At 54.9% G+C, this 45,376-nt stretch carries 40 protein-coding genes (1 of these 40 running past the window's edge); 16 read left to right on the top strand and 24 right to left on the bottom strand.

Going from position 1 to position 45,376, the window contains the following annotated elements; translation table 11 throughout:
- Positions 1–209: hypothetical protein (locus BLP79_RS19850; protein ID WP_211477634.1), on the top strand; the 209-nt coding region annotated here is incomplete at its 5' end.
- 60 nt (positions 210–269) lie between these two features.
- Here BLP79_RS19850 and BLP79_RS16820 read toward each other — a convergent pair.
- Together BLP79_RS16820 and BLP79_RS16815 are read right to left on the bottom strand one after the other, a co-directional pair.
- Positions 270–1,064 (bottom strand): 3-deoxy-manno-octulosonate cytidylyltransferase, encoded by a 795-nt coding sequence (locus BLP79_RS16820; protein ID WP_090220860.1) that lies wholly within the window; start codon positions 1,062–1,064, stop codon positions 270–272.
- Between the two features lie 27 nt (positions 1,065–1,091).
- The gene (locus BLP79_RS16815) at positions 1,092–2,093 is read right to left on the bottom strand and encodes a KpsF/GutQ family sugar-phosphate isomerase (RefSeq protein ID WP_090220859.1); all 1,002 of its coding nucleotides are present in this window, start codon (positions 2,091–2,093) and stop codon (positions 1,092–1,094) included.
- 129 nt (positions 2,094–2,222) lie between these two features.
- Here BLP79_RS16815 and BLP79_RS16810 point away from each other — a divergent pair, with 129 nt between their 5' ends.
- A complete protein-coding gene (locus BLP79_RS16810; RefSeq protein WP_090220858.1) occupies positions 2,223–3,596 on the top strand; it encodes a phosphomannomutase in 1,374 nt (457 codons plus the stop codon).
- 152 nt (positions 3,597–3,748) lie between these two features.
- Here the strand turns inward: BLP79_RS16810 and BLP79_RS16805 are convergent, their stop codons facing one another.
- The 3 genes from BLP79_RS16805 to BLP79_RS16795 form a co-directional block, all read right to left on the bottom strand.
- Positions 3,749–4,435 (bottom strand): sugar transferase, encoded by a 687-nt coding sequence (locus BLP79_RS16805; RefSeq protein ID WP_090220857.1) that lies wholly within the window; start codon positions 4,433–4,435, stop codon positions 3,749–3,751.
- Positions 4,436–4,768: 333 nt separating this feature from the next.
- Positions 4,769–5,380 (bottom strand): sugar transferase, encoded by a 612-nt coding sequence (locus BLP79_RS16800; RefSeq protein ID WP_090220856.1) that lies wholly within the window; start codon positions 5,378–5,380, stop codon positions 4,769–4,771.
- Between the two features lie 31 nt (positions 5,381–5,411).
- Complete coding sequence (locus BLP79_RS16795) at positions 5,412–6,296, bottom strand: NAD-dependent epimerase/dehydratase family protein (RefSeq protein ID WP_090220855.1); 885 nt, start codon at positions 6,294–6,296, stop codon at positions 5,412–5,414.
- Positions 6,297–6,397: 101 nt separating this feature from the next.
- Between BLP79_RS16795 and BLP79_RS16790 the strand changes: the two genes are divergently transcribed.
- Positions 6,398–7,519: a polysaccharide biosynthesis/export family protein gene (locus BLP79_RS16790; RefSeq protein WP_090220854.1), complete on the top strand. Its 1,122-nt coding sequence runs from the start codon at positions 6,398–6,400 to the stop codon at positions 7,517–7,519.
- A 173-nt stretch (positions 7,520–7,692) separates the two neighbouring features.
- Positions 7,693–8,478: a substrate-binding periplasmic protein gene (locus tag BLP79_RS16785; protein ID WP_090220853.1), complete on the top strand. Its 786-nt coding sequence runs from the start codon at positions 7,693–7,695 to the stop codon at positions 8,476–8,478.
- 62 nt (positions 8,479–8,540) lie between these two features.
- On the opposite strand, the gene BLP79_RS16780 is transcribed toward BLP79_RS16785, so the two are convergent.
- The 8 genes from BLP79_RS16780 to BLP79_RS16750 all read right to left on the bottom strand — a co-directional run bounded on the left by BLP79_RS16780 (position 8,541) and on the right by BLP79_RS16750 (position 15,092).
- Positions 8,541–9,788, bottom strand: a complete 1,248-nt coding sequence (locus BLP79_RS16780; RefSeq protein WP_090220852.1) for a glycosyltransferase family 4 protein — start codon at positions 9,786–9,788, stop codon at positions 8,541–8,543.
- Between the two features lie 7 nt (positions 9,789–9,795).
- The gene (gene rfbA, locus BLP79_RS16775) at positions 9,796–10,668 is read right to left on the bottom strand and encodes a glucose-1-phosphate thymidylyltransferase RfbA (protein WP_090220851.1); all 873 of its coding nucleotides are present in this window, start codon (positions 10,666–10,668) and stop codon (positions 9,796–9,798) included.
- Positions 10,665–11,516, bottom strand: a complete 852-nt coding sequence (gene rfbD, locus BLP79_RS16770; RefSeq protein ID WP_090220850.1) for a dTDP-4-dehydrorhamnose reductase — start codon at positions 11,514–11,516, stop codon at positions 10,665–10,667. The genes rfbA and rfbD overlap by 4 nt, the downstream gene beginning before the upstream one ends.
- Positions 11,513–11,983, bottom strand: coding sequence for a metal-dependent hydrolase (locus BLP79_RS16765; RefSeq protein WP_090220849.1), 471 nt, complete (start codon positions 11,981–11,983; stop codon positions 11,513–11,515). Before BLP79_RS16765 ends, rfbD begins: the two co-directional genes overlap by 4 nt.
- 16 nt (positions 11,984–11,999) lie before the next feature.
- Positions 12,000–13,052, bottom strand: a complete 1,053-nt coding sequence (gene rfbB, locus BLP79_RS16760; RefSeq protein ID WP_090220848.1) for a dTDP-glucose 4,6-dehydratase — start codon at positions 13,050–13,052, stop codon at positions 12,000–12,002.
- Positions 13,053–13,076: 24 nt separating this feature from the next.
- Positions 13,077–13,232, bottom strand: a complete 156-nt coding sequence (locus tag BLP79_RS19745) for a hypothetical protein (protein ID WP_157843998.1) — start codon at positions 13,230–13,232, stop codon at positions 13,077–13,079.
- Between the two features lie 508 nt (positions 13,233–13,740).
- Positions 13,741–13,881 carry a putative RiPP precursor gene (locus BLP79_RS19555; RefSeq protein ID WP_139163230.1) on the bottom strand — a complete coding sequence of 47 codons (141 nt, stop codon included), beginning with the start codon at positions 13,879–13,881 and terminating at the stop codon, positions 13,741–13,743.
- Positions 13,882–14,210: 329 nt separating this feature from the next.
- The gene (locus tag BLP79_RS16750; RefSeq protein ID WP_090220846.1) at positions 14,211–15,092 is read right to left on the bottom strand and encodes a recombinase family protein; all 882 of its coding nucleotides are present in this window, start codon (positions 15,090–15,092) and stop codon (positions 14,211–14,213) included.
- Positions 15,093–15,317: 225 nt separating this feature from the next.
- Here BLP79_RS16750 and BLP79_RS16745 point away from each other — a divergent pair, with 225 nt between their 5' ends.
- Both BLP79_RS16745 and BLP79_RS16735 read left to right on the top strand, forming a co-directional pair.
- A complete protein-coding gene (locus BLP79_RS16745; RefSeq protein ID WP_090220845.1) occupies positions 15,318–16,385 on the top strand; it encodes a helix-turn-helix domain-containing protein in 1,068 nt (355 codons plus the stop codon).
- Positions 16,386–16,847: 462 nt separating this feature from the next.
- Positions 16,848–18,362: a right-handed parallel beta-helix repeat-containing protein gene (locus BLP79_RS16735; protein ID WP_090220843.1), complete on the top strand. Its 1,515-nt coding sequence runs from the start codon at positions 16,848–16,850 to the stop codon at positions 18,360–18,362.
- Between the two features lie 36 nt (positions 18,363–18,398).
- Here the strand turns inward: BLP79_RS16735 and BLP79_RS16730 are convergent, their stop codons facing one another.
- The 7 genes from BLP79_RS16730 to BLP79_RS16700 form a co-directional block, all read right to left on the bottom strand.
- Positions 18,399–19,652, bottom strand: coding sequence for an oligosaccharide repeat unit polymerase (locus tag BLP79_RS16730; RefSeq protein ID WP_090220842.1), 1,254 nt, complete (start codon positions 19,650–19,652; stop codon positions 18,399–18,401).
- Positions 19,653–19,710: 58 nt separating this feature from the next.
- A complete protein-coding gene (locus BLP79_RS19740; protein WP_090220841.1) occupies positions 19,711–20,907 on the bottom strand; it encodes a GumK N-terminal domain-containing glycosyltransferase in 1,197 nt (398 codons plus the stop codon).
- Positions 20,904–21,875 carry a nitroreductase family protein gene (locus BLP79_RS16720; RefSeq protein WP_090220840.1) on the bottom strand — a complete coding sequence of 324 codons (972 nt, stop codon included), beginning with the start codon at positions 21,873–21,875 and terminating at the stop codon, positions 20,904–20,906. The genes BLP79_RS19740 and BLP79_RS16720 overlap by 4 nt, the downstream gene beginning before the upstream one ends.
- Positions 21,875–22,942 (bottom strand): polysaccharide pyruvyl transferase family protein, encoded by a 1,068-nt coding sequence (locus BLP79_RS16715; RefSeq protein ID WP_090220839.1) that lies wholly within the window; start codon positions 22,940–22,942, stop codon positions 21,875–21,877. Before BLP79_RS16715 ends, BLP79_RS16720 begins: the two co-directional genes overlap by 1 nt.
- 154 nt (positions 22,943–23,096) lie before the next feature.
- A complete protein-coding gene (locus BLP79_RS16710) occupies positions 23,097–24,572 on the bottom strand; it encodes an oligosaccharide flippase family protein (protein ID WP_090220838.1) in 1,476 nt (491 codons plus the stop codon).
- Between the two features lie 159 nt (positions 24,573–24,731).
- A complete protein-coding gene (locus tag BLP79_RS16705; RefSeq protein WP_090220837.1) occupies positions 24,732–25,472 on the bottom strand; it encodes a sulfotransferase domain-containing protein in 741 nt (246 codons plus the stop codon).
- Positions 25,469–26,638: a nucleotide sugar dehydrogenase gene (locus tag BLP79_RS16700; protein ID WP_090220836.1), complete on the bottom strand. Its 1,170-nt coding sequence runs from the start codon at positions 26,636–26,638 to the stop codon at positions 25,469–25,471. Before BLP79_RS16700 ends, BLP79_RS16705 begins: the two co-directional genes overlap by 4 nt.
- A gap of 483 nt (positions 26,639–27,121) precedes the next feature.
- Between BLP79_RS16700 and BLP79_RS16690 the strand changes: the two genes are divergently transcribed.
- The 3 genes from BLP79_RS16690 to BLP79_RS16675 all read left to right on the top strand — a co-directional run bounded on the left by BLP79_RS16690 (position 27,122) and on the right by BLP79_RS16675 (position 32,093).
- Positions 27,122–28,306: a glycosyltransferase gene (locus BLP79_RS16690; protein WP_139163228.1), complete on the top strand. Its 1,185-nt coding sequence runs from the start codon at positions 27,122–27,124 to the stop codon at positions 28,304–28,306.
- 10 nt (positions 28,307–28,316) lie between these two features.
- Positions 28,317–29,429, top strand: coding sequence for a glycosyltransferase family 4 protein (locus BLP79_RS16685; RefSeq protein WP_090220833.1), 1,113 nt, complete (start codon positions 28,317–28,319; stop codon positions 29,427–29,429).
- Between the two features lie 393 nt (positions 29,430–29,822).
- Positions 29,823–32,093 carry a GumC family protein gene (locus BLP79_RS16675; protein ID WP_090220831.1) on the top strand — a complete coding sequence of 757 codons (2,271 nt, stop codon included), beginning with the start codon at positions 29,823–29,825 and terminating at the stop codon, positions 32,091–32,093.
- Positions 32,094–32,285: 192 nt separating this feature from the next.
- On the opposite strand, the gene rfbC is transcribed toward BLP79_RS16675, so the two are convergent.
- Positions 32,286–32,840 carry a dTDP-4-dehydrorhamnose 3,5-epimerase gene (gene rfbC / locus BLP79_RS16670; protein WP_090220830.1) on the bottom strand — a complete coding sequence of 185 codons (555 nt, stop codon included), beginning with the start codon at positions 32,838–32,840 and terminating at the stop codon, positions 32,286–32,288.
- A gap of 93 nt (positions 32,841–32,933) precedes the next feature.
- Positions 32,934–34,016, bottom strand: a complete 1,083-nt coding sequence (locus tag BLP79_RS16665; protein ID WP_244516071.1) for a replication initiator protein A — start codon at positions 34,014–34,016, stop codon at positions 32,934–32,936.
- Positions 34,017–34,538: 522 nt separating this feature from the next.
- Between BLP79_RS16665 and BLP79_RS16660 the strand changes: the two genes are divergently transcribed.
- From BLP79_RS16660 to BLP79_RS16640, 5 genes are all read left to right on the top strand, one after another.
- Entirely contained in the window at positions 34,539–35,963 is a 1,425-nt protein-coding gene (locus tag BLP79_RS16660) for an AAA family ATPase (protein ID WP_090220828.1), read from the top strand.
- Positions 35,964–36,019: 56 nt separating this feature from the next.
- Positions 36,020–37,120: a ParB/RepB/Spo0J family partition protein gene (locus BLP79_RS16655; protein ID WP_090220827.1), complete on the top strand. Its 1,101-nt coding sequence runs from the start codon at positions 36,020–36,022 to the stop codon at positions 37,118–37,120.
- Positions 37,121–37,372: 252 nt separating this feature from the next.
- Positions 37,373–38,362 carry a glycosyltransferase family 2 protein gene (locus BLP79_RS16650; protein WP_090220826.1) on the top strand — a complete coding sequence of 330 codons (990 nt, stop codon included), beginning with the start codon at positions 37,373–37,375 and terminating at the stop codon, positions 38,360–38,362.
- Positions 38,363–38,597: 235 nt separating this feature from the next.
- The gene (locus BLP79_RS16645; RefSeq protein ID WP_408607955.1) at positions 38,598–40,475 is read left to right on the top strand and encodes a polysaccharide biosynthesis protein; all 1,878 of its coding nucleotides are present in this window, start codon (positions 38,598–38,600) and stop codon (positions 40,473–40,475) included.
- A gap of 118 nt (positions 40,476–40,593) precedes the next feature.
- A complete protein-coding gene (locus BLP79_RS16640) occupies positions 40,594–41,835 on the top strand; it encodes a capsule assembly Wzi family protein (RefSeq protein ID WP_090220825.1) in 1,242 nt (413 codons plus the stop codon).
- Between the two features lie 80 nt (positions 41,836–41,915).
- Here the strand turns inward: BLP79_RS16640 and BLP79_RS16635 are convergent, their stop codons facing one another.
- Positions 41,916–42,332 (bottom strand): Lrp/AsnC family transcriptional regulator, encoded by a 417-nt coding sequence (locus BLP79_RS16635; protein ID WP_090220824.1) that lies wholly within the window; start codon positions 42,330–42,332, stop codon positions 41,916–41,918.
- A gap of 109 nt (positions 42,333–42,441) precedes the next feature.
- On the opposite strand from BLP79_RS16635, the gene BLP79_RS16630 reads away from it, so the two are divergent.
- Positions 42,442–42,753 carry a cupin domain-containing protein gene (locus BLP79_RS16630; protein WP_090220823.1) on the top strand — a complete coding sequence of 104 codons (312 nt, stop codon included), beginning with the start codon at positions 42,442–42,444 and terminating at the stop codon, positions 42,751–42,753.
- 14 nt (positions 42,754–42,767) lie between these two features.
- On the opposite strand, the gene BLP79_RS16625 is transcribed toward BLP79_RS16630, so the two are convergent.
- Positions 42,768–43,937 (bottom strand): peptidase G2 autoproteolytic cleavage domain-containing protein, encoded by a 1,170-nt coding sequence (locus BLP79_RS16625; RefSeq protein WP_090220822.1) that lies wholly within the window; start codon positions 43,935–43,937, stop codon positions 42,768–42,770.
- 263 nt (positions 43,938–44,200) lie between these two features.
- Here BLP79_RS16625 and BLP79_RS16615 point away from each other — a divergent pair, with 263 nt between their 5' ends.
- On the top strand, positions 44,201–45,376 hold the beginning of the coding sequence (locus BLP79_RS16615; protein ID WP_090220820.1) for a calcium-binding protein. 1,182 nt of this gene lie beyond the right edge of the window; the window shows 1,176 of its 2,358 coding nt (coding positions 1–1,176); it begins with the start codon at positions 44,201–44,203; the stop codon falls past the right edge of the window.

The raw sequence follows: 45,376 nt of genomic DNA, 5'->3' as shown, positions 1-45,376 counted from the left end.
CGGTCCCATCATCGCCAAATCCTCCAACCAATAAAGGAATTGAATCAGCTAAGGGGCACTCAATCAAGGACGAGTTTTTCAACAAAATAAGCCCAGAAAGATCAGCTGTGGCATGGAAAAAGCAACAGAGCGACGACACATATCAAAACAACACAACGTATAAAATCAAATGTCTGATCAGATCTGTATCTGATATCAAAACGCAATGATCTTGCGAAGGGGCATTAAGATTTATTAAGTGTTTTACACACGTTCACAAATCGTTCGTTTTATGAAGTGCCTGCCAGAACGCTTTCGATGCGGGCGACGTCTGCGGGATTGTTCAGCTCCCAGAACACCCGGCCCCGGCCTTCGACCTCAACACAAGCCACCGGCAGATCGTTGAACAAAAAGCGCAGCTGCTCCAACCCTTCGCGCCGCTCCAGATCACATTCATCCCATGTGCCATAGGCGCGCAAGGCGTCGGGGCGATAGGCATAGACGCCGACGTGGTGATAGACAGGGATATTGGCCTCAGGCACTTTATCCGGGTCAATATAAGGCAGCACCTCTTTTGAGAAATAAAGCGCGTGGCCCTTGGTGTTAAACACAGCTGTGGTGCCCCCCACGCGACCCGCTTTGCGGTCTTCAATAAAATGCCCATAGGTGAGCGGATCGCATTGCAAAACAGGTGTCGCCACCTGGGCCTCAGCATCGCGCGCCATGGCCGCGATCAGATCTTCGACAAACCAGGCCGGTGTCAGCGGAGCATCGCCTTGCAGATTTACAATCAGATCTGCCTCGATCGCGCCCGTCTCCAAGGCTGCCGCACAACGCGCGGTGCCATTTTCACAGGTCTCAGGTGTCATGATGACAGAAGCTCCAAAAGCTTCGGCGGCAGCTTTAATGCGATCATCATCGGTGACCACATGCACCGCATCAACACCTGTGACGGCTTTTGCAGCCTCCCAGCTCATCTGGATCAGACTTTTCTTGGTGCCATCCTTTTGAGTCAGCTCAACAAGGGGCTTGCCGGGATAGCGGGTAGACGCATAGCGCGCTGGGATCAAAATAACGGTTTTCATGGAAATACCCTATGTTAGAGCCTGAAATCAGGCCACGCCTGCGCGCAAAAGATCATGAATATGAACAATGCCAACCGGCGCTTTGGCCGCATCCACCACCATCAGAACCGAAATCTTGCGGGCATTCATAATCGCAAGCGCCTCTGCCGCTAATGTGTCGGGTGCCACGGTCACCGGATCGGCACTGGCAATATCACCAGCTGTGGTGCGCATCAGCTGCGCCATATTGCGCCGTAAATCCCCATCCGAGATCACCCCCACCAGCTGGTTTTGCTCGACCACCGCCGCAATGCCAAATCCTTTGGAGGTCATTGTGAGCAGGCAATCCGGCATCATCGTCTCCCGGCTCACCAATGGCAGATCTTCGCCCTTGTGCATCAGTTGCGCCACGGTAGCGAGTTGTGCCCCCAGCTTGCCACCGGGGTGAAAGACACGGAAATCTTCGGGCAGAAAGCCGCGCTGCTCCATCAAAGCCACAGCCAGCGCATCCCCAAGCGCCAGCGTCAGCGTGGTAGATGTGGTTGGCGCCATGCCAATGGAACAGGCTTCTGGCGCAGGCGGCAGGCACAGACGGTAATCAGCCGCCCGCATCAAGGTGCTGTCAGGCTTTGATGAAATCGCTACGGTGGGAATGGAAAACCGCCGCGTATGGGCCAGAATATCCTGCAATTCCGTGGTTTCGCCGGAATTGGAAATCAGCAGACAGATATCGGCAGGTGTCACCATGCCAAGATCGCCATGGCTGGCTTCTGCACAATGAACAAAATAAGATGGCGTGCCGGTGGACGCAAACGTTGCGGCAATCTTGCGCCCGATATGGCCCGATTTACCAATGCCAGACACAATCACCCGTCCTTTTGCGCTGAGGATCAGATTGATCACAGGTGCAAAATCGCCGGGCAGATCCTCTCCCATCTGGGCAAGGGCTGCCGCTTCAACGGACAGGACCCGCTGCGCTGAGGCCAGAATCTCTGCGCAGGATCTGTCAGCGCTTTCAGGGGCTGAGGCGGATGTGGGCGTAAGTGACATGGGCAAACCTTAACCGACAGTGCTGTTTTGTCTTCCTATGGGGGGGCTCTTGCCTATGCAAGGGGGCAGGGCAGGGATAAGGTCTCCTCAAATCAAAAGCAAAAGTATTCTTTTAAGGGACATCTTACAATGGCACCCAAATTTGGAACCAGCGGTCTGCGTGGACTTGTGGTGGAGTTAACCGCGGACCTTGTAGCGGATCACGTGCGCGCTTTTATTGCCGCCTGCGACATGGGCACAGGGATCTGCCTGGGCTGGGATTTGCGCCCCTCATCCCCTGAGATTGCCAAAGCGGTACAAGAGGCCGCCCTTGGGGAAGGTGTTGATTTGATTGACTGTGGCGCGGTGCCAACCCCTGCGCTGGCGCTGGCGGCACAGGCACGGGGCGCAGCCGCCATTATGATCACAGGCAGCCATATCCCAGCAGATCGCAACGGGCTAAAATTCTATTCCCGTTCTGGTGAAATCACCAAAGAAGATGAGGCGGCCATTAAATCCGCATTGGGCCGCAGCCCCTGTGCAGGCAGTGGCACCCTGCATCACGACACTCAAGTGGGGGCTGCGTTTGTGGCACGCTATATAGAGGCCTGTGGCACAGAAGCGCTGAGCGGTAAGCGCATCGGGCTTTACAGCCATTCCGCTGTGGGGCGCGATCTGATGGCAGACATTCTAGGCAAGCTTGGCGCAGAGGTGATTGAGCTGGGCCGTTCAGATACCTTTATCCCGGTGGATACCGAAGCCGTGGCCCCAGAGGTGCGCGCACAGATTACATCCTGGGTGGCTGAACACGCGTTAGATGCGCTGGTCTCAACCGATGGGGACAGCGACCGGCCCCTGTTGGCAGATGAACAGGGGCAAATTGTGCCCGGTGATATCATGGGCCAGATCACATCCGAGGCTTTGAGCGCTGAAACCGTGGTCACGCCGATTTCATCCAATTCAGGGGTCGCACATAAAGCCTTTGATGCTGTAACCCTGACCCGGATCGGCTCTCCTTATGTGATTGCAGGCATGGAAGCTGCCGCAGGCAAAGTTGTGGGCTATGAGGCAAATGGCGGTTATCTCTTGGGCTTTGCGGCCCAAGGTCCAACTGGTACATTCAGCCCGCTGAAAACCCGCGATTGCGTCTTGCCGCTGGTGATGGCCTTGATTGCCGCAGGGGATGCGCCCCTGTCTGCGCGTGTCGCGCAAGAACCCCCCGTGGTGACTGTGGCGGATCGCTTACAAGAAATACCCCAAGAGGCCTCACAGCCCTTTGTCGCAGCCCTCGCACAGGATCAAAATGCGCGCGCAACGTTCCTGAAAGCGCTGCATGTTAATGAAGCCTCTGTCGATCTGACAGATGGGGTAAGGATGACGCTCGCAGAAGGTGGTGTTATGCATGTGCGCCCCTCAGGGAATGCCCCCGAACTGCGGCTTTATGTTGAAGGCGCAGATGCACCCCGTGCCCAGGCATTGCTCACATCGGGTCTGGCCCATCTTCAGCGCGCGCTTCAAGCGTAATTCCCGTGCGCCAGTCCCTGCGTGTTCTCTAATGTGAGAGGACACGCTTTAAAATTGGAGTCCCCAACATAAGATCGCCCCACAGAAACAAAAACGCCCTCTGCGCATCAGCAAAAGGCGTCTGTTTTGTTGTCCAAGGTTTTTAGGGTCGTTTAGCGGCCTGTCGGCGCGACCACAGCAAGGGCTGTTTTCAGGATGATTTTGACATCCGTGCGGAAGCTGCGCTTCTCCAGATATTGCACGTCCAGCTGTACCCGTTCTGCATAGCTGATATCATTGCGACCAGAGACCTGCCACAATCCTGTAATGCCCGGTTTCTGCGCCAGATAGGCCGGCAGAGAGTGACCGTATTTTTCCAGCTCTTTTGTGACCACAGGACGCGGGCCCACAAAGCTCATCTCGCCTTTCAGAACATTCCAGATCTGTGGCAGTTCATCCAGACTTGTCTTGCGAATGAATTGACCAAAGCGCGTGATACGGGGATCATTTGTCAACTTGTGATCCCGCTCCCATTCTTCTGCGGCAGCTGGGTTTTCTTTCAGATATGTGGCCAGACGCTCTTCGGCGTCTACAACCATACTGCGAATCTTCCAGCACTTAAAAGAGGTGTTGTCATGGCCAACACGATTGTGCCCAAAGAACCCATTGCCACCATCACGGCGAACATACAGCCAGAGGCCAAAGATGATTGGCGCGAGCAGGGGCAGCAAAATAAGTGCCAAAACAATATCGAACGCGCGCTTTCCCCATGAATTGTAAACGGAAAATGACGAACTAAAAAAGTCATCCGAAACGACTGGGCTGTTTTGACGTTGGTGATAAGATGCAAAAACGCGCATGATGAGACCTTAATGAGAAAAAACAGTTGCTATCAATTTCCAGAAACCGTCTAGCAGCTGCAATGACGCCTGGGAAGGTTTTAATAAAATTTTCTCACTTTTTGGTTGAACGCGTCCGGACTGTGCATCTTTTCCTGCTGGGTGCTCTATTTTTACTCATTAATGTAACCAATCTCCCCTCTAAACGAGGATACACGGAACGCCTATCGGTCGGCATGGATAAGATCCCATTAAAAGGATCGCCCCAATAGGGACCTGTTCCAATACGGGGCGGAATCATTCACGCTCGATTGCGCGGATTGGATACCGCATCTCTTATCTCAGGCCGTCATTTTACCCTCGGCGAAACACATAGCCGATGGTCTGAAACACCAGATCAAAATCATACCACATGCTTTGATTGCGTTGATAAATCAGATCAAGCCGGGCCTTTGCGGGCACACAGATGCGCGAATAGACCGCATCGGTTTCTTCCGAGCTGTCGCAACGGGCCAGCAGGGCAGCTTCATGTTTGTGATAGACAATCGAGGCCAGTCCAGTCACGCCGGGACGCGATTTCAGCACCTCATTGTAGATCTCAGGGTAGGCTTCCACATATTGGCGTAAAGGCGGGCGGGGCCCGACAAAGGACAGATCGCCTTTTAGGATGTTCCACAGCTGCGGAAATTCATCCAGACGTTTGCTGCGCAAAAACGCCCCTGTTCTGGTGATCCGCGCTGCCTTATCTCCGCCAGACACACCGCTGTCGTGCTCCACCACTGTCATGGTGCGCAGCTTCCAGAGGTTAAAGCTTTTGCTGGGCGTGGTCATCCGTTCAGCCACGTAAAACACCGGCCGCCCCTCTTTGATCAACAGCCACAACAACAGCACCACCAGGACGGGTGCCAGAATGACACTCAGCAAGAGGGCAAAAAACAGATCAAACAGCCGTTTGCTCCAGATCATCAGGCGCGCTCCTTTGAAAGATCAAGACGGTTCAGAGAATTTGGCTCTTGTCGCAGAAGAGACGCCACTCTGCCACCAGAGTTTTTGCATCGGCCATCGGCACAGCCCTCCCCAAGCAGCATTCGAGCGTGCTCAGGTCAAATGCCACGTCAAAAATAGCGCTTTGGGGAGCCGGTTTGCTCTCAAACGGCAGATCTGCCGCGCGCAAAAGATCTGCCATCGCCATGGCCCCCGGCTGCGCAAGGTTCAGTGCCGTGGGCAGATCAGAACAGGCAAGGATCTGTTGCAGGGTCACAGCCAGAGTTTTCACCCCGATGTAACTGCGCTGCGGGCTTTGACCATCTGCAAAATGATCCAGTGAAAACCCCGGCTTCCAGCCGCCCAAAATAGCATCAAATCCCGCCACATTGCCAATGCGCAGGCTGCAGACCTCAACCCCCAGATCCTGCCCCCGCGCCTGTGCGGCCTGCTCCATCTCTGCCTTAGCCTGCCCATAAGGGTGCAAAGGCGTCAGCGCTTGATCCTCGCACAAAAGCCCAGAAGCCGCGCCATAGACTGCAGCAGATGAGGTGAGCAGCACACGTCGGCAACCCGCCTCTGCGGCTGCTTCAACCGCTGCCAGTGCAAGCGCTTTATTGTCCTGCACATCTTTTCCTCGTCCCGGCACAACCCCCGCCAGACAGAGGATTTGATCACAACCAAAGGCAGCACGTTTTAATGCCCCACGCTCTTTCAGTGGCGCACAGATATGCCAATCTTCTGGGGCCTGCTGTGCCTGTGTACAAAGCCCGCGGGCCTGCCAGCACATCCCCTGCGGTGCAAAAACCTGCAGCGCTTGTCCAATCCGTCCATTTGCGCCCAGAACCAATGTCTTGGCGTCTTTTGCACGCAAACCCTGTTCTTTTTGCAGGTTCATTCCATCGCGCCTTTCATTGTGATACGTGCCCGGTTGACGCATGCGCCCTGAAGGGTATTTTGCATTTACCAAATTTTAAGACTGTTTCGACTGGATTCTCAATGCTTCGCCTCCTGTCTGCTGCCGTGCTCACCGGTGTGATCCTGCTGCCTGCCGCCTGCAGCCGTCTGCCCGGTGGTGCCCCTGCCAGCCGGGAAATCCTGCGTGAGGCCAGCGATGTCGAAGCCGATTTCGAACTCTACCCGGTGACCCGCACCTTCTTGCCAGAGGTTGCCAAATGGCCAGACACCGGCCCCCAGGAGCGACTGTCATGGATTGCTCATAGTCAGGGGCCCAAATCACAATATATCCAGCCTGGAGACCTGATTAATCTGCAGGTTTGGGACAGCAGTGAAAACTCGCTCCTGACTGCGCCGGAACAAAAGGTTGCGCAGCTTCAAGACATCAAAGTCTCAAGCGATGGCACCATTTTCATGCCCTATGTGGGCAAAGTCTCCGTGCGTGGCCTCACCCCGGATCTGGCGCGGGAAAAACTACAACAGGCGCTGGAAGAGATTGTGCCTTCTGCGCAATTGCAGCTCTCTATGGTGGAGGGGCGCAATAATTCGGTGGATCTGGTGTCTGGTGTGGAAAATCCCGGCACCTATCCGATCCCAGACCAGAATTACACTGTGATGGGGCTGATTTCCGCAGGGGGCGGCATCGGCCTGACCCTGGACAACCCACAGATCCGTCTGGTGCGCAGCGGCAAGATCTTTGGCACTTCGGTTGAAAACCTGCTGAATGATCCCGGCCTTGATACCCGCCTGCGCGGCGGCGATCGGGTGTTTGTTGAAGAAGACGAACGTTATTTCCTGTCCTTTGGCGCCACTGGAACCGAAGCCCAGCATATTTTCACCAAAGAGCAGATGTCTGCGATGGATGCAATTTCCGTAGCTGGCGGGCTGTCAGATCGTCAGGCTGATCCCAAAGGCATTCTGATCCTGCGTGAATATCCTCTTTCAGCCCTCACAAAAGGCACCCATGGCCCTGATAAGGAACGGGTGGTCTTCTCTTTAGATCTGACCTCAGCAGATGGGTTGTTTTCAGCCCGTAAGTTCGAAATCCAATCTGAAGATCTGGTGATCGCCACCGAAGCACCGATCAACGATGTGCTTACCGTCTCCTCTGTCTTTGGCAATTTTGTCGGTGTCTTCAACACCGCCAGCAATATCGGCAACTAACGCCTACCCCTCAGTGCTTGTTTCAGACAGTATTGAGGGGATATTTTTCCTTTTTACAAAGGCATTTTATACGTTTTGTGCTGTCTTTACGTAACGGTTTTGGCAGTTTGTTAAACTTTGGGCTTCTAGCTCCAGCCATCACACTTTTACGACGGTTGGAAAAGGAAGCCTCCATGTCCCGTAGTTTTTCCCGCGCCTTGCGCACTGCAGCAGCCACATTTGGCCTGACAGCCCTGACAGTTCTGCCTGCAGCCGCTTCGGAAACAATTCTTCTGGTTCAGGATGCGGCTTATGCGCCCTATATGTCCGCTGAAGGGCGCACCGCAACAGGTATCTGGGCCGATGTCATTAACGAAGCCCTGACCCGGATTGAGGGCGATTATGAGGTTGCTCTGCAAGCGGTGCCATGGTCACGTGCCGTGAATATGGTGGAAAGCGGTCAGGCGCATGGTCTGGTTGGCACCTATTACCGCCCAGACTCCCGCCCCTGGATCGGCACCTATTCGACGGCACCTTTTAGTGAAACCGTCTCTGTCTACTGCCGCCCCGGTGTGGCACAGGCCGACTGGACCTACCCGGATGATTTCAAAGGCCTGACCTTTGGCAACAACGCAGGCTTTGGCACTCCCGGCAAAGCCTTCTTTGATATGGTCGAAGGCGGCCTGATCTCCCTGCAGGATGCGCCAACCACTGAACAAAACCTGCGCAAACTGGCCGGGGGTCGCATTGATTGCTACGTGCAGGAACAGCTGGCCGCTGAAGCCGTGATCAATGCGGGTGGCATTACCGGCATTGAACGGGTGCTTGATACCTCAGAAGAGCCTGCGATGATCGGGTTCCGCGGCACCTGGAGCGGTGATATGGCGGAAAGCTTCACCACCAAGATGGACGCGGCGCTGACAGAAATGGGTGAAGATGGCACCATCGACACCATTATCCAAACAGCTGTAGGTGGCTGATCCCTAGCGGTTGCAAGAGAAGGCAAAAGGGCGCTTTAAAAAGCGCCCTTTTTACAAACAACCTAAGGTAGATTTATTTTGGCCCCTGTGGTAACCAGACTGTTGATCCGGGCAATATGTTCTGGCAGGCAGCGAGTCAGGAAATCATAGTTTTCAACCACATGGGCACGCGCATTGGGGCCCAGATGGGCATAAGATTCGGGGTTTGCCAACACCTCAACCACCTGATCCGCCAAAGCATCCGGGTTGAAAAAATCGACCAACAGACCGGTTTCCCCATGACGGATCGCTTCGCGCACCGGGCCCACATCCGTACCCACCATTGTGGCCCCCATCGACATCGCTTCAAGGCAGGACCAGCTGAGCACAAACGGCATGGTCAGATACATATGGCAGCGACTGATCTGGATGACCTTTTGATATTGATCATAAGGTACTTTGCCAAGGAAATGCACCCGGCTCCAATCCACCCGATCGCCCAGTTCCTCTTCCATTTCACCACGCAAGCCCCCGGGATGTGTGCTGGCCTTGCCATATGAGGCTCCATTGCCGCCAATGATCAACACCCGCGCCTCTGGACGTGCTGCCTGGATCTGCGGCAAAGCCCGCATAAAGACATGAAACCCGCGGGTGCGTTCCAGATTGCGTGCCATGAAGGTCACGATCTCATCCTGGCGTGTCAGAGGTTTCTCTAGCCGGCCAAGGCTGATTTCAACATCTGGATCCGGGGTCAGAAGATCTGTGCGAATACCATCATGACAGCAATAGAATTTCTCGTGGAAATGCGCGGGAAAACTGTCTTGTTGCCACTGTGTTGGCACCACACCCAGATCGACGGCTTCATAATTGGCATTGGGCACCGCATTGCGCGCGCGCAGCAAAAACGGACTATGGGCACTGGGAGGATCTTCCGGGTCAAACCCCACAGGACCACCTGTGTTCAGATAGTAATATTCAAAAAAGCCCAGAACTGGCACATCAGGCAGCACGTCTTTCATGAACAACAATTCACCCCAGCCGGTGTGGCCCAGAATGATATCAGGTTTAAACCCGCCCTTAGCAAGTTTCGCTGCCGCCTGTGCTGCACCAAAGCCATAGCCTGTCGCCTCTTCCCAAACCTTGGAAAGGCCATAGGCGTCTTTTGCCGGGCGATGGTGCGGGTGGTATTGTACAGTCCGCACGCCCTTGATCTTGGGGGCCGGATCACGCTGGGTGAGAAACACCAGTTCATGTCCACCCTGCTCTGCCAGCCACTGCAGCATCTCACGGTATTGGCCGGGCATATTTTGATGCACAAAAAGGATTTTCATGAATATCTTACTCTAAAAGTTTGTTTAGATAGCTGCCATACGCGTTTTTCTTCAGCATCTCCGCCCGTTTGGCAAGATCCTCTGCTGAAATCCACCCCTGCTGATAAGCGATCTCTTCCAGACAGCCAGTTTGCAACCCTTGGCGTTCCTGCAGGGTGCGCACGAAATTGCCTGCGTCCAGCAGGCTTGCGTGGGTGCCCGTGTCCAGCCAGGCATAGCCCCGCCCCATGGTTTCTACGCGCAGCGCGCCTTCATCCAGATAAGTCTGCAACAGATCCGTAATCTCCAGTTCACCGCGGAGCGAGGGTTTTACCGCACGCGCGCGTTCTGGTGCAGATCCGTCCAGAAAATAAAGTCCGGTGACAGCATAGTTTGACGGCGGCACCTCAGGTTTTTCAATAATCTCACGCGCACGTCCCTGTTCATCAAAATCAACCACACCGTAACGTTCAGGATCCGCCACGTGATACCCAAAAACCGTGCCCCCGGTTTTGGTGGCATCCGCAGCTGCCAACAGTTCCGGCAAACCATGACCAAAGAAGATATTATCACCCAGAACCAAAGCCGAAGGCGCACCCGCCAGAAACGTCTCAGCCAGAATGAAAGCCTGCGCCAGACCATCAGGACTGGACTGCACAACATAGGTGAAATCTAATCCCCACTGGCTACCATCCCCAAGTGTGCGCTGGAATTGCGCCTGATCTTGCGGCGTGGTGATGACACAGATCTCACGAATACCAGATAGCATCAGCACGCTGATCGGATAATAGATCATCGGCTTATCATAGATTGGCAACAGCTGTTTTGAGACCCCAGTGGTGATCGGATAAAGCCGCGTGCCAGAGCCGCCTGCCAGAATGATACCTTTGCGCTCCGTCATGTCAGGGTCTCCAAATCCTGTAAAATCTCTTGCAACCCTTTACGCCAATCAGGTTGAGAAAGACCAAAGACAGCCTTGAGGGCCGAACAGTCCAATCTGGAATTCAAAGGTCTCTGTGCCGGGGTTGGATAATCAGTTGTCGGAATGCCTGTAATGGCGCAAGATATATTCGCTTGGCTGAATGTTTCGCGCGCGAAACAGGCCCAACTGGTCTCCGGCGCGCCGGCATAGTGATAGGTCCCGGCCTTGCCCGCATCGCTGCGCAACTGCTCTACAATCTCAATACAGGTTGCGGCAATATCACGCGCAGGTGTAGGCGCGCCGATCTGATCGTCAACAATATTCAACGCATCGCGCTCCGCGCCAAGGCGCAGCATGGTTTTGACAAAATTATTGCCGTGACAGGACACCACCCAAGAGACCCGCAGGATCACACTGCGCCCACCAGCCTTTGTCACCAGCGCCTCTCCGTTGGCTTTAGAGCGCCCATAGGCATTGATGGCCCCCGTTTTATCATCGGGCTGCCAGGGATCTGTGCCGCTGCCATCAAACACATAATCGGTGGACAGCGTGACAAAAGGAATGTCCAGATCCGCGCAGGCTATGGCCATTGCAGCGGGCGCTTCAGCATTGATGCGCGTTGCCAGCATCTCTTCCGCTTCGGCCTGATCAACTGCGGTGTAAGCCGCCGCATTTATCACAGCCTTTGGCGCCTGTTCCTGAATGAAAGCTGCACAGGCTGCAGGATCTGACAGATCGGCCTGATCACGCCCCAGACAGATCACCCCCTCATGGCGCGCAAGCTCCCGTGCAAGCTGCCCGGTTTTGCCAAAGACAAGAATGCTCATGCCCGTCTCGCTTTTCTCCAAAGCACGTAAGCGCCTCCCCAAATCGTAATTTCAGCCACAAAACTCCAATGCAGTATAAAAGACCACGCCCAACTGCTCTGAGTCGCAGGCACCGTTATGAAGTGATAAAGATGATCATTAAACGGCACCGCCCATAAAATGCCACCACTGACCGTATCCAGTAAGAGATGCAATAAAATGGCGGTAAAGAATATCAAAGCAACGCCAAGACAGTGACGCCACCAAAGCGCAATCACCGGTAACAGAATAGCTGCAATACAAGCCCAGAATAGCGGGATGTGCACCCAATACCGATGATGATGGATACGTCCTTCGTCCACGAACAAGAACCAGATCATATCAAAATCCGGCAAGACTGCTCCGATCAAAGCTGCTGCCATACCGTAGCGCATTTGTGGTCCCAAGCGACCCAGAACATAACCTGATGGTAAATGCGCAGTCAGCATCTGGCATTTCTCTTGATCATGCCTTCACACCCAGACGTTCGCCAACACCCTGGCGGTTTTGCAAGGCGCGCCACCAGTTTTCATTCTCAAGATACCAGATGACGGTTTTTTCCAGACCTTCCTCAACAGTTACACTTGGCCGCCAGCCCAGCTCATCGCGCAGACGGCTGGGGTCAATCGCATAGCGCGCATCATGGCCGGGACGGTCGGTGACAAAGGTGATCTGGTCCGCATAAGATTTGCCATCTGTACGCGGGCGTTTGACATCCAGAATAGCGCAGAGCGTTTTCACCAAATCAAGGTTCGACCGCTCATTCTCACCGCCGATATTATAAGTGCGCCCCAGCGCGCCCTTTTGCACCACCAGCAAAAGCGCATCCGCGTGGTCTTCCACATAAAGCCAGTCGCGCACATTCGACCCATCACCGTAGATCGGCAGGTCCTTGCCCGCCAGCGCATTGAGGATCACCACCGGAATCAGTTTTTCCGGGAAATGATAGGGACCATAATTGTTGGAACAATTGGTCACCAGAACTGGCAGACCGTAGGTTTCCGCCCAGGCGCGCACCAGATGGTCGCTGGCGGCCTTACTGGCCGAATAAGGCGAACGCGGATCATAGGCGGTGGTTTCAGTAAACATCACCTCAGGATCATTGGGCAGGCTGCCATAGACCTCATCCGTCGAAATATGATGGAAGCGAAACCCTGCAGGCTTGCCCACCTCAACCCAGTATTTACGTGCTGCCTCCAACATATTGAACGTGCCGGTAATATTGGTCTCAATGAAATCACCCGGCCCATCAATGGAGCGATCCACATGGCTTTCCGCCGCCAGATGCATCACCACATCAGGGGCATGACTGGCAAAGACCTGATCCAGCGCCGCCCGGTTGCGGATATCAGCCTGCACAAAGGTGTAATTAGGGCTGTCAGCCACCGGTGCCAGATTGTCCAGACAGGACGCATAGGTCAGTGCATCCAGATTGATCACCTGATGGCCCGCCTTGATTGCCTGACGCACCACCGCAGACCCAATAAACCCGGCCCCGCCGGTGACAAGAATTTTCATGGCGTCATCATCCTGTAGTCGAGATCACTTTTCCAAAGCCTCTACCACAAGATACACCTGTGTCGACGGGTTTTCATGATCACCTTTGATATGCCTATTCCCAAAGACACGTTGCGCAGTTTTGGCTTTTTCTTGCTGCAAAAGGGTAGAATCTGTTGTGTTGTTATACCCTTTATCCATGGAAGATTTCCGCCTTCCCGATATACAACCAATGAGCCGCCCGTTGAACGCACAAGAATCTGCGCTTTGTGGGCTATGTCAAACAAACGCAACTGCACCTCACTCTCTTTCACGGCAGTCATACTGACCTGCGTGAACAAGATATCTATCACAAGAAGAACTTTGGGAAAGTTTAACGGCTCCGCTTACTTTACCCGATCATATGTATCGAAAAAGATCTGTGCAATTCGGCCGCCGACCTGAGGAACCCTTCAGCAAATCCTCCGGAATGACATCGCCACGCCGCAACCATGTCCATATGCGTGTGCGAATGCCAACCAAAGCGGTCTTGGACCCAGCGCAAAATATGCCGCTTGGCATAGGTGATATCTAGTGCAATCTGCTTTTTAGAGGCAAGCTGCACTAGAAAGTATTGAGCCAGTTTTATTCTTTTGGATCGTTTTGCAGGGCATGAACGATATCATTCCGTTCATCACCCTCCGGTACTCATTAAACGATCAGCCACCTATCAGGAAAAGGTGATGTCGGCAAAGAGAGTGCCGGCTGGGAAAAACGCATCGGTTTGTCCACCGTTGGTCCCCCCCTTGGTCACGGCTTCGATTTTACCGTGCTGGCGTAATATTGGCTTCGCATAAGTTGTTTTAGTCATTTCAAATCCTCATATCGGACACAATGAATTCGTAACTTTACGGTTAACGATCTACTCAAATGCAAGCAATTAAAAAGAGCATCTTTGGATCAGTAAATAAGCTCTGATCGGCGTGATAACTGAACAAACCATCGATGCGCTGCTTTATTAAGCATTCGCTTTCAACGGACACCTGATTGCTATGGTTCATGGTCATGCCCAGACCGCGGCTAGGCTGTGTTTTGAACACGTCTGATCGCGCAACACTCTGCGGCCCTAACCTGTTCGTAAGCTGGCCTGTTCCTCAGACATGCCCCCTCAAATTCTCGATAATAGAATCGGGCGCGTCTTCACAAAAGCCCCAGCTTTTTCGCCCGCGCCAGCAGCATCTTCACAGAGGACGGTTGCCAGCTGCTGCGGCCGCGAGGGGTGCGTTCACGCATGGCTTCCAACCGGTCACAAATCGCCTGCAACGTGATCTCGGGATCCGCGCCTTTGATCGCAGCAACAAGCGCTGGTAGACGATCATCGGTTTCGCGACGTCCAGCGCGCCCAAGCACGGTATCGGGCAAAAACCCGTCGCGCACATAGGCTTTGACAGCGCGCAGCAAGCGGCTTTGACTCCAGCGGCGATCAGGCGGCAAAGGGGCATTGATGATCCGAAGCACATCTTCCCAAGCCATATCCGGGCGCAAGCGGCGCACATGCGGCACCCAGTCCTGCGCCGTCTCGTTCAGGCGTTCCATATATCCATCCAGGCGCGCAAGGCGCACCTTGCGCAGCGCAGCCGGATCCTTCGCGCGCAATCCAGGATTTCCGCCAACACGCCCTCTGGCACGCGCTGAGGCCAGCCCAGCCTTTGTGCGTTCCCGGATCAAAGCGCGCTCGAACTCGGCCGCAGCCCCCAGAACCTGCAGCGTGAACTTGCCCTGAGGCGAACCCGTGTCGATCGGGTCTTGCAGCGAACGAAAGAAAGCGCCCTTGGCCTCCAGCTGGTCAATCACCTCAAGCAAATGCGACAGAGAGCGGGCAAGTCGGTCAATCCGAACGACGACCAGCGTGTCACCTTTGGCAATCCGCTCCAGCACGCGGGCCAGCACCGGGCGGGCGCGATTGCCGCCTGAGGCCTGTTCTTCAAAGATTTTTCCGCAACCCGCAGCTTGAAGGGCCTCAGACTGAGGCAAGGAGGTCTGATCTTCTGTGGAGACGCGCGCATAACCAATGAGAGACATGAGAATGGGTTTTTGTAATTTAAGACATGACCTATAAACGATTGTTTGAAAACGAATGCAAGCGGATGCCAATAAGAAGCGTGGTGCCATATACCCTTGTTTTATAGGGCCCACAGGGGGCTGATGTGATAGCCTCTCCGCCCTATGTGTACGGGCTGCATCATTCACAAGAGGAGAAAGTAAAAGTCCCTTTAGTAATGTGCATAAATTAAATATTATGCACATATGAAGGCACAAGACCTTAAAAAAAATAATGAATTAGAGAGTCCTTTTGCGTTCCCAAATGAGGATAGCGCCCCATCAGAGGGCGACCTCTGGTTCCTGCCCGCTCCCATTGAAGAAGGGGCAGATACGTTGCCACCGGGGCCGCGCGCTGAGCAGCCTCTTGCACAAAACAGTGCTGCATGGGCGCAGGCCGAAGCGGGGCAGGCTGCACATCTGGCGCGGGTTGCTGGGCGATTTGGTGCGCTGGATGATCGGTTGCAGCGCGGCCCGAATGGCTGGCGACACCGGCTGGCGCTGATGGAAGTGGCCGAACTAAGCTGGTATGTGGGGCCGCGGATCAGTCCGGACCGGCTGGCGCTGTGGCTGGCCTTGCGCCTCTCCGCGGCGCAAGACACCCCGCAGACGCTGGCCCGAATGGGGTGGGCGGTGCGCCGCCTGACGGCGGGGGCAGGACCACTGGAGGATTTGGCAACCTTTCTGGACCGGCGCGACCCCGAAGACGCCGTGACCGCAGGCGAGACATTTGCCGGGCGCGCGCAAGCCTGGCGAAAGGCTATGGCGGCGGGCGCCGATCTGCACCCGATCACGCAGGCCTGTATGGGGTTTCACCTGTGGCGGCTGGCAGGCCTTGGCCCCAAAGGCGACAGTGTCGAGGCCGCAGTCACAGCAGTACGAATTGCCGCCAGCGAAGGCCGTGGTGCTCTCTTTACGCCACTGATGCTGGGAGGGGCAGACGCGCTGCGGGCCACGGGCGCACCGCCCGTTCGATTGACGCGGTGGTTAGACAGCATGGAACAGGCGGTGCTGTCTGCGATGCGTCATCTGGAAGAGCTGGAGGCCTGGGAGATGCGGGCTGAGCAGACCCTGAAAAGGACATCAGGGCGCACCCCTCCCGCCTTGCGCGATGTCTTTGTGGAATGGCCTCTGGTCTCTGCGCCGATGGCCCAGACCTTAACTGGGTCAAGCCGCGCCGCCGTGCAACGCAATCTGAACCGGATGGAGGCGGTCGGGCTGATCCGCGAAGTCACCGGCCAAGGGCGGTTTCGAATGTGGACAGCTCGCGTTTAACAAAAGCTGATCGGAGCCATCCAACGCGCGGTTCTTTCAGAAAACTATGGTTGCGTTGCTCCATCTTTGAGCTTCTTTGTCAATGAATGGTGTATTGGCCGCGCGCAACACTAACGCCAAAGAAACGTAAAATAAATTACCTTAGCAGCCTCAATAAAACCGAACGCCCTCTTCAACACAGCTTTAGATGCGCGATTTTATTCTCAACTTCAATCACTGGGTGAACACGCAGACCCAACTTTGCTAGTATTGGGCATGATAAGGACGAGGGCCGGAATATGTGGCTGAAGATCAAAAGAAATATACACGTGAACTGTTGGCCTGGCGCAAGGACTGGGGCAGGTTGCTCGAAATTCTCGCAGATGCGTGCGAAAATGCCAACGGTCCAACAGGCCGGTCTTGCCCCAGCAGCAGCGCAGCCATCAAAGTAAATACAATCACAGATATCCGTCGGAGGATTTAATGTTTGCATTACTCAGCTCATTTCTTGTGAATGTAGATCTGCCTGCAGAACAATGGGTTCAATCATCAGGCGATCTTGCGCGTGAAGCTTATCTGGTGCGTGAAGTCGCCCAGAACACTGAAGCGCTCTGCACCTATCTTAATGATAGAAGTGATGAGTTGGCTGATACCCCGACTGCATTGGTCAAAGTCGGGCGGGTCACCTATCCGGTTGTAAATGCTTTCGCTCAGTTTCAGGCAAGGCCAGGCGGCCAAGACGCCACACAGGGCCTCCAAGCCGCTTTGGGCGAGGCCACCACTGTGTTCGGGCAGGCACTTGCAGAAATGGCCCCCGCCGAGCGCTACGGACCTAATGTTGTGTTCTTGCCTACGGTCAACGGCCAAAGCACTTATCACTACAATCAGGTGCTGACGGTGGGGCAGCCCAATACGATCATATGTGGTGTGGGCATCACCTTGATGGCAGAACAGCCGGATCAGTCATCCATTGTTGTCACAGGTGACAATGTCCATATTCATGGGGTGCACCTGCGGGGCCAGTCCATCACTCAAAACACCTGGCCGGAACGCTGGGAGGGCGAGGGGTATACCGCGCCGACAAAATTTGCCGATGGCTTCCCCTATCGGGGGGCGGGATCTTCAAATGCCAGTGGGTTTGTATTGCGCTCCGACAATATCATTGTGTCGGACACAGATGATCTGGGCGGGGTCCGTGGAGGGTTTCGCCTGTATGGCGCAACAAATGTTCTTCTGTATGGTAACCGGATCGAACGGGCCCACAGTGATTCAATCCATATCACCCATGAATCCTCAAACGTCACGGTGCGGGACAATCTTATTATCAACTCCGGTGATGACTGTATTTCTGTTGTTCCATACAACGCACCCAACGATGGCAACTACAGTGACAGTACCGTCGAAAACGTTCTTGTTGAAAACAATGTGTGCCAAGGCAGTCGCACCCGTGGTCTGACCGCAATCGGAGGACGGAATCTCGTGTTTCGCGACAATCTGATCGAAAGCACCTTGAACACTGGAATTTTGGTGTTTCCGGCGGATGAATACACAGATGAACCCGCGCAGGACATTTCCATCCTGAACAATATCATCAAAGATTCCGCGCGTGCCGAGCGGCTCTCGCACCTGTCCGGGATCGGCCTGATCGGGGGGCAGGAAAACAACATCGTCAACGTACTTGTGGCAGGTAATGAGATCTATGAAGTCGGCCCGCGCGCCTTTGGCTCCATCCGGATAAAACATTCAAATTCCTGTTGCGCCGCAGGTGACACAGTCAGCATCGTTAACAATACCGCCTATGGTCACAATGTGAGCCTGTCCGTTGATGAGGGCTATGACAATTTATATGTTGAAGACACCCTGAACAACGGCCGCGTGGAAGACGGTTTTGGTCTTGAATCACATGCAACAGGCGGAACCTATGCAGGCGTGGTGCCAGAACAGGTGGGCCACATCGGTGATATTCGCATTCTGACATACACCGATCTGTCACAGTGACAACAGCACAGAGAGTGGGGAAACTTACCCGCTCTCTCAGGTGCTCATGGCATAATTCAGACCGCGCCGTTTGGCAAAGCTGCCGACAAACAGACACACCATAATCATGGCTGCAAAGTTGGTATTTGAAAAATAAAGCGTATGCGTGCACAGCACATAACCACCGCCAAACTGCCCATAGACTGCCGCCCATGTGAAATTTTCAGTGCCCTTATGAAAAATGAGACGACTTATAATAGCCAGCCCAGCAATGTAGACCGCAGCGCCAATTGGACCAAAATCAACGTAAGGCATGGTGAAGATAGGGAATTCCCCACCACCACGCAACGTGCTGACCACAGCGAGACGCTCTGACATCACTTGCGCAAAATACTGGTCCGTAAAGGTAAAGTAGGTCGCAAATTTAAACGTGAAGACCCCCAACGTGTGGTCGAATTCATAGTTCAGGGGGATGAAGGAATTGAGGAGGTCGTTGACGAAGTAAAACACCAACTTCTCAAAGGCGATCTCAAGAGCGCTGGCCTGGATATTTGGGTTCGTCAGGCTCTCTCGCAGCACCCATGTGGTCAGGAACAGGCCAATTGCGATCGGCACGTAATGCAGCCCAACAAGCTTTCGATTGATCATGCAGACCGCAAAATAAGTAGACATTAAGAGCTGCAGCAACAATAGCCGCTGTGACATCACAATAGGCAACAACAACAGCGCCACCAGATTAAGAGCAAACGACAGGGCACAGAGCCGTGCAAAGTTTTTCTTCAGGCCACCGGATTTTCGGCCCACAGAAAAAATGACCATGCACATACATCCTGTTGCGGGCAACGAGGCGTAAAACACGCGCATCCCGGTGAACAACGTATTGCTGCGCAGATGATCTCGCAGCAATTGATTGTCCATCTGCGCCATCAGGATGAGATTGTTAAACCCTCCCACCCGTGACGCAGTGACAACCACCCAGAGCATGGTCACAAGGAGAAAAACAGCATTGGTGATGATCGCCGCTTGCGCGGCACTGTTGAGATTGATGTCAAAATCAAACGCCTTGGGCTGCGGCAGACAATAGCCCGTAATCACGCTTGCCAGCACAAAAATCAGAAACGCAATCGTAAGCCAGGCCGCCCCAAGCCAGCCAAAATCGTCCAGATTGAGGCCAGCCTGCTTCGCAATCAGCTGGTAGACGATATCAAAGCTCTCTGGAAAGAGAAACGGCAGGCTCGCCATTGCGACAGTGATGGTCCACATCAGGGTGAGCAAAACCACGGGCGAGATCGGATTTAGCGCTTTTGTCATCTCAAGAACTCCTGCGGCGAAACGGGCGCAAGGCGCGCCCGTTGCCTGCTTTAACGTCTTATGCCGTTTGCTGTTTGGCCGGCTTTGTCGATGCGATGCGGTCATACAGATGTGACCAGTCCTGAATCGCAGGATCCGGCTCACCACGTGCCATTGCTTCGAGCCCATCCAGCGCCTGAGCCATGCTTGCCCGGTCCTGTGGGGCATATCCAACCAAAGTGGGGACTTCCGGGTCACACAGTCGCGCAGGTCCAATCATTGGCAGGCCAAAATAGCGATACATCAGCATACGATTGGAATGGGCTGTCTGATATTCGACGCCCTGTTTGTCCAGATATGGGGCGAGCCCCACATCAGCATGTTTCACCCAGCGTGCGGTCTCCAGAAATGGCTGTTCCCCGTGCAAGACCAGATTGGCGGGCACATGGTCTGGCACATCACGCAACCGCCCAAAAATATGAAACCGCCATGTGGGGCGCAACTCAGCCATCAGCCGGATAGAGTCCATATCGAACTGGGTTGTGCCAGCACAAACCGCTTCCCGGGCCGCGCGCGGGCCATGATCTTTGAACGGATCTTCCATCTCTTGATCAAGAACGGCCTTGGCCACCCCCATAGGATCCCGGCAGACTGTCTCGCAATGGGCAAAACGCGCTGCCAGATGAGGGCTCGCGACGCTGATACGATCAAAAAGCGGCGCATGGTTGATTTCAGCCTCAATGACAAATTTGGGCAAGCCCAAGACAGAAACATCGTCATTCACCCGATAGACCAGCGCCGCCTCTGGCGCAGCTGTACGTGCAATAGGGGCCAGCATCACAGGGGGGCCGCTTTCGATCACAATCAAATCAGCCTCTGCCACAAGCTGAGGCAAGTGCCGCCTCCAATAGGCCGCGAAGGTCTGATGCAAGGGGCGGGCGATTTTATCCAGCAAAGGGGCCTTCAGGCTGAAGGGATGCAAAGGCGAAAAGCCAAACACAGACGTGAGTGTTTCATCATGCACCGTGACACCTGGAGTTGGAGGCTGTTCCAGGGTCAAAAAACGCTTGTCCCCACGCAGTTTGGAGAGCCAGCTGTAGCCCACAGTCACCATCGTCACATGCCAGCCATTGCTGCGCAGATTGTCGCTGAGCCAGAGGATAGAGCCCCGACGTTTTTGCACCGGGAAATGCCCGGTCACAATGACGGCGCGCTTGCCCTGAGATCCGGCAGGTTGCGCAGCATATGTGGTGTTTAAGGCCTGATGATGAGTCATGGAGTGATCTCAACCATCAGATCGCTAAGCCCGCGGCGGGGAGAGGCTGCAACCTCAAAATGCTCTGGCATCTGACCGATACCAATCATCATGATCACCAAATCTGTGTCGGGTATATTGAGCAGGTTCAGCAGTTTTTTATTCTGGCTGCGCCCTGCTGACCAATTCAGCGGAATGGTTCCCAACCCCTTGGCGTGCAGTGCCAGCAGTAACGACATAGAGAACATGCCCCCATCAACAAAGCCCTGGTTACGCTCCCGGCTGTCGCGGAAATTGCTCATGTCAGAGGTTACGATCAAAAGCGTATCAATATCCTTGCCAAAGCCGCTGCTGCCCCCTTGCAGGGTGGACAACTGTTCCTTCAGGGCTTGGTCACGGACTACATAAACGCGCGCACTTTGACGGTTGCAAACCGATGGGGTGGTGCCTGCCATCTCAATAACGTCGCGGATCAGATCGGCATCCACCGCACCAGGCGCAAACATGCGCGTGCTGCGACGCGACCGCATCACGCTTTCCAGATCCCCATGCGCTGCCTTGATCTGACCTTCGCGGGTCAGGGCAATGGTGCCGACGTCCTCAGGCGCAGCGCCTTTAGAAGCAAGACGTTCGAACCCGGCAATATTGGCAGGGGCGTCTTGGCCGCTATGTGCTTCGAAATAGGCCTGAATTGCGCCCCGCGCCATCAAGATAGAGACATGATCTTCGCTCAGGCCCCGATCTTCATAGGCGGTGATCAGTTTTTCAAGCTCGCTCAACGCCTTCAGCCCAAAGAAACTGCGTCGTTCAGGCATCGACAGGCCTTTTTCGATCGAATGCGCTTTTTGCAGCAACCGGCCACGCAGCTGATCATTGTTCAGCTCATACCGCCCGGATTGCGAATGTGCGAAATAGCGGCGGGCATCATAGGCGTTGTCCAGAGTGATATTCACCAGCGCTTTGGCGCGACGTAGCAGGGGCTTCAACATCAGGCTGTCTCCGCGAGCGGGGGCGTATTGCGTTTCAGGAAGTCCTTGGACTGGGCAATCATTGGCCCCATGCCCTTGATACTGTCGGCCGGGTAAGAAAGATCAGACACGGTGTATTTGTCGATCTCTCCAGTGGAATCGTGCAGCAAGTGGCTCAGCCCGGCCAGCCCCATGATCCGCTCAAGCTTCATGCGTTTTTTTGCATCAACATAAGCATAAAGCGGGCGGTTAAAGAGCAATGAGAAAATAATGCCGTGGAAAAAATCGGTGACCACAACCGAAGAGTTGCGGATCAGCCCCAGCCATTCTTGCGGGCCGATATTGATGAACTCTTCATCACAAATCGCATTGCGCGCGCCCACGCCGATCACTTTCAGGCCATTGCGGTCCGCAAATTTGCGGATCTCTGCGCTGTCTTTGGCATTGGGCCAGCCATACAGCGCAAGATATTCGCCTTTGTCATAGGGTTTGGGGTGGGTTTCTGCGTTGAAATTCCAAAGGAATGTCGGATCGCACACGATCGTTGGATCCGTACCGGTGAGCTCTTTGACCATATCGCCCGTATGTGGGTCGCGCACGGCAATCTCATCAAACCGCGCCAGCCACTCTTTGGTTTTCGGATAGCTGCGCAGATCGGTCACCGTTGAAGCGGAGGCTGCAAAAGAACACAAACGGGTTTTTTCGGGCGACAGGAAATCAAAATAAAAGCTGCCATCCAAGGGGCGGATCTGGTCAACCTTCCACACCTCATCCGAGCCGGTGAACACCACGTCATAGCGGCCATCATCCAGAGATTTAAGCGCCTGAGAGCGAAAGATCGGGGGGCCGCTCAGCTCCAGCCGGCTGTGGACAAACTGACGGAACTTCAGGAATTTCCCAATATTGCGGGCAGAACGGCGACGGCCCAGAAATTGAGAACGGAAGTACATTTTCAGCGCTTGTGGCGGCATATAATTGATGACCTCGACGTCATGGCCGAGGCTCTCAAGATAGCGCGACAAAGCATAGCATTGCAGCGTCGCCCCAAAGTTGGGGGTGTTGTGAAATGTGATAATACCAATCTTCATGACAAACCATCGCGTGAATGAGGGGAGGGAGTGTGTGTTTTGAGACCAAAGCCAACCATCCTCTGATATCGCGGCGTGAGACACGCGCAACAGATGGCTTTACCAAGGGCAAAGGTGTGGTTCGGGGCTATAATAAGATGTTTGAGCGCAGAGGTCATCGGTTCAGGGATCCAATGACATTGGAAAAGGCCGTTGGTGCGACCAGCCGAGAGGTCAGCACATAGGCCGCAACGGCAAGCGGCATGATCACCACAAGAGTCATGGCATCAGACCAGTGAAGGTTTGTCTGAACAATATGCTGCAACCAGAACAACGGTCCAAAGGCAATGAGCGCAGCCAGATAGGGACGGGCGAGCGCAGTGAAGGCCTGACGTGGAGCGAGGTCAAAGATTTGAGTGGTCCTGTGCAAAAAGATCCACATGCTTGCATAGGCCGCGATCACATAGCCAAGTGTGACCGCTTCCACCGACACCAGCATGCTGGGCCCTGCCAGCAGCACAGTGATCACCAGCGTTCCCACAACCCGCCAGAAGGCAAGGCCAGCACGACCCACAGCTGTCAGCGCCTGACTTAGGATTGCGCCAGTAGACAGGCTCAAACCCACACAGCACAGGATCTGCAACGTGGGCACAGCATGGCTGGCGTTTTCTGCGCCAATCACCAAGGTTAGAACCGGGGCGGCGACAAGAATCGTACCACAGTAAACAGGCGCAGAGATCAAGCCCGCAATGGTGAGCGCTCTCAACACCATCGCGCCGGGCAGGGTACCATCGCCCTTTTCCGTTGCCTTGGAAAACAACGGCAGCACAAGAAAGCGCACCGGAGCAAGGCACAGCGCATCCAGGATTTGATGGATCCTTTGCGCAATTTGAAACGCCCCTGCCCCTGCCAGACCAAAGGCAAGGCCGACGGAAAACTGCAACAGCGCATGAACGCCCCCGGCCACCAGACCCCGACCCGAAATCGCCGACATCTGCGGCAGATGTGCCCGCATCCTTGCCAGATCAGGTCCTCCTTTGGGCCACCAGCCCGCCAGAAAGACTGAGGCAACGCTGCTGAGCACTGCATTCATGATCGCAAACCACACCATGGCCCAGCCCCCATAGCCTTGCATGGCCAGCACCAGAGCAACCGCCGCTGAGCCCAGCTGAACAGCAAGGGTGCGCAGGGCGATTGCCTTCACCTGCATGTTTTTCTGCAAAAGCCCTTCAGGCACGCTCGACACCCCAAAGGCAATGGGCACGATGAGCATGGCCAGCATCATGTCATCGACAGATGCATCGATAGAAGAAAACCGACCCAGCCCAAGCGCCAGCAGGAAAATCAGCCCACACACCAGAGCAGAGGCCAGCATGGCCAGCCAGAACAGAGCAGTAAAAGCGGGATCATCCTGCTCTACCTCTGCATTGTCCTTTTTGCGCCGCACAACAACCACAACCGACGACAGGATGCCTGATTTATGCAGCACCTGCGCCCAGCGGACGGGCGCATAGGCCATGCCAAAAGCGCCAATCTGTTCAATGGTCAGGAAACGGGCCATCGCAAGGAACACCAGAGCATTGCCGCCAAAACGAGAGAATTGGAGAACAACAGACCAGATGGCGTGACTTTTGAGCGTCTTTTCGGCCATCGTCTTAGGCCCAGACCTTATCCTGCGGTATCCTGTTGGACACGCTGCACAGCCGCGCCAAAGCGATTGCACGCATGTGTTGCACCTCGAGCAATTTCGATTGTGTAGACATTCTCAAGACTTCCAATTTCGGTTCGTAGCGATCCTAGGCGCAGAGGATCAGGCGCAGGTGGGCAGAGAGGTCGCGTATTTATAAAGTTCGATATCAGGGGCGCAGATTTCATTGATCCGGGCCCGCAGATCGGCAGAGATTTCTGAGGGGTTGCTTGCCCCTTTACCGCCAGGGCGCTTGTTGCGTTCCCAGCTGAGCAGGGGTCTGCGGACCAGGTTCCGCAGGGCCTTACGAAAGGCATCACCGCGCTTTAGATCACCGATCAGGGCAAAACGGTCCAGATTGGCCTTGGCAAGAGACATAGCCGCGGCCAGATCCTTAGTGGTGTGCTGAAATGTGCGCGCATAATACAGAAGGTAAGTCGAGCCGTAGCTCTGAGCCATTTCTGTCTCGACAAAAGCTTCAAGCGTATCAGGCCGGTTGGGATCGGGGTGGCGGCGCTGAACATAGTAATAATGTGACATGAAGCGCGACACAGGATCGCGCAGCAAGGTAACAGCCTTGCGGTCCGGATCCAGACCTTCATGCAGGTCTTCGTGATAAGACACATGGGCCGAAATGCATTTAACACCCCGATCCATCAGCTCGCCCAGCATAATTTTGCGGACCTCATGTTCCAGAAGGACTTTTTGCGGCCCCGTTGCATCTGGATGCATAGATTTGAGGATGCGTTCAGACCGGCCAAGATCAATGGTGGACTGTGACGTGGCATAGGCTGCGCGGATCGAAGAGCCAAAGCTGGTGCCGCCACATTTGGGGGCATGGATGTACAGCAGGCGTGGACTCATGAATCGCCTCCAAACAGATCGCGGGTGAAGATTTTTTCTTCGACATCCTTCAATTCATCTGTCAGACGGTTGGCAACGATCAGATCGCAATTGTCTTTGAAATACTGCAGATCCCGCACCACACGAGAGCGGAAAAAGTCTTCGCCTTCCAGCACCGGTTCAAAAACCATCACTTCAACGCCTTTGGCCTTGAGCCGTTTCATGATGCCCTGAATAGAAGACTGGCGGAAGTTATCTGAACCCGCCTTCATCACCAGCCGGTAAATGCCAACAGTGCGCGCGCCAGTCATCAAGATCTGATCCGCCAGATAGTCTTTGCGGGTGCGGTTGGCATCAACGATGGCCCGGATCAGGTTCTGCGGCACATGGCTGTAGTTGGCTAGCAGCTGCTTGGTGTCTTTGGGCAGGCAGTAGCCGCCATACCCAAAGGACGGGTTGTTGTAATGCGTGCCGATCCGGGGATCGAGGCTGACGCCTTCGATGATCTGGCGACTGTCCATACCGCCGGCCATGGCATAACTGTCCAGTTCGTTGAAAAACGCCACGCGCATCGCAAGATAGGTATTGGCAAAAAGCTTGATCGCTTCTGCTTCGTCGAGATCAGTGTATAAAAGCTCCACGTCTTTCTTGACCGCACCTTCTAAAAGAAGGTTGGCAAACACCTCCGCCCGGGCAGAGCGTTCACCGACAATGATCCGCGATGGGTGAAGATTGTCATAAAGCGCGCGACCTTCGCGCAGAAACTCTGGGCTGAAAATCACGTTTTCAGTCTCAAACCGCGCCCGGACCTCTCGCACGAAGCCCACCGGAATGGTGGATTTCACCACAATTGTGGCATCGGGGTTGATCCGGGTGACATTCGCAATCACGGATTCAACACTGGTCGTGTCAAAATAGTTGCTTTTTGGATCATAGTTGGTCGGCGTTGCAACAATCACAAACTCTGCATCGCCAAAAGCCACCTCAGCATCGGTCGTGGCTGCAAGGTCCAGGCTGCGGTTGGCCATGAACCCTTCAAGCTCTGCATCGACAATGGGGCAGATCCGATCATTCACCATCTGAACGCGATCAGAGGATACATCTACGGCAGTAACAGTATGATATTGTGCCAGCAATACGGCATTTGACAGGCCGACATAGCCCAAACCGGCTACAGCAATCTTCATTGAAAAATCTCTCTTGTCGAACTAGTTATTTGTGCTTCTTTGGCGGGTAGCCCGTTGGTAAAAGCGTTAACATGTCCTTACAACAGAATATTGAAGAAAGACATCGTTCACGTAACGGGGTGTCTATTTTTTTGATTATATCCTTCAGGTGGTATAAATTTCAGGCTGTTTCGGAACGCGTTAAACCTCTCGCAGAAAACGGTCTGCGCCGCTCAAACACGGATGTCAGCTCCGATTTTTTGCGCACAGATCTGTGATTGGTCTGATCGTAGAGGAGATGAGAGCCTTGCCTTGCAACGGTGAAATATGTTTGCCCGTCAAAGGTCGCCTGCCCTCAAAAGTGGCGGGTCAGGATTTTGTTGTGTAAAAACCAGAAATGTCAGAAGTTTTCTATTTACTCGTGTGCGTTCATGTTACCAGATGAGCCCGCGATTCCTCGCAGGATTTTAGCGAGAGATTTCTGAGATAGATTTGGGTGTTTGGATGCGTATTGTACATGTTCTCACGCGTTTGCTGCGTGCTGGTTCTGAGGAAAACACGATTTCCAGCTGTATATGGCAAGCGAAACACGGCCACGATGTCATCGTCGTCCATGGCCCTGATCCAGATCCGTACTGGCAAAAGAATTTTGGTGATCAAGTGAGCTTTGTTGAGGTGCCAGATCTGGTCCACCCCATCCATCCGCTTAAAGATCTAAAAGCCATTCGCGCCATGCGGGAGCTGTTCCGCGGTTTGGAACCTGATGTCATACACACGCATCAAAGCAAAGCGGGCATCATAGGCCGTTTTGCCGCCAAGGTGGTGCCCGATGCGCTGGTGGTGCATGGCATTCACATCGTTGCCTTTGAACAGGTCGGCCAGTTGAAAAAGAACATCTATATCGCTGCTGAAAAGCTTGCGGCGCGGTATACGGATCTCTTTATTGCTGTGTCGCGCAGTGTGGGCCAAGCCTATATTGATGAGGGCATCTGCAAGCATGTAGAGCCTGTTTATTCTGGCATGCCGCTCGAAAACTTCCGCAATGCACAGCCCCCAGAAGACTGGCCCGAGCTGCTTGGCGTCCCTGCGGATACCACAGAAGCGGCGCGCCCCAAGGTGATCTTGATGGTGGCCGCTTATGAGACACGCAAACGCCACCGCGCGTTTTTACAGGCGCTCAAACCGGTGCTGGCCGAGACCCCGAACGTGCAGATCCTCTTTGCGGGGCGCGGCCCGGTTGAGGATGACGTACGCGCGGCCGTGCGCGAATTTGAACTGCAGGATCACGTAACACTCTGCGGGTTTCGCAACGACCCATATGCGCTGATGGCGCTGGCAGATGTCTGTGTTCTGACGTCTGAACGCGAGGGGCTGCCGCGTGTTGTGGTGCAATATGTGGCCACAGGAACGCCTGTTGTCGTCTCTGACCTGCCAGGCCTTGAGGAAATCGTCAAAGACGGGGTGAACGGTCTGGTGACAGACGCGCATGATCTGTCTGATACGGCGGATAAGCTCAAACAGCTTTTGAACAACCCTGATCAACTGGCCAAGCTGGCAGAAGGCGCCAAGGCAACCGATGTGTCTGAATGGGAGCTCGAACGGCTGGGGCAGCGCACGACGGCTCTATACGAGCAAACCCGCGCGCATCTGTCACAAAAAGGGGCCGGAACGGCGCCCAAGCTTACCTGATTGAGACATCATGTTTATTCACGTTAACGGTCGTTTTCTGGTTCAACCCATTTCTGGGGTGCAGCGCTATGCGCGTGAACTGCTGACTGGATTGGATGCACTGCTGTCTGAAGATCCCGCACTTGCAGAGGCTCTGGGCCCCATTCACGTCTGGTATCCTGCAGATGCAACCCTGATCGAGCCACCGCAGTGGAAGGTGCTGAAAATCACCCCCTTAGACGGGTTCAAAGGGCATGCCTGGGAGCAGATCACCCTTGCGCGCAAGGCCGCAGGAGACTGTTTTTTGATCAACCTTTGCGGTGCTGGCCCCTTGATGGTCGCAAAGCAACTGCTGGTCATTCATGATGCCAATATCTGGACCTTTCCAGAGGCCTTCTCCAAATCCTACCGTCTGTTTCACAAAACGATGCGCCGCCTTTTGGTGCGGCGCGTGTCGCACTTGGGCACGGTCAGCCGGTTTTCTGCCACAGAGCTTGCAGGCTATCTTTTCACCTCCGCTGAACGATTTGAGGTGATATACAACAGCGCCGAACATATGCTCCATTCAGACACGACAGAGCCTGATGAAGCGGTGCTCGCACGCTTTAATCTTGAAGCAGGTCAGTATTTCTTTGCGGCTGGGAACCAGAGCCCAAACAAAAACATTGCGCGCCTGATCAAAGCGATGACACAGCTGGAAGACGGCGCTCTCCCACTCGCCGTTGCGGGTGGTTTTGCGCCCGGAGTGACACAAAGCACTCTGGAACACAGTGCCCAAACGCGCCTGTTGGGTCGCGTCAGTGACGCAGAATTGCGCACACTTTATGCCAATGCCGCGGCCTTTGTCTGGCCCTCTTTATACGAAGGCTTCGGCATTCCGCCACTCGAAGCGATGATGCTCGGCACGCCGGTGCTGTCCTCTGACAGCACCGCAATGCCAGAGGTTCTGGGCGATGCCGTCACTTATTTCGATCCTAAAGATGTAGACAGTATCGCAGCCGCCCTGAGAACATTTCAAACCCAATCGCCCGAGGCGTTACAGCAGATGAAAGCAGCAAGCATCGCGCGTGCTGAAACCTATTCCTGGCGCAAAAGCGCACAGCAGGTTCTGGCCATTCTGACAGAGGCTAAAAGTTCCAATTAAGCCTGTACAACAGGTGTCTCGCTGCGGGATGAGGCAAAGGCAGAAATTTTCCTGTTAAAAGTTACCAAAGGCTTTACAAGTGGCGACATTCAAATCGCTTGATGTGTGTTGGGGCATTATACACAAACTGTAGTCCTGTTGAGATGAGTGTTTAAGTACCATGACAAAATACATTGCGTTGACGTACCGGCAGACCGGTGCTTTGCGGGGCATTTCAGGCCAGGTCAGTTTCACCCCGCAAATGACAACAGGCTTATTTACACCACAAAACACACCATCGGTGATCAGACGGTTTTCTAACCACAGTCCTGCAAAACGGCAGGAGCCATCCAGGATGGCGCAACATCCCGAGTTTTTGGGAAAAACACGATTTGCACAGAAGGTTATTCCAGCATGACGAAGGCTGCTTCCAACATATCAAACCATGTAGATGATAGCGGACGCGGATTACGTATGCTGTTTGGCATGCTCTGGCGGGGCCGGATGATTATCGGCATTTGTGTCGCACTGGGTGCGGTGTTTGGGGTTATGTCAGCCTCACAGATTGAACCGCGCTACAGGGCGCATGGCAAAGTGATGTTTGACGTACAGCAAGCCAATGTCCTCAATATGGAAGACATGCTGCTGGCGAGCCCACTGTTTGATTCAAGCGCGCTGGAAAATCAAATTCAAATCCTGTCCTCAACGGCGCTGATCGAACGCGTGATTGACGAGCTGGAACTAGACAAGGACCCCGAGTTCAATCCGCTGCTGCGGGTGGAGAAGCCCTCGGCGCTGGACAAAGTGCGTGACTTGGTTGACGTGGGCGCCACGCTCGACGCTCTGCGCCAAAGATTGAGCGGCGCAGTCCCGGCCCAAGACGAGCAACAGAACACAACAGCACGCGATCGCTCTCATCTCGTGCGGCTTGCAGTGATCTCTAACGTGCGCAAAGGCCTGTCATTTCGCCCTGTGGGCCGCAGCCGGGTGATCCAGATTGCCTTTATGTCTGATAATAGGGCCACTGCAGCCAAAATTGTGAACACAGTTGCCGAGAAATACATTCTCGACCAACAAGAGACCAAACAGGAAGCCGCACGTGCTGCGACGGTCTGGCTGGCTGAACGTGTCGACGAGCTGCGCCTGAGCGTACAAACAGCCGAAGAGGCCATTGAAACCGCGCGGTCCGAAATTTCTGATCGCACCGGGCAGACGCTTGAGGTCACGCAACAGCAGCTTGAAGCGCTGAACCTTGAATTTGCAGCAACCCAAGCGGCCTTGTCGCGCCAAGAGGTCTTATATAATCGCCTGACGGATTTTCTGGCGCAAAGCACCGATTTTGGAACTGTCTCAGAATTCCGCGATTCACCACTGATCCAACAATATCGTATTCAACTTGAAGATCTGCTCTCTGAACAGTCCATCCTGCGGGCCTCTTATCCCGAAGGCCACCCATCACTGCAACAGGTGAGCGAAGATATCACCACAGTTCAAACCAGCATGGCGCAAGAGGCGCAGCGTATTGCGACCTCAGCCGGGCTTGACCTGCAGGGCATTCGCGCGCAGGAGGCCTCCCTTCTGGCAGAGGTGCGCCGTCTGGAAAAACTGGCCCTTGAACAGACCCGCAGTGAGGTTGACCTGCGCCAGTTGTCACGCGAAGCAGAGGCAAGCCGGGTGCTTTATGAGAGTTTCCTCGCCCGGCTTCAAGCAACAGCCGCACAGGAAGATCTGCATGAAGCCGATGCACGGATCCTGACCCGTGCAGAGATCCCGCTTTTTCCGCAATCGCAAAGCAAGAGCCTTGTGTTGACCATGTTCTCTATGATCGGGGCAATCATTGGGGTTGGTATTGTGTTTATCAGAACGCTCGTGAACACAACCTTCCGGTCGCTCGGACAGCTGGAGCTGGTGACCGGGCAGCATCTTCTGGGGGTTCTGCCTTTTGTTGGACGCTATAAAACCCGCGTGCGGGTGTTTCAGTATCTGCTGAACAAACCCAATTCGGTCCTTGCTGAAGCCATCAGGAATCTGCGCACTTCGATCTTGATGTCGAATGTCGATCATCCACCAAAGGTTTTGATGTTCACCTCCTCTGTACCTGGCGAAGGTAAGACCACCACAGCTGTAATGACGGCGTTGACCAGTCAGCAGATGGGCAAATCCACCATCATCGTAGATTGTGACATGCGGCGCCCCGATCTGTCGCAGTTCTTTACATCACCACACGGCAACAATGGTCTGATTGCCGCACTGCATGATGACGCCCCGCTGGAAGAGGCCGTGTTTCAGGACCCGGAAACCGGTCTTCATGTACTGATGACCGAAACAGGCGGCCGCTCTGCGCGGGTCAACGCCGCAGATGTTCTGTCATCGCAAAAATTCAATGATCTGATTGAGCGACTGACAGAAACATATGATCTTGTCATCCTAGACACGCCGCCCACACTGGCTGTGACCGATGCCCGGATCATCTCAAAACGTGTAGACTCGGTCATTTACGCGGTGCGTTGGGGCTCCACCGCACGCGGGGCTGTGGTCGAAGGTCTGAAAGAGCTGGAATCCGTCGGAGCCCCAATTTCTGGGGTGCTCATGACAATGATGGATGTCAAGAAATCAGGTCGCTTCTCATATAATGAGACAGGCTATTATCGCAGCACATTCAAAAACAGCTACGTCAAACCTTAAAGCTGCGCGTGCCACACCCTGATCACGGGGCAGCATATGCCTATGGTCAGGGCTGCACACCTGTTTGGATGCAGCCACCCACATCCCTAGTCAGATTCAGATATGGGGCTTTGCAAACCTGTAGCCCGTCATGGTGCACATACCAATCACTGTATCGCAGATAACGGTGGTGTTTTAAGGCGGGCTCCGCCGCTATCCCTCCCACACAAAAGGGCTGTCAAAATCAGCAAGCGCAGGTGCCGCCGCGTCTTTGTCTGACAGGATCGCTGCGCCCTCAAAATCCCAATCAATGCCGCAGCTGTTCCAGGCCACAGCACCGTCACAATCAGGCGCATAGTAATCCGTGCATTTGTAAATGATTTCCGTCTGAGGTGCGCGCGTCATGAAGCCGTGTAAAAACCCTTTGGGCACCAAAAGCTGTTTGCCGTTTTCTGCGGACAGCTCCACGCCCACCCAGTGACCATAGGTGGGAGACCCTTTGCGAATATCCACCGCCACATCAAACAAAGCGCCCTGCCCACAGCGTACCAATTTATCCTGCGCATGGGGCGGCGCTTGAAAATGCAGGCCCCGCACCGTGCCCACATCAGATGACATCGAATGATTGTCCTGTACAAACTCCAGATCAATCCCATGATCCAGCATCCGCTGCCGGTTCCAGCTTTCACTGAAAAACCCCCGCGCATCGCCAAACCGTTGTGGGGTCAGTATCACTACGCCTGCAAGGCGGGTTTCTTCTATCTGCATGGCGCTCTCTCGCTGTACCGTCCAAAATGCTTTTGCCAGACATAGCCAAAGCCTCTCGCCAAGGCCACTCTCGCTTTGGCTGAAACGAGGGCTCTAAAGGCCAGAAGCGCTGCGCTTTTTCACCCAGCCCAAAAAGGCCGCATCTGCGCTGCGCAATTGCGGGCTGCCCGTGCGCAGCCAAGTGGCGCGCCAATCCGCTTCCAGCGCGTAAACATCTGCACCGGGAAAAAGCGCGCGCGCCTGCTCCAGCGTGTCGGATTTCAAAACTGGCAGACCTTCCACCACCTGCCCCGGTTTCAGCGCAACACCTTTGCGGGAAAAGCGGATGATATCGCCGGGCAATTCTTCCATCTGATAATCCGGCAGGGTTTCAGCCGCGATCATGTCGCGCAGCATTTTGCGAAACACCCGACGCGGTGAGGCAGAGCCCGATTTCTTCAAAAGCGTATCCACCGAAATGCTCCACTCGGGCTGACGGCCACAATGTTTGCGCGTCAGCTCATAGATCCGCCGTTCCAACGGTTTGCGCAGACTGAAGTAATCCCGGCTCAGCGTCAGCACAGATTTGGACAGGACCGCACGATACAGCCATTCCGATAATGTCACCGCAACGCTCACCATCCGCCCCCCGCGCGCCTTGCGCACGATCTGCCATTTTTCAATCAGGCCAAACCCGGTGGTAACCTCTTCACCGCCGGTGACAATATTGGTGGTGATCCGGGTGCCCGCGAGACGTTCAAAAGCTTCGCGCAATCGGCGATAGGCATCGCCCGAGGTTTCGCGATTGGTGGCCACCAAAAGATCATGGGCTTTCAGATGCAAAGTGCGGCTCACCTGTCGGCCCGCATTCAGCGCCGCCATCAACTGGCTGATGCAAAAGATCAGGATGTCCTTGTCATGGATTGTCGCCAGACCTTTGACGCTGGGGGTCACGGTAATCTCAGCGCCATTGTGTTCATATTGCAGGATCCGCCGATCTGGTCGGGTCGCCAGAGAGAACAGGGGATGCTCCATCGAAACGAGATCGTTTTTGGGGACCGCTCCAAAGATATCACAAAGAAAGAAATCCCCCTGTGACAGATCTCCCTGTGCATGGGCTGGCAGATCGCCGCCAGGCCCTGCCCGCGTCACCGCCCCTGTTCCTGTTCCCGCTTGGGTCATCTTATACCTGCTCACTTTTGCCTCTTACATCTGAGGCTTTTCCGCGTGGTCTGCCTTCTGTTCGGACAGACTCATTTTTCGTGGTTTTAATTACACCCAGCCTAGAATTATCCACAAGCCCTCACAACGGGGGATCAGAGTCAGTTCTTCGGGGGATCAGATTCAGTTTATCGGGGTTTTAGATTCACATGCACTTTGAAAAAGGTCAGAATTCACCTTAAAAATATGGCTCATCTGCTCTTGGCTAGGGGCCTGTAACTAACTAATAACAAAATATAACAGGAAAAAAGATTACAAACCCCAAAGATCTGGCAAAACAGCAACGCTTTACTCTGCCGCAACCCCGTTATTTGCTTAGAAAATTCCATTTTTGATGCGATATTTCTTTCATGTGACGTGTTTTTGAGTATGATGCGATAAATGGCGCACATACAATAAAAAACCTAGGAAATACCCCTTCTCAGAACGCCTTTGCGTTTTAAACCATCCTACAAAGAGCAGACCCCTGGCATCGCCAGCAGCATGAGGCACAGCCATATGGCAAAAGATATCCACAAGGCCCGCGACCGCAGCAAAGAAAGCGCCTTGCCGCCGTATTTCAATATTGATCCAGACAGTGCTCTGGCGGATCTTGATACACCCACCACCACCAAGGGCTTTGCTGAGATCTCAGAAGCCTGCAGCCGGGGACGGGCAGATCTGGCCAGTCGGGGGCTGAATGAAGATGGTCAAAAACAGCTGCGTCTGTTTTCAACATGGGAAATAACCCGCTATCTAATCCCAGTTGCGCAAGCCCATTTTCGCCGGGTCCTGAAACAAAATCCAGATCTGCCTCAAGGCCAGGTTGAAGTGGAGGGGGGCGCCAAATGGTTCACCCTGGATGAAGTCCTGCGCCTACGCGCCTTCTTTGGAGCGCAGGGATCAAAATCCAAAAACTACCTGCCCTACCGCCCCGAAGGGCTGCCCGCAAAAATGGTGGCGGTGGCCAATTTCAAAGGTGGCGTTGGCAAGACCTCAACAGCCGCGCATCTGGCGATGTCTGCAGCGTTGGATGGCTATAAGGTTCTGGTGGTGGATTTGGATAGCCAGGGATCGATGACTTCCATTTTTAGCGGCAAGGTTGAAGATGAATGGCAAACCGCCTTTCCGCTTCTGGCGCGCCATTACGGCGAACATCTGCGCCTTGAAAACCAGCGCAGGTTAGACCGCGGCGATTCCCCCCAGCCTTTAGATGATGCGCTGACAGCTGCGATGGATATGACCGCTGGCGATGTGATCCAATCCACCCATTGGCCCAACATCGATCTGATTGGCGCGCAGCTCAATCTGTATTGGGCGGAATTTCAGATCCCGGTCTGGCGCATGGCGGCGCGGTCCTGGAAACTGTGGGACGCCTTGACTGACCGATTAGACGCAGACGGGGTTCTGGACCAATATGATGTGATCTTTATCGATACGCCGCCGGCGCTGGGATACCTCACCATCAATGGGCTGTCGGCAGCAGACATACTATTGGTCCCCATGGGCGCGTCTTTTCTTGAATTTGACAGCACGGGCCGCTTCTTTGACATGCTGCATTCCACCTTTGCCTCCATTGAAGAGGGGGAAAACCTTGCAGCCCGCGCTCTTGGCCGGCCTGAGATCGGCTTTGAGTGGGATGCGGTCCGCACCGTGATCACCCGCTATGACGGGGCCCAGCAGGGTGAGCTGGCTGGGTTGATGCAGGCCTATCTGGGCCCGGTTTTGTCTCCGCACAAACAGGATTACACTGCCCTTATCGGACAGGCGGGTGAACAGGTATCGGGCATCTATGAAGCTGATTACCGGGATTTCAACCGCGAGACCTATGCCCGCGGTCGGGAGACCTTTGATGCGACCTATGCAGCCTTTAAACGGCTCCTCATCGGGGTTTGGCGGCGCGAAGTGGGTGAGATGGAACAAGAGGCGCGCGCGGCCCAGTAGCCTTGCGTTAAGCTGGCTCGGGCAGGATGGCCCGTGGTCTGCGACAGGAGAGAATGATGGCAAAACGTAAAAGACTGACGCCTGCACAGGGCAGCTATCTGGCCCCAGATCCAAAACCCGCAGGTCTTGGTCCTGCCGCTGGTGTGGCCACTGGTGGAATTGCCTCTGCCCCCATTGCCCAGGTGGCGAGCGAAGCCTCAGCCCATGCTGCTTTGGAAGAGGTGACAGGGGTTTTAAACACCGCCCGCACCAAAGGGTTGATGATTGAAGAGCTGCCGCTTTCGGTGATTGACAGCCAGTATCTGGTGCGCGACCGGCTGGACCAGAACCCGGATGAAATGGCCGCGCTTGAGGCATCCTTGCGCGCCCGTGGTCAACAGACCCCAATTGAGGTGGTTGCCCTGCCTGAACCGCGCGATGGCATGACATATGGTTTGATTTCTGGCTGGCGGCGGTTGAGCGCGCTTAAAACGCTCTATGCCGAGGGATCAGAGCTGAAATTTGCCAGCGTGCAGGCCCGGATCATTCAGCCAGAAAGCGCTGAAGAGGCCTATGTGGCGATGGTGGAAGAAAACGAAATCCGGGTGAACCTGTCGCATTATGAGCGGGCCCGCATTGCGGTTCGCGCGATGAAGCAGGGGATCTATGCCAATCAGAAACTGGCGCTGCAGGGGCTGTTTGCCAATACCACCCGCTCGCGCCGCTCTAAGATTGGCAGCTTTGTTGCGCTGGTGGAGCAGTTTGACAGCTGGCTGCATTTTCCAACCGCCATCAGCGAACGTTTAGGGCTGGCCTTGGTGCGCGAAATGGACCGCCAGCCGCTGTTTGCACAGACCCTTACGGAGGCCTTGCGGCAAAGCCCGCGCCTTACTGCAGAAGAAGAGCTGGATATTTTGAACACAGCACTCACCGCAAGTGAAGGCTGCACCTACAAAGTGCCCCCTGTGGAGGAAACGACTGCGCCCGCCCCTGCTCCGTCTCGCCCGCGCGTGCGCAGCACCACGCCACAGATGGCAGCTGGAGAACGGCTTATCCTGAATGCAGGTCCAGGTCTTAAACTCAGCTTTTCGCCAGATCAGCGTAAGATCGAATTGATGGGAAATGCGATCACCGAAGAGTTTCTGGCGGATCTGCAGGACTGGCTGCGCAACCGCTGAACAGGTCAGATGATGGATAAAATCACCGGGTATAGCAGTGCTGTACCCGGTTTTTCTTTGTCACATCATACGTATTCAGTTTTTAGATTGTTTCGCGTGCGAAACATTTTCCGTGCGAAACACTGCCATAAGGGCGCGTGTGTGGAGAAGCTGCACCAAGCCGCGGGAAACAGGTTTGACATCCCGCATCAATTTCGGCTTGTGCTGGGATCAGATGAAATCCCGCTTGCGGGTGCATAAGGACCAAACCCCATGATCGCCTCTCCTGCCCCTTCAGTTGTGCCGCGCCGTCTTGTGGCTGTGGTGGTGACCTATAACCGTCTGGATAAACTGAAGGTGACACTGGCGCGTCTTCTGGATAGCCCGGCTGAAGAGTTGGCACAGGTGGTGGTGGTGAACAATGCCAGCACGGATGGCACCGCAGATTGGCTGGAGACGCAGGACAACCCACGCCTGGATATCCGGACCAGTGCAACCAACAGCGGCGGGGCTGGTGGGTTTGAATCGGGGATGCGCCACGCGATGGAGACCCATAGGCCTGACTGGTTGGTGGTGATGGATGATGATGGCCGCCCAGAACCGGGCGCGCTGGCTGCATTTCATGCCTTGCCTGAAGGCAAATGGGATGCGGTGGCCGCTGCGGTCTATTTCCCCTCAGGTGAGATCTGCGAAATGAACCGCCCTTCGCGCAATCCGTTCTGGAGCCTGCCCCAATTCTGGCGGACTCTGCGCAAAGGTCGCAATGGGTTTCACATTCCCCATGCAGCCTATCAGGAACCCGCTTGTGCGATTGATGTGACCTCTTTTGTGGGATTTTTTATCTCGCGTGCCGCGGTGGAGCAGGTGGGATACCCGGATGCGGATCTCTTCATCTATGGAGATGATTCAATCTATACCTTAGAGCTTAGTCGACAGGGTAGCCGGATTGGTTTTGTGCCAGATATTCGGTTTGAGCATGATTTCACCACCTTTGTTGATGCAGATAGCGGCCAAAGGTTTCGCCCCTTATGGAAGGTTTACTATCACCACCGGAATTTATTGCTGTTGTATCAGCGTGCGGCGGGATGGCTGTTTTGGCTGGTGCTGCCGGTTGTGTTGTTGAAATGGCTCTCAAAGGTGCGCCACCACGCCGGTGTGCGCGGCCGGTATCTGGCGTTGACGGGGCTTGCCGTCTGGGATGGGCTGCAGCGTCGGCGCAGTCGTGCTCATTCTGACATCTTACGGCGTGCTGGCGAGGGCTAAATCAGGTAAGAGGCTTGGAGCAAGGTTTAAAACACGGTATCCTGTGCCGACAAGAGTGTGCCGCGTTGAAAGGGATTCCGCCAGAGCGAGAGATGTTGCTTGTGCTTTTGGTGGTGCCGCCTTCAAACGGTGCGCATCTGGCGGTTTTGTAGATGTGCAGATGATAAAAAGGCCAGCGTTAAGAAACGGCCTTTCAGATGAAACGCAAAACCGTTGCAAGGGACAGGGACGGCAAATGATATATAAAATGCTGAGCGTTTTGACGCGGAAGCAGAAATCCTATGTGTTTCTCACGCTTGATCTCTTTTTGCTTCCTGTGTCTGCACTGTTTGCCTTTGGTCTGCAGAATTTGCAGACTACCCCAGTTGAGACCTTATTCCAGATTTTGCCATTACTGCCTTATGTGATGGCACTGACTGGCTGCCTGCTGTTTTGGCTGGGTCTGCCTCAGGTCAAGCTGAACGCTTATGAGCGTTATGCAATTTTTCAGACTGGTGGCATCGCTGTGAGCGCTGCATTGGGGTTGGTTGCAGGCACGACCGTATTTGGTCCCGAATTGCCCATGGGCACCTATGTGATGTTTGGCCTGTGTTATTTTATGGCCATGGCGGGGGCCCGTATTTTCCTGTTGCAGGTTGTGTTGGCAATTTATCGTCGGGCAGAGCCACGGTGCCGTGTGTTGATTTATGGGGCCGGAGGCACGGGGACGCAGCTGGCACAGGCGTTGAAGGCCCATGAAGAAATCGACCCGGTTGCCTTTGTGGATGACAATACATCCCTGCAGGGCCTGACCTTGATGGGATTGCCTGTGTTTGCGCCGGCCCGCATTCAGGAAATTATCACGAGCCGCCGGATCTCGCGGGTTTTGCTGGCCATGCCAAGCCAAAGCCAACCCAAACAAGAACAGATTATTCAGCGGTTGCAGAACTTGCAGGTGGATGTGCAGGCTCTGCCGTCTTTTGCGCAGCTTATCGGCACCGAGGCGTTGGTGGAAAAACTGACACCGGTTGCGCCTAAAAACTTTCTTGGACGCCGTGCACATGATGTGCCTTTGGCTGAAGCAACACAGGCATATCGGGATCAGGTGGTGCTGGTCTCAGGGGCGGGGGGATCAATCGGATCAGAGCTGTGCCGCCAGGTGCTGGCCTGTGCGCCGACACGGTTGGTGCTTTATGAACTGTCTGAACTGGCGCTTTATACCATTCACCAGGAACTGCAGGGGCAAGCTGAGGCTTTGGGCATTGATCTGGTGCCCGTTCTGGGGTCTGTCACCGATCCCCGTCAGGTGCGCGAGGTGTTGAGCGCGCATCAGGTGCAGGTGGTTCTGCATGCCGCCGCTTATAAACATGTCCCCTTGGTTGAGGCCAATCCGCTGGCTGGCCTTGCCAATAATGTTTTTGGCACGCGCACGCTGGCGCGCGTAGCGGGTGAATTTGGCGTCAAACGCTTTATCCTGATTTCCTCAGACAAAGCGGTGCGCCCGACCAATGTGATGGGGGCCTCTAAACGCATGGCGGAACTGGTGGTGCAGGATCTGGCTAGCCGCAGTCAAAGTACGGTGTTTACCATGGTGCGCTTTGGCAATGTTCTGGGGTCTTCAGGCTCTGTGGTGCCTTTGTTTCAGGAACAGATTGCCCGCGGTGGCCCGGTGACCGTCACAGATCCCAATGTGCGCCGGTTCTTTATGACCATTCAGGAAGCAGTACAGCTGGTATTGACTGCGGGGGCGGATGCCAAGGGCGGAGAGGTCTTTGTGCTGGATATGGGCAAGCCCGTATCGATCCTGCAGCTGGCGCGTCAGGTGATCGAAAGTGCCGGTTACAGCGTGCGCGATCCTGAAACAGGGGAAGGAGACATCAGCATTGATATCATCGGCCTGCGTCCCGGCGAAAAGATGGAAGAAGAGCTGACCCTGACAGATGAGCTGATGTTGACCCGTCACCCCAAGATTTTCTGCGCCCATGAAGCGGTGGTCTCTGAAATCGAAGTGGCGTCTTTCATCCGGGCTTTACGCCAAGCGGTGGCCAGCAATGACAATCTGGCGGCGCGTCAATTGATTGCGCGCTGGGTTGAGGGTGACGGCCTGGCCACAGCCACGCGAGCCCAAAAATAAGATCTGGTTTGTAAGAGTTGCAACCGCGCGCAAAGGCGCGCATTTTGTCCGCGAGATGTGACCATTTGTAATAGATGGTAAACCGCAAGAGACTTTGACCCGCGAAAGGGAAGCTGACGTGCCCGCAATCTTCAAAACACAAACACTTGCATTGGGGCTTATGGCCGCGATGGGAGGGGCCTCGTCTCTAGCAGCGCAAAGCAGCTATGAATTTTCCTTTGGCGCGCTGAGCGATGATTTTTTGGGGCGTAGCGAAACCTACGGTATTACCGCTTTTGATGGGGCGTATTTCTCGGGGCGCCATGTGTTTGGCGATCTGCGTCTGAGCTATACGCTGGGCGATGCCTTTGAAAATGATGCGGTGGACGCAGGGCTTGTCTTTTTTGATGTCTCTTATGCGCTTGGCGATGGAAATTGGCGCATCGGGGCGGGGCAAAGCGAACGCCACTGGGGGCCATCACGCTATACCTCTTTGATCCTAAGCCGCAATGCTCCTGCCTTTCCGGCAGCCTATATCGTGAAAGAAGAGGCCACCCAAAGCGATCTGCCCGTGCTGCGCTGGATTGGTCCATGGTATGGCGAGTTTTTGATTGGCACCACAGAGGATGCAGGCCAGCCGGAGGATGCGCTGTTTGTTGGCATGCGCCTGGGGCTGGAGCCAACGCCGGGCTTGGAGGTCGAATTCATTCGGGCCATCCAATATGGCGGTGATGGGCAGCCAAGCGGTTTTGGTGCGTTCACAGATGCGGTTTTTGGTAACACCAATGAAGGCGCTGCAGCAGGCGCAAATCAGGTTGCAGGCCTCAGCCTGTCTTATGATTTCAACCCGGACCAAAACGGGGTGCGTCTTTATGGACAAGCTTTGGGCGAAGATGAGGCCGGTGGCCTGCCAAGCTGTTGGTTCTTTATGGCAGGGGTTGAGGCCCGCACCCGGATTTTAGGGGCCAAAAGCACGCTGACGCTTGAACATGTGGACACCACGGTGAACACAACTGAAAATGGCTTTTGTGGTCCGGGCACGGCCTATGGCAACACAACCTATTCCTATCGCAACGAAGGGGTGGTTTTGGGCGCTGCTATCGGATCTGAAAGCCGGTCAACACAGCTGCGGGGCACACATGAGATGCCAAACTGGACGCTGGACTGGAGCCTTGGCCATTTTGCCATCAATGATGCAAACCTGCCCGGCCACAGTTTGAGCACCACCCGCGAAACCGGGACGGTTGCTTCAATTGGCGCAAGCTTTGACTTTGCCGGCGGCACCGTGCAGGGCATTATTGCCCATCAGGATTTTGATCTCGACACCGCTGATCAAGACAGCGGCACCCGTGTTGGTGTCAGCTACAGCCGCAGTTTTTAAAGCCTGTTTCAGCCTTTCCAAGACCCGGATGCGTAAAAACCGTCCCATGTATCTGGATCTTGGGGCATTTTAGCCGTCTGCTATTGGATCACTCTCAAGACCACATTTGAATGTGAGCTTGCGATGAGATCGCTTGCGCCAATCCTGTCGTTGAGTGCCGTCAAGGCTGCGACATTTGCAACGGTGCATCTGACCAGAGCGTCCAGATCCCCTGATAAGGACAGAACTTCCTGCACACCTTCAAGGGAGAGCATCCAGTTCAGCGCAGGATCACAGGGGCGGGCTGCGATTTTTACAAAGAGAACCGCACGGGTCAGATCATTCTGGGCATTGACGATCTGTGCGTGATATCCGCTGATAACGCCATTGGTCTCAAGTTTTGAAATCCGGTCTTGGACTGCGGTGCGTGACAATCCGATTTGGCGGCCGATTTCAGCGACACTTGTACGGGCATTGCGCTCTAAAATTGCAAGTATCCGTTTGTCTGTCTGATCCAAGTTCCATTCCCTCCAAACGCAGGTCAATTCCGTCGCTCTGCAAGTATCCGAAGTCTCAGGTGTTCTGTAGCATTTCACGCACTGCAAGAGGTCAATTTACAGGTGAGAGATGCAAAAGATCATCGCACAAGAATTTACGGGGCAAAATGCCTGGGACGCTTTGGACATAGAACACATTAGGGATGCAACTGTCCGCCTGCATTGGACAGATGCGCCTTACAAATGGCATGTGAATGATGGCCCGGAAGTGTTTGCGGTTCTTGACGGCAAAGTTGATATGCATGTCCGACAAGAGGGGCGCGAGGAGGTTTTGCGCTTGCAGCCGGGGGATATCTTTCATGCAGAGGTGGGAGACGAACATGTTGCGCATCCAGATGGGCAGGCGCGTGTGCTTGTTATTGAACAAGCGGGAAGTGTTTAAAAGATATCCCAGATTTACCGCACCAGCCAACGCTCTAACCCGTCACTCTGGGAAGACAGATGATGCCAGCGGGGATCTGTGGGTTGGCCTGCGCGCAAAACCAGTTTGCCCAAAAGACCGACAATAGCCCACTCAGAGCGGGCGCTGCGGGGGATATAGGTCTGTGTTGGGTCAAAGGCAGCAGAGAGACGGGGCTCTTTTTCACCCGATGGGGTGCTGTGATACAGCCGTGCGCCAAAGGCGTCGCGCTGGTATTTGCCCGGCCATTCGGCCAGATCCGCATCGCCCAAAAGGGCAGGGGTTGCTGAAATCACACCAATGGGGATTTCCTGATCCCGCGCGGGGCGGATCTTATCACCGTCTAACACCACAGACAGGCCGCGGCGGTCTTCGTCATCTGGATTGCCATCGGCCCATTCAAAAAACTCCGCATAATCCGCGCCACCGGCCTGCCAGCTGCCGGTGCAATGGCCGGTGCCATTGGCGCTCAGTCGGAATTGCACGGCCCCGCCCGCTTCGCCTTGCAAAAGGTCACCGGTGCTGGCGCTTTGACGCAGCCGCAGCCGGGGGCCATTGGCAGCTGAGAGCACCAGTGCCTCGTCCCATTGGCTGCCATTGGCGCTGAGTTTGACGCTTAGATCATCACTGCCGGCAAGGCCAATTTCAGCCCGCCCGCTAAAGGCGTTTTGCAAGACAAAACTGGCGGTGTCGCTGCTGTGAGCTTTGTTCACTTTGAGCTGATGGCCCTGACCTTCATGGTTGAACAGGCTGGCCTGTGCCGCAACAGTCAGGCGATTGTCACTGTCTGCGCTGCTGTTGATACCGATTTGCGGCGTTCTATAACAAGGCAGGCTTTGCCAATTGCTGCCACTCCAGACCCACATCTGGGCGCTGTTCAGATCCCACAGGCGCCAGCCGGGATCAGGCGTGAGATAAAGCCAGCCTTCGCCCTGCCAGATGGCCAGTTGCAACGCGTGCCCGGCCCAGATCCCACTGGGAGAGGATCCTATCGCATAGGCAAGGCCCACCGTCGGGCCGCTTGGCGGGGTTTCGGCATGGATATCCTGCACCACCAGCTGCACCAGCCCATCCAACAGGCGCAGGGCTTCATTGTGGGTCACATGTTTTTGGGCCTGCGCAGGCAGCAAAAGGGGCAGGTCCAGACGGGAAGAATGATCAGACATGAAGGCTCCGGCGACAGAAGAAAGTGAGAGAAGGTGAGCTTGCCTGAGGGGCTTAAAGACCGGCCTAAGAGTGCGTACGCTGGGGGTGCACCGCTTTGATCATGCAAGGACACAGGACAAAACAAGATCAAAGCACGGCTATTTTGCGGTGAATTGTTTTCATATTGAAAACAATCTTCATGTTGTTGCCGTAATTCAAACCGTATTTGCGCCATTGCTCTCGCCAAGGTTGCCAAAGGAAGGCGATTTTGTGGCGAGGCGACATGCGGGTGAGATTTGACACAAGCTTTGGGGCGGCGCAGGGCGTGGCGGATCTGATTGTGCTGGACATGGGTGCATGGTCTTCTTTGCTGGCGGTGGAACGGCTGGGCGGTGGAATCCACAGCTATGATCTCAATTCTTTGGCCCAGCAGGATGACCGCGCGCATCAAGGCGCTGTTCTGGGCACAGGGCAGGGCGCTGTGCTGGCGGGAGAGACACCCCGGCTGCTGTTGGCGGGCAGCGCCGGTTCACAGGTTCACAGCCATGTGGTGGCGCGCAATGGTGATATCGCGCGCCAAGACAGCTGGGCTTTGCCGGGGACAGGAGATCTGGATGTGCTTACCAGTGTTCGGATTGGTGGGCAGGATCTGCTTTATGGCTGGTCTGGAGGACGCCTTGGGGGATGGCGCATAGAAGAGGGCGGGCGTTTGCAGGCTGTTGCGCAAAATGGTGCTGGCAGCCCGTATCATACGGCAGAAGGCACTGGTGTGCAGGTGGTTTCAGCTGGGGCGTCGTCGTTTCTTGTGGCCGCTTACCGTGATGCAAATGGGCTGGGTGGTCTGCGCAGCTATGCAATCAACGCAGCCACAGGTGCACTGACACCGCAGGATCAGCTGGATGGTGCAGACGGCTGGGGCGTGTCGTTGCCTTCAACTTTGGAGATGGTGACAGCCTATGGCCGCGCCTGGCTTTTTGTGGGAGCGGCAGGCAGCAGTTCGCTGTCTGTGGTGGCGGTGTCAGGCTCTGGACGCCTCACGTTGAGCGATCATGTGATTGACAGTCTGGGCAGCCGGTTTGGCCAGATTTCTGCGTTGAAAGTTGTTGATGTGGATGGCCATGTTCTGGTGTTGGCAGCGGGAGGAGATGGCGGGCTGGAGGTGCTGCGCCTGTTGCCCTCTGGGCAATTGGTGCAGGCGGCACAGTTGGTGGAAGGCGAGGATGGCGGGGGCTTGCAGAATGTCACCGCAATTGAAGCCCATGTCAGCGCCAATACAATCTCGATTTTTGTCGCCTCAGAAGGGGGGGCGGGCCAGGATGGCGCGGGGCTTGCCCATTATGAGCTGCGCCGCGCGGATCTGGGACAGGTGTTGACAGCCCAGTCTGCGCGACTGCTGGGCACGGCGGGAGATGACCTTTTACTGGATGGCGGGCAGGCGCGCCATCTGCAGGGGGCCGCG

The organism is Epibacterium ulvae, assembly GCF_900102795.1.
GTDB classification, from domain to species: domain Bacteria; phylum Pseudomonadota; class Alphaproteobacteria; order Rhodobacterales; family Rhodobacteraceae; genus Epibacterium; species Epibacterium ulvae.
This window is presented reverse-complemented; position numbering and strand designations above follow the sequence as displayed.

Excerpts from the sequence above, each read along its gene's own strand:
- BLP79_RS16790 (WP_090220854.1), top strand. The coding sequence starts at position 6,398 with ATGCTTCGCCTCCTGTCTGCTGCCGTGCTCACCGGTGTGATCCTGCTG.
- BLP79_RS16820 (WP_090220860.1), bottom strand. The coding sequence starts at position 1,064 with ATGAAAACCGTTATTTTGATCCCAGCGCGCTATGCGTCTACCCGCTAT.
- BLP79_RS16785 (WP_090220853.1), top strand. The coding sequence starts at position 7,693 with ATGTCCCGTAGTTTTTCCCGCGCCTTGCGCACTGCAGCAGCCACATTT.
- BLP79_RS16765 (WP_090220849.1), bottom strand. The coding sequence starts at position 11,983 with ATGCTGACTGCGCATTTACCATCAGGTTATGTTCTGGGTCGCTTGGGA.
- BLP79_RS16735 (WP_090220843.1), top strand. The coding sequence starts at position 16,848 with ATGTTTGCATTACTCAGCTCATTTCTTGTGAATGTAGATCTGCCTGCA.
- BLP79_RS16805 (WP_090220857.1), bottom strand. The coding sequence starts at position 4,435 with ATGCGCGTTTTTGCATCTTATCACCAACGTCAAAACAGCCCAGTCGTT.
- BLP79_RS16685 (WP_090220833.1), top strand. The coding sequence starts at position 28,317 with ATGTTTATTCACGTTAACGGTCGTTTTCTGGTTCAACCCATTTCTGGG.
- BLP79_RS16745 (WP_090220845.1), top strand. The coding sequence starts at position 15,318 with ATGAAGGCACAAGACCTTAAAAAAAATAATGAATTAGAGAGTCCTTTT.
- BLP79_RS16705 (WP_090220837.1), bottom strand. The coding sequence starts at position 25,472 with ATGAGTCCACGCCTGCTGTACATCCATGCCCCCAAATGTGGCGGCACC.
- rfbD (WP_090220850.1), bottom strand. The coding sequence starts at position 11,516 with ATGAGCATTCTTGTCTTTGGCAAAACCGGGCAGCTTGCACGGGAGCTT.
- BLP79_RS16650 (WP_090220826.1), top strand. The coding sequence starts at position 37,373 with ATGATCGCCTCTCCTGCCCCTTCAGTTGTGCCGCGCCGTCTTGTGGCT.
- BLP79_RS16675 (WP_090220831.1), top strand. The coding sequence starts at position 29,823 with ATGACGAAGGCTGCTTCCAACATATCAAACCATGTAGATGATAGCGGA.
- BLP79_RS16660 (WP_090220828.1), top strand. The coding sequence starts at position 34,539 with ATGGCAAAAGATATCCACAAGGCCCGCGACCGCAGCAAAGAAAGCGCC.
- BLP79_RS16690 (WP_139163228.1), top strand. The coding sequence starts at position 27,122 with ATGCGTATTGTACATGTTCTCACGCGTTTGCTGCGTGCTGGTTCTGAG.
- BLP79_RS16810 (WP_090220858.1), top strand. The coding sequence starts at position 2,223 with ATGGCACCCAAATTTGGAACCAGCGGTCTGCGTGGACTTGTGGTGGAG.
- BLP79_RS16780 (WP_090220852.1), bottom strand. The coding sequence starts at position 9,788 with ATGAAAATCCTTTTTGTGCATCAAAATATGCCCGGCCAATACCGTGAG.
- BLP79_RS19555 (WP_139163230.1), bottom strand. The coding sequence starts at position 13,881 with ATGACTAAAACAACTTATGCGAAGCCAATATTACGCCAGCACGGTAAA.
- BLP79_RS16750 (WP_090220846.1), bottom strand. The coding sequence starts at position 15,092 with ATGTCTCTCATTGGTTATGCGCGCGTCTCCACAGAAGATCAGACCTCC.
- BLP79_RS16630 (WP_090220823.1), top strand. The coding sequence starts at position 42,442 with ATGCAAAAGATCATCGCACAAGAATTTACGGGGCAAAATGCCTGGGAC.
- BLP79_RS16655 (WP_090220827.1), top strand. The coding sequence starts at position 36,020 with ATGGCAAAACGTAAAAGACTGACGCCTGCACAGGGCAGCTATCTGGCC.
- rfbA (WP_090220851.1), bottom strand. The coding sequence starts at position 10,668 with ATGACGGAGCGCAAAGGTATCATTCTGGCAGGCGGCTCTGGCACGCGG.
- BLP79_RS16795 (WP_090220855.1), bottom strand. The coding sequence starts at position 6,296 with ATGAACCTGCAAAAAGAACAGGGTTTGCGTGCAAAAGACGCCAAGACA.
- BLP79_RS16645 (WP_408607955.1), top strand. The coding sequence starts at position 38,598 with ATGATATATAAAATGCTGAGCGTTTTGACGCGGAAGCAGAAATCCTAT.
- BLP79_RS16625 (WP_090220822.1), bottom strand. The coding sequence starts at position 43,937 with ATGTCTGATCATTCTTCCCGTCTGGACCTGCCCCTTTTGCTGCCTGCG.
- BLP79_RS16710 (WP_090220838.1), bottom strand. The coding sequence starts at position 24,572 with ATGGCCGAAAAGACGCTCAAAAGTCACGCCATCTGGTCTGTTGTTCTC.
- BLP79_RS16730 (WP_090220842.1), bottom strand. The coding sequence starts at position 19,652 with ATGACAAAAGCGCTAAATCCGATCTCGCCCGTGGTTTTGCTCACCCTG.
- BLP79_RS16715 (WP_090220839.1), bottom strand. The coding sequence starts at position 22,942 with ATGAAGATTGGTATTATCACATTTCACAACACCCCCAACTTTGGGGCG.
- BLP79_RS19740 (WP_090220841.1), bottom strand. The coding sequence starts at position 20,907 with ATGACTCATCATCAGGCCTTAAACACCACATATGCTGCGCAACCTGCC.
- BLP79_RS19745 (WP_157843998.1), bottom strand. The coding sequence starts at position 13,232 with ATGGATAAAGGGTATAACAACACAACAGATTCTACCCTTTTGCAGCAA.
- rfbB (WP_090220848.1), bottom strand. The coding sequence starts at position 13,052 with ATGAAAATTCTTGTCACCGGCGGGGCCGGGTTTATTGGGTCTGCGGTG.
- BLP79_RS16815 (WP_090220859.1), bottom strand. The coding sequence starts at position 2,093 with ATGTCACTTACGCCCACATCCGCCTCAGCCCCTGAAAGCGCTGACAGA.
- BLP79_RS16720 (WP_090220840.1), bottom strand. The coding sequence starts at position 21,875 with ATGTTGAAGCCCCTGCTACGTCGCGCCAAAGCGCTGGTGAATATCACT.
- BLP79_RS16700 (WP_090220836.1), bottom strand. The coding sequence starts at position 26,638 with ATGAAGATTGCTGTAGCCGGTTTGGGCTATGTCGGCCTGTCAAATGCC.
- rfbC (WP_090220830.1), bottom strand. The coding sequence starts at position 32,840 with ATGCAGATAGAAGAAACCCGCCTTGCAGGCGTAGTGATACTGACCCCA.
- BLP79_RS16800 (WP_090220856.1), bottom strand. The coding sequence starts at position 5,380 with ATGATCTGGAGCAAACGGCTGTTTGATCTGTTTTTTGCCCTCTTGCTG.